Below are 57671 nucleotides of genomic sequence, written 5' to 3'. Positions count from 1 at the left end.
GCGGATCTAAAGGGCAAGTTACGTGCCTCTCAGTTTGAAGATATAGAGCAAACTGAGAGGCTTATGTGTGCGGCGTGTGCTTTTACGAGAAGCGCTGAGAGTTTTTAATGGACACTTGGTCGTTTAGTGTCCAGAAATCGTAAATTAGTCCGATAAGGAAAAATCCGCCTGTAAAGAGGTAAAGAATACCGGTGATCCATTTGCCCATGTACATACGATGAACACCAAATAAACCAAGAAATGTCAGCAAAATCCAAGCAACAGAATAGTCATACTGCCCGCTGTTAAAACGAAGATCGGCTTCGCGATCCATGGAAGGGATCAAAAAGAGATCGATTAACCAGCCGATACCGAACAATCCGAGCGTGAATAACCAAATCGTTCCCGTCACTGGTTTGCCGTAATAGAAACGGTGCGCGCCAAGAAAACCAAAAATCCAGAGTATATAACCGACTGTTTTACTGTGTGTATCGTTCATGGAATTTCCCCCTAAAGCATTTAACGCGAGAGTGTAAAACAACTTAAGCGCAAAGTGACTGATGTAAATCGTATTGAGTGCGTTTTTTTTGTCAAAGTCGCTAAAAGAAGAAGCCTGATCGCAAAAGGCATGAGAGAGCATGAAGGTGGAAATAAACGCTTAGTAACATTTTCAACGGGTGCATAGATTGACTTTATTTGCGATGGGCTTAGCATGAATGCATGTTACGCTTTTTGCGTAGTCTTGAAACTGAACGTAAAGGTTTGCAATGAAACGTTTTTTTGGATTGTTCGCGCTAATGTTTGTGATGGTGGTTTCTGCCCCACATGCTGAAGCGAAAAAATTTGGTGGCGGGAAATCTTTCGGCAAAAGCTTTAAGACTGCTCCAGCACCTAAATCTCAACCAACCAACACGAATTCTCTCAACAAGCAAAATGATCCTGCTTCTGCGGCGAAATCTTCGTCTAGAAAAGGCATGTTGGGTGGCTTGATGGGCGGCCTTCTTGCTGGTGGTTTGATCGCTGCTATGTTTGGGGGCGCGTTTGATGGCTTCCAGATGATGGATTTTCTGATCATCGCAGTGATTGCCTTTGTGCTGTTTAAGATCTTCAAGAGCTTAATGGCCGCGAAAAATGGTGCAATAAGCCAGCCGAATCGACAAGCGTATGCCGGTAATAGCCAGCAAAAAAGTAACGGTTATTATCATGAGCAGCCTCAGTCTCGCGAGTCGACAGCAACGTCTTCAACGGGTGGTTTTGGTGCGGTAAACAACGACGTACCTTTTAACTTTCCCCCTAATTTTGACATGGCGGGATTTGTAAACGGTTCGCGTGAGCATTACCGTATTTTGCAAGGCGCATGGAATCACAACCAACTCGAAACCATCCAAGAGTATGTGACCCCTGAGCTTTACAATGACCTGTCAGAAGAGCGCAGTAAGCTTTCTGGCGAGCAGCAAACTGAAGTGATGTATGTTGATGCGGAAATTGTTCGTGCGGATTACGACAATCAACGCGCGCAGCTGAGCTTGCAGTTCAGCGGTCGCTACCGTGATGGTCAAGAAGGTGTCGAAGAAGACATTACTGACATCTGGCACTTGGAACGCGATATGACACAAGCTAACTCACCATGGTTAATTGTGGGTATCCAAGCGTAATATCAAGCTCGCTAGCGATATTGAAAAAGCAGCTGCCAGTCAGCTGCTTTTTTGTTGCCATTCACGTCTTACATACATAGCTAAACGTCGCCTTTACCGATTAACGCCTGCTCTCCTGCTTAACGTTTAACCTCCTTCTTTCTTCAATCATCTTCAAACGATAAGCAACATGACTTCAATGATTCTTATGTTTGACCTAAACCATTCTCGTTAGCTTATTTGATACAACGCAGTTACAGTGTGGAAAAATCTGCTGGGAGCGTCTGCGTGAATGCACTGAAAACACCAACGAACTTATTGATCGCGATGGCTTTCATCATGGCGATGACATTTTCTGTTTGGAATGTTTTGCTTAACAACTTTGTGGTAGAGAAAGCGGCATTTACGGGGAAAGAAATCGGGATATTACAAAGCTTGCGCGAAGTCCCTGGCTTTCTGGCATTTACTGCTATCTATTTGCTGCTTTGGATACGCGAGCAGAGCTTTGCAATTTTGTTTCTCGCCCTGATGTGCATCGGGGTGGCTGTGACGGGGTGGTTTCCTAGCGAATGGGGGCTTTATCTCACCACCGTGGTGATGTCGATTGGGTTTCACTATTTCGAAACGGTGAATCAGTCGCTGACTCTACAGTGGGTGGATAAAGACAAAAGTGCGCAGTTTTTGGGGCGAGTATTGGCGTGGAAAGGCGCAGCGAGTCTCATCGCTTATGCCACTGTGTGGTTTGTCATGGAATGGCTAGGTGCGGACTACAATGCGGTATACATGTTATTCGGCTTTTTTGGCTTGGGCGCCGTGCTGTTTCTGTGGCTTAGCTTCCCCTCGTTTGATTCGCCCCACGTACAAACACGTCAGTTAATTCTTCGTCAACGATACTGGCTTTATTACGGCTTGACGTTTTTAAGCGGCGCACGCCGACAAATCTTCATCGTATTTGCGGGATTTATGATGGTGGAGAAGTTCGGTTACTCAGTGGGTGAGGTCAGTCTACTGTTCATCGTTAATTATGCCTTCAACATGTTGTTTGCCACTAAAATTGGCGCGTGGATTGGCAGGGTGGGAGAGCGACGGGCGCTGACCGTTGAATACATGGGTCTCGCCATTGTCTTTACGAGTTATGCTTTTGTTGAGAACGCGCAAATGGCGGGTGCCTTGTATGTGATTGACCACCTGTTTTTTGCTATGGCGATTGCCATTAAAACCTATTTTCAAAAGATTGCCGATCCACAAGATATTGCGTCAACGGCAGGTGTCAGTTTCACCATCAATCACATTGCGGCAGTTATCATTCCTGCGGCGTTAGGGTTGGTATGGTTGTATTCTCCAACGGTTGTATTTTTGTTCGGGACAGCGTTGGCGTTGAGTTCGTTGGTGTTATCTCGCTTTATTCCTTCAGCACCAGAGCCTGGAAATGAAGTGCGATTTTTCAGAACGAAGCACGCCCAAGATGTGGCATAAATCAAATTTCTGAGGTTTTACTGGAAATTGAATAAATTGATCGACCAGTTCTTGATCTCGGCACAGTTTACCGCACGTTTGAAGGTCTATATTGACTCAACTGTTTGATTGTAAATGATTGCGGAGCCCTTATGCTTTTTACCTCAGAACTGCTTGAAGAAATGAATGTACTGGTGAAATTTACACTTTCAACAGACATGGCGGGATTAAAGGTTCGCAGCGATGCTGATCCTATTCTGGTTGCTGCCACAGAACGTTTGTATGATAAAAAACTGGTCACAGCGAAAGACGGTGGGTATTTGACATCTATTGGTCGTGATGCGGTTGAACACGCCAAAGAAGCTTTGCGCATTCTAAGATCCGAGCCTTAGTCGACACCGACCAACCAATGATTTTCTTCCTGCACAAAAGGGAGCCCGAAGGCTCCCTTTTTTAATGACCGCTGACTTAATTCGATTGGTATAAGCCGAGGCTTATTGCCAAACGTCCTTGTCGATTTCTTTGTCCAGTTTCGGGAACTTCTTGCGGTCGAAGGTTGGCGTTTTACCAGCCTTGCGTTGTGCCTCGTAGTCTTTCAACAAAGCGAACGCGACGCCAGAAAGTCCCAGAATGGCGACTAAGTTAATCATCGCCATCATACCCATCGACAAATCAGCGAATGCCCACACGGTTGGCAAATCGACCACTGCACCAATCACTACCATAGCCAGTACGGCTACACGGTAGATGTTGATTGCTAACTTGCTTTTGAATATGTACTCGATGTTTGATTCGCCATACGAGTAGTTGGCAATCAACGACGTGAATGCAAACAACAAAATAGCGATAGCAACGAAACCTGCGCCCCATGGGCCTACTTCGGTAACAAGTGCTGCTTGAGTCAGTGCAATACCTGTTAGGCCACTTTCCGTATCCAACATGCCTGAAAGCAGGATGATGGACGCTGTTGCTGTACAGATAACGATGGTGTCGATAAACACACCCAGCATCTGAACGTAACCTTGGGCGGCAGGGTGATTTGGACGTGTTGTCGCAGTTGCAGCTGCGTTTGGCGCCGAACCCATACCCGCTTCATTCGAAAATAGACCGCGTTTGATACCTTGCATCATTGCAGCGCCAATCGCACCGCCGGCAGCTTGTTCAAAGCCCAGCGCGCTTTTAACGATGGTGGCAAAAATTTCAGGTAATACACCGATGTTAATGGCAATAACATAAACGGCCACAATCAGATAGCCGATTGCCATGAATGGCACAACCAGTTCAGCGACACGCGCGACTGAGCGCATTCCACCGAAGATGACTGGTGCGACACCAATGGCCAGAATAATACCTACCCAGGTGTTATCAGTGCCAAATGCGGTGTTCATCGCTGCGGCAATCGAGTTTGATTGGACGCCGTTAAATGCCAAGCCAAATGCAACAATCAAACAAATTGCAAAGGCGATGCCTAACCAGCGCTGTCCTAGACCTTTTTCGATATAGTACGCAGGGCCGCCGCGGAAGGTGTTGTCTTTGTGATTAACTTTGTATGCCTGAGCCAGTGTTGACTCCACAAAGCTAGTCGACATGCCGACCAATGCAGTGACCCACATCCAGAATACGGCGCCAGGACCACCCAGATAGATAGCGACAGCTACGCCTGCCATGTTACCGGTGCCAACGCGAGCCGCTAGGCTGGTGCTGAATGCTTGGAAAGAGGAAATACCACCATCAGCGCCTTCTCGGCTGACTTTGATAAGTGAGAACATGTGCCCGAAAGAGCGAAATTGGAGGAAACCAGTGCGAATAGTGAAGTACAGACCCGCGCCGATCAAAAGGTAAATAAGCACGCTTCCCCATAGCAAGCCATTCCCGGCATCGACAAAGGATACGAATAATTCTTTTAGTTCCGTCATAACAAACTCTACTGTCGTCAAAAATAAAAAGGCAGCGGAGCGATAAGGAGGAGACAAGGGATCTGAAACTTCCTTTTCAGCTCTCTGCCCCGGGTAACAAAAATCACCCTGGCGACGCTTCCTTGCAGAGATTCATGGCCTGTAGCGTTGCGCGTCTATTGCGCTATCTCCAAATCCTTTTGAGCATGTCCCTACGGCCAGTCTTAACTCATGAGCTTTTAGCGCCATGAGATTTAAAACGGCGCGATAATACTTTAAATTGGTGATCTGAGCATCTGAAAGTTTTGCTAGTTGTACGTTATGTAATCATATGAGTGGGTTTTGATGGGTAATTCCAACATAAACACTGAAATTGGTTAACATTGGAGGGGTGAATTCGACTGGGATAGATGCAGCAGTAGGGGGCGAAGAAATGAAACGAGCCCTGCTTAGTAAAGCGTTGGGCTGTGCCCTGAAGAATCAGTTTTCTTGACGTTGTACTTTGTTTTCAAAATCCGCTTTTACGATCTCTAACGCTTTCAATACGGTTTCTGGCGTCACGTTATTGTTCTCCAATAAATAGATAAGATCGACGGCAAGTTTTACGTCGTCAGGTGCTTGCTCTAATCCAGATTGATTCATTGTTTTCATATCTCGGTATGTGGGTAGTAGGTGTTCAATGCCGCGCGAACAAGTTCTGCATGGAGCGGAACCAGTGCCGTCTGTTCCGTACGATAACCGCCACCGATCACTGCAGCAACAGGAATTTGGTGTGCTTTACACGCTTCAAATACTGCGTTGTCTCTTTGCGCAATACCACTCTGGCAGACAGACATATAGCCAAGTTCATCGTCGGTATGAATATCAACGCCTGCATCATAGATCACCATGTCGGGTTGATGCTGCGCGAGGGCGAGTGTCAGACACGGTATAAACTCACGAAGATACTTGTCGCTGTCTGTACCGATGGGCATGGGTAAGTCGATGTCAGATTCAGGTTTGCGCGATGGGAAGTTCTTGTCGCAATGCACGGAGAGCGTCACGATGTCAGATCGGTCTTGTGCCAGTGTTGCGGTGCCATCACCTTGATGAACATCACAATCCACAATGAGTACTTTTTCAATTTCCGGGTAAGACAGTGCATGGTTAGCGGCAAGAATAAGATCGTTAAACAAGCAAAATCCGCTACCAAAATCAAAGTGTGCGTGGTGGTAGCCGCCAGTAAGGTGAATCGCCACACCGTGCTCAATTGCTTTGTCGACCGTGAGTGTTGTACCGCCTAAAGATGTCAGTGATCGCTGAATCAGCGCTGGGGTCCAAGGAAAACCAATTCGTCGCATTTTGACCAAAGGGAGGTTGCCAGAGATGAGCGCATCGACATAGTCGACATGATGAATGGCCTTTAGTTTGTCGCTGCACAAGACAGTAGGTTCAAACGATTGAACGGGCCACTGCTGTTGCTCGATAAATGTTTTGAGCAATTGATATTTTTGAAGCGGGTAGCGATGTCCGTCAGGTAACGGGAAATTAGAATAAATATCATGATAAACAAGGGGCAACATATTTTCTTATCACCCTTTCTTTTCTCGAAATGCAATCCGAGCTTCAATTTTCTTTTTGGACTCTCGACAACGTGCCAGTCGGTTTTCCGCGACCAGCAAATTTTTCTGTGCGCCTTGTTGTTCCGCGATAGTATTGCCATGCGCGATGTTCAATTCCGCATCGCGTACCATATCGGCTAAGCGCCGCTCCCACTCCTGATGTTGAGCAAGCTCTTGGTATAGTTGACCGGTGGAGGTGCCGAACCTGGGTGCAAAACTACGCTCTTTCTGTCGAATCGATACCGTCGCCATTTCGCGTTGCAACGCGCTAATTTGATTGATGAGTTTTTCACACAGATGTTCAGCGCGTTGAGGTGATAGCCGGCCACTGGATTGTTCTCGTTCTAGTGTGTCCACCACGCTTTTTGCTTCTGCCACACAAGGCGTGAGGAAACGAGAAAGGGTACGAAACAAGCGCTCATCAAACAGTGGCTTGATGCCTTCGCCGCGTCGCCTATCTATCTCAGCGGCTTGAATTGCCAATGCATTGAGCTGTTCTTTTAGCGAGGATAAATCCATGTTATTTCTCAAATTGACGGTGAAAAATCATACCAATCGGATAAACCAGCAAAAATGACTGAATATTTACGCTGATTGGTACTAGAACCACGCATCGATGGCAAGCTTCACCGACAGTATCACGACAACGGTGATGAACACAGGGCGAATAAAAGCGCTGCCAAAACGAATCGCAGAGTGTGCGCCAATGAAAGCGCCCATCATCAGAAAAAAGCCCATGGTGAGGCCAATTGCCCAGTTAACGTGACCAAGAATGATAAAGGTGATGAGCGAAGTAATGTTACTGGTGAAATTCATCGCCTTTGCGAGACCGGATGATAACAACATATTCATCTTGTACATCGACATCGACGAAACGACCCAAAACGCGCCTGTTCCAGGCCCGACGACGCCATCGTAAAACCCAAGCGTGAGCCCTTGACCCCATTGTTTTGTTTTTAATTTCGGGTCATCTTTTGGCAATGCATGCCCATCGACTTTCGGCTGTGGATGCCAGATGGTGTAAACCGCTATCGCCAATATGATAAGAGGCAGTGCTTTCTCAAGCCATGCGGTACTGATGTAGTTCACCAGTAAAGTACCTAATATTGCCCCCACTAACGTGGCAAAAAACGCCTGACGCCAAAATGTCGGAGAGAAAAGCTTTTTACGGTAATAGGTTAACGCTGCTGTTGAGGAGGCAAACGTGGCAGCGAGTTTATTGGTACCCAAAACAATGTGCGGCGGTAGGCCAATTGACAAGAGGGCGGGCACGGTGAGCATGCCACCTCCGCCTGCGACAGCATCAATAAAGCCAGCCAAAAATGCAACCACGGCGAGAATGGCAATAGTGGATGGGTCAAAAAGTTCTAGCATTTAAGGTGGCTCGTCAAGTTGTGTGTCATAACGGCTATAAGTGATCTATGACACGTTTAAACGGTGGCAAAGCATCCAACAGTGCCTTGCCATAGCGGCGGGTAACGACGCGTCGATCTAACAAGACCACTCGACCTGAGTCGTCTTCTTTGCGCAGCAGTCTACCTGCTGATTGTATAAGCTTTTTACTTGCCTCTGGAACTGAAATTTGCAGGAAAGGATTCCCTCCTTTCCGTTCAATGTACTCTGCATGGGCTTCTTCAACGGGCGAGGTGGGCACCGCAAACGGGATCTTTGTGATAATAAGATTTGTCAGTTGATTACCGGGCAGATCCAGGCCTTCTGAAAAGCTGCCTGTACCAAACAGTACGCTCACCTTTCCTTCTTTGCAGCAACGCCGGTGCGCGTCAAGAATGGCCGTGCGTGAAGCTTCTCCCTGAATATGAAGATGCCATCCATTCTTTTTGATCTGGGCGCGCATTTTGTCTGCCACTTGATTCATTTGCCAGTAGGAGGAAAACAGCACGAGACTAGATGTTTGCCCTTCAAGGTATTCCATCAATACGTCAGGAAGCATGTTGGTAAACCCATCCTGCTGTGGCTCATAAGGCAACGATGGAACAACGAGCAATGCGTTTTCTTGGTAGTCGAACGGCGATGGCAGGGCTAAGAAACGTGTGCCATCGTTTTCATCCAACCCGACTTGGCGGCAAAAATAGCTAAACGAATTGAGCGCGCGAAGTGTCGCAGACATTAAGCTCACACCTGCTGCGCGCGACCACAATAGTTGGTCGAGTCGCCAACCGATCTCGAGCGGGGAAACATGCACGACAAGATCATTTTCACGCTCAGGACATTGTTGGATCCAGCGAGCCAGAGGCGCACCTTTGGTGGCGTTGGGTTGTGCCATCAGTGTCCAAACCTTTTCTAGGTTTTCCATCCGTTGCAGGAAGAACGCTGATTCTGCTAGCAGGGGATCGGCAAGTCGGGCACTGATCTCGCCGTCTTTCACTCGCTCGGACACAAGGTCATGCATTTTTGCTTGAGATTGATGAGCTTTTTTGACTGCCTTTTGCAGCTCCTTGGCTTCGTTAACCAGCGATTCAGGCAACTCGCCATCTTCAAAGCGATAGATGCCATCAGCATTAAGTGGCAGCGATTTGAGCATTTCGCGCACTGCACGAAGCCCGGGAATAAGAACTTGGATGCCCGTTTGAAGTGCATCAAGGAATCGGCTGCTACGTTTGATGTCGCCTGCGTTAGCGAGTTTTGATGCGGATTGATTGAGTTTCTCTAACCACGAAGCCGCACCAATTAAACTTGCCGATGCTGCCGAAAAGTCGCGTGCCACAATAGGAAGATGGTGCGCTTCATCTATCATATATAGCGCTTGTTCAGGTTCTGGGAGTATCACGCCACCGCCAAGCTCCAAATCCGCCATAAGGAGGCTGTGATTGGCAACGACCACGTCTGCTTTGTCGAGAAATTCACGCGCCTTTGCAAATGGACAGCCTCGGTGTGCGTGTAAACCGGAGTGGCAAGTGTGCTTGTCTGAGATAATGCTCATCCAGACCGAGTCGGGAATGGTTTTCGGCCATGCGTCTCTATCCCCGTCCCACTTCCCCTTTTTATATGCCTCATACATGTCGTTGACGAGGTCGATATCAGACTTTTTAGGTTTCTTTTCAAAAAGCGCCTGTTGACCATGACCTTCGGCGCTCGCTGCACCGGCGAGTTTTTCTCCACAACAATATCGTTGACGGCCTTTGGCTAAGACGAAGCTGAATTCTTTCGGAATGATCCGTCTGAACAACGGCAAGTCTTTTTCGATGAGCTGCTCTTGCAGGGCAACAGTGGCGGTAGAGATAACGACCTTTTTATTGTTATTCAATGCAAAAGGAATAGAACCCATCAGGTAAGCCATTGACTTCCCGATGCCCGTGCCAGCCTCTGCAACCAGAATTCGACGCTTGGGGTTGTATTCCCCAGCAAGTGTTTTTGCTAACTCTGCAACAAGGTAGTTTTGCGCCTTTCTTGGAACAAAATTCTGCAATTGCGCTTTTAAATTCTCGTAGCTGCAACGTATGTCTTTTTTAACTGATGGACTAAGCATTGAGGGCACATAAAGGTAACGGGAACCGCATTATATCACGGCTTGAGAATGTGAATGAGTTCAAGTATTCGGTCATTTGTTTTTTGTTTTGGGATTCAGATCACGAATATGAGTTGAACTAATATTAGCTATCGCTATGAAAACCATAGTGAATGCCATTCACTGAATACCGGAGTGATTTGCAGAGTATTATGCTGATAATTGTTATTTTATTGCTATTTTAAAGTTTTATATGTCGTGACAATATTGCGAGTAACTTTGCAGATTTTTTACATTTTGACATTAATATTGTGATCTCGCTCGAGGTGATGTATCTATATTGCTGTATTTAAATGATTTTTTGTTTTTTTGATATTGATTTTTTTGGATTTGACAGATTTTAGATTTCTCTGCACTCTAAGTTTCGAAGTTAAAGCGTATTTGTTGCAGGGTTTTTGTGACGCTGTGACAAGTACAAATATAAAAGGGATCCTGGAACAGGAATTCCATTCTAATAAAGAAAAGGCAGTGGATTAACATGAAAAAGACAATTCTAGCTATGGCAGTTCCAGCTCTGTTGGCAGCAGGCGCGGCACAAGCAAGCGTTAACTTGTACGATGCAGACGGCGTTGTAGTGAACATTGCTGGTGCTGCTGAAGTTCAGTACATCAATAAATACAATGCACGCGCTCCTGGCACTGCAGGTAATGCCGACGACAATGACGCTTACCTGCGCATTGATGATGCAGATTTGATCCTTACCACTACTATTGCAGTAACTGACAACCTTGACGCTGTTGCTGGTATGGGCTTCAAATACGAAGCTGATACTGTCGACAATGGTGGTGTTGAGAGTGACGAGCTGTATGTAGGTCTGGGTGGCGATTTCGGTACTTTGACTTTCGGTCGTCAGCTTCTGCTTTCTGATGATGCTGGTAACGGCCATGACTACGAACTTGGCACTGAGCAAATTGACTTTGTTCAAACCCAAGGCGCTCAAGTGGCTAAATGGGTCTACGACAACGGTATGTTCTATGCAGGTGCCAACATTGATTTGGACTCAGAAGTATCAGAAGCAAAAGATGGTCGTCAAATCATCGGTGGTCGCCTAGGTGTTCGTGTTGCAGATCTTGATGCTCGAGTATATTTGTATGACGGTGAAAACCTTCAGTCAAATACATTTTCTGTAGTTGATAAGGATTCAGGTCTTCAAGATGTAAGTGGCTTCAACCTAGAAGTTGACTATGACTTAGGCGACTTTGACGTGTCTGCTAGCTATGGCCGTGTTGAGTACAAAGCAGGCTCTGTTGATACAGCTGGTGCAGCTCAAGCAACTGGTAAAAATGAAGTTGACAAATGGCAGATTTCTGGTGGTTACCAACTAGATGACAACACATCCTTCGGTCTCGGCTACGACAACGTTGATAGTGATGCGTCTGGCAGCTACGAAAAATACAAAGGCAGCAGCATCTATGCTAACGTAACTTACAAATTGGCTACCAATGCGAAAGTATACGCTGAAGTGGGTAGTGCTGATGTCGAAATTGCTGGTGTAGACCAAGATACCGACACTGGTTACTTAGTAGGTATGGAAGTTAAATTCTAAGCACTGCCTAGAGTTATACTTAATTAAGCCGCCTTCTGGGCGGCTTTTTGTTTAGGGAGAACATGTAATGAAGATGTTATTGGTGGGGCTTCTGGCTTTTTCTGGTATTGTGGGAGCGACTGAAATTACGGCAAAAAATGGTGTTGAGTTTCTTGTTGTTAATGGCAAGGATGTAAAGAAACTCGCTGCTGGCACCGACAAAAGTCTGGATTTGGAGCCTGGTCGTCATCAAATAGTTGCGCGTTACGAAGATGAAGTTAAGCGAGGCTCAAAAAACGTTATTTTCACATCAAAACCTTATGTTTTGGATCTGGAAGTTGCTAACGACGACTTAGCATTGGTTGTCCCTCAATTTAAGTTTGAAAGCCAAGCCAATGCTTTTTTTAGAAACCCTGAGTGGGAAGTAGAAACCGTGTCTACGGGCGAAACTAAAATCACCTCAGCAGTACTGATGACGGGCAGTGGTTTTGGTTCTTATAATAATATGGAAAAAGCAGTCGCTGATTTCAACAGACAAAACGGTATCATCATCGAAGGCGGCGAAGCTAAAGATTTAGAAGATGTTTTGGTCAACGTTGACGAAAAAGGCAATGTTGATATCACTGGCGATGCGGGTACACAACTTAAGCTTTGGTATACAAAAGCAACCAACGAAGAAAAGAAAGCATTTAAACGTTGGATGATTGATCAAGACTTTTGATTTAACCGCGTTACGCAGTAAGCATTAGCAAGAGCCTCAATTAAGAGGCTTTTTCGTGATGGTAGTGATTGTGATTACGACACTCTTCGCAACGTAACTCTGCTGGGTCTCGTTGTAAATCGTCTAAAGCAATTTCTTCTTCGCAGTCTGCACAGAGCCCATAGAGACCTGTGTGTATTGCACAAAGTGCCGCATCAATTTTTTCTAAGCGTAAGCCATCAGCATGCAAGGTACTACTTTCTCTCCTGCAAAGTTTAATCAGATGTGCCGTCGGTACGTTGGATACATCTAATCCTGTCAGTTCAATCAGCGCATCTTCCAATCTGCTACGAACGGTTTCTTTCTCATTTACGAGGTTTTTTTGTAGCTGTGCTACGATTTCTATATCAAGCATGGTGATATCTCAGTGCGCGTCATATCCGAAGTAGTCTAGCGAATCACGGTATTCGTGCTCTGATATATATCAAGACAACGCGGATAAACCCTGATGTTTGTCGGTATTTAGCGCGGTGTTAAACGGTTATATTGTCAGCCCAATCAATAGATGTTGAAGTAGAAGGAAGTGAATGATGGATGCTAACTACAAAGACCCGTTTAATGCCGTATATTTTTTGGGAATGGTGGCAGTGGTGTTGATCCCAACATTGCCGGCAACCCTAACGTGGATCGGCATGTTGAGCAGATAATCTGCAAGCAAGGGGGGAGCGTGCAGTTTTCTTTAAAACGATTTCTATTTATCATCCTCGGATGGATATCGGTTGTTTTAGGCGTTATCGGTATATTCCTCCCGCTGTTGCCCACAACCCCTTTTATGTTGCTAGCAAGTGCGTGTTTTATGCGTGGCTCTCCCCGTATTGCAGCTTGGCTGCATCAACACCCCACATTTGGTCCCATCATTTGTAATTGGAATGAGCATCGTGCGATTGATCGAAAAATCAAACGTCGCGCCAATGTCTTCATCGTCCTGAGCTTTTCCCTTTCTGTTGCTGTTGTCCCTGAGCTTTGGCACAAATGTATGCTGATTGTGATGGCGTGCGTACTTTTAACTTGGTTTAATCGTTTGCGCGAAATTGAACCTGTTGCTCACGCCCCTGAAAATACATAACATGGCGGTTTGGTCCCCATTGTCGGGCGGGCGTTAATGCCCAATGTAAAGCACTCACGCAATGGGACACACACACTTCCTGAGTATTACGGAAGCCACTTCTCGTGGTGAGCTATTATGAGCCAAGACAAAATCGCATTTATTAAAGACAGCATCAAAAGCATTCCTGACTATCCAAAAGCAGGTATCATTTTCCGTGACATCACTAGCTTGATGGAAAATGCGCAAGCCTACCAAACCACCATCGCGCTATTGGTTGAGAAGTATCGTGACCAAGGCTTCACTAAAATTGTGGGTACAGAGGCGCGCGGTTTTCTTTTCGGCGCTCCGCTGGCGCTCGAGTTGGGCGTTGGCTTTGTGCCTGTTCGTAAGCCGGGTAAACTGCCACGTGAAGTGATCAGTGAAAGCTACGAGTTGGAGTATGGCGTCGACACGTTAGAAATTCATGTCGATGCGATCCAAGAAGGTGACAAAGTCCTAATGGTCGACGATCTGCTGGCGACTGGCGGCACAATCGAAGCGACCACTAAGCTGATTCGTCGTTTAGGTGGCGAAGTCGCTCACGCCGCTTTCATTATTAACTTGCCAGAGATTGGCGGTGAAACGCGCCTTGAAGCACTCGGCCTTGATGTTTACAGCCTGTGTGAATTCGACGGTCACTAATTGCCCAATTGAACGGTTATTGATGGAGGAGCGTGATCGTCAGGATCGCGCTCTTTTTGTGTCTGTGCTACGATTGCCGAAGTTTATCACCAGAATTTATAACGCATGAGTTATCAGGTATTAGCCCGAAAATGGCGTCCGCATCAGTTTCGCGATGTGGTCGGCCAGTCACACGTTCTGACCGCGTTAGCTAACGCGCTAGATCACAACCGATTGCATCACGCCTACTTGTTCAGTGGTACCCGAGGCGTGGGGAAAACAACCATTGCTCGTATCTTTGCCAAGGGCTTGAACTGCGAACAAGGTGTCACATCAACGCCGTGTGGTGTGTGTTCAACGTGTCAGGAAATCGATCAAGGTCGATTCGTTGATCTGATGGAGATCGATGCCGCGTCCCGTACTAAGGTTGAAGATACCCGTGACTTGCTTGATAACGTGCAATACAAGCCGGCACGTGGGCGATACAAAGTCTACTTGATTGATGAAGTGCATATGCTGTCAAGACACAGCTTTAATGCCTTACTCAAAACGCTGGAAGAGCCGCCCGAATACGTTAAATTCCTGTTGGCGACCACCGATCCTCAAAAGCTGCCTGTCACGATACTTTCTCGCTGTCTTCAGTTTCACCTGAAGCACCTAGATGCGACCCAAATTAAAGATCAGCTCACGTATGTACTTGAGCAAGAAGCAGTCCCTTCTGAGATTCGTGCATTATCCCTGATCGCGCGTGCGGCTGAAGGCAGTATGCGTGATGCGCTGTCGCTGACCGATCAAGCCATAGCGCTTGGCAATGGTTCAGTCTCTGAACTGCAAGTTACCGAAATGCTCGGTACGTTGAGTACAGACCAAGCGATTTTGTTGCTAGAAGCACTGGCTGAAGGCCATGCCGATCATGTCATGCAGTGTTTGACCCATCTTGCTGAAGTCGGCGTTGAATGGGACGGACTGTTAAAAGAAATCGCGTCGCAGCTTCATCGTGTCGCCATGGCGCAGGCATTGCCTGAATCGGTTGATGCTTCTTCGCCTGATGCTGAACGCGTTTTGTCTTTGGCGCGCACATTGTCGCCACAAGACGTTCAGCTGTTTTATCAAATTACGCTTCAAGGGCGTCAAGATTTGCCGTATGCACCGGACGGTCGTGCTGGATTGGAAATGGTGTTACTGCGTCTGTTGGCCTTTAGACCTGTGACGTCGTCTCAATTCGAACCTGCATCGATTGCCGTTCCATCGGTAGAACCCGCTGCAATAACAGCCGAGAGCTCACCTGCGCAAGCTGCAAGCTCTGTCGCGCAAGACAGACTCGCCTCGTTGAAAGCGCAAGTGGCTTCAAGCCGAGTGCCTCAGCCACATGTGGAAGTGCCTCCTGCACCTCAGGCCGTCTCACCAACCATTGCTCCTGCGGCGATGCCATCGACGTCTGTGCCTGCGGTAGCACCTTCTCAGGCTGCGCCGCAAAAGTCTGTGCCTGTTGCGCAGCCGCAATATGATGAAGACCCACAGTTGTCTTCACACATGGCGGCCATGGAGCAAGATGCGCAGCGTGAATATGAGCAAGATGGGCATATTGAACCTGAATCATCAGCGCCCCAAATGCCTGTTCAGACGGGAAGCACGAATACAGCGACGTCGACTTCTGGATCACAAGGCGGTTCATCCGCGGGAAGCTTATTGGCTGCACGTAATATGTTGAGAAGCAGAGTACGTCAGCAAGAGGGCCAATCGCCAAAAAAGGGTAAAACGGTATCGGCTGGCAGCGAATCGCTGTCAGTGATGGAGAGGATCGCGGCAAAGCATAAACCTGCCGATCCGGCAAAATTCCAAGCTGCGTCGATGCCGACAGCTGAAGTGAATATTGGTGATGACGCTTATCGTTGGAAGCCAACATTCGCAGCGCCCGCGCCTCAAATAGCCGTGATTACACCAGAGAAAATAAAGAAAGCGTTAGCGCATGAACGTACGCCAGAAATGCGTGAAAAGCTTGAGGTGGAATCCATAGAACAAGATCCGTGGAGTCAAATAGCCAGTGCGTTGAACATTCCGCGTCTTGTTAAGCAAATGGCACTCAATGCTGCGATGGAGCAAGACGGACAGCAGATCCACTTGTTTCTTCGCGCGGAACAAGGCCATCTAAATACAGAACCTGCGCAAGCGGTGCTTGTTGAAGCATTGAGCCAACAGCTTGGCTTTGCCGTCACTCTCTCTGTCGAGTTGAGTGAAAAGGGTACGACACCACTGGAATGGCGAGACAAGCTTTACACTGAAAAACTGGCTCAGGCGAGTCAAAACCTGAGTGATGATCCACATGTTCGCTTTATTTGTCAGCGGTTTTCTGCAGAAATAGATGAAGAGAGCATTCGACCTATATAAACCACCTAAGAGGCTATTTACTTTTCGAAATTGAATTTTTAGCGGTATACGCTTTATGATTGGCCACAATGAACTAAGTTGAGGCCACATTGAGTGTCGACCTCAAGGTAAATAGCTCCATCAAAAAGAGAGAGAATTATGTTTGGTAAAGGCGGAATGGGCAACCTGATGAAGCAAGCGCAGCAGATGCAAGAGCGCATGCAGAAGATGCAGGAAGAAATTGCAAACATGGAAGTGACCGGTGAAGCAGGCGCAAACGTATAGTGAAAATCACCATCACGGGCAGCCATAGTGTTCGTCGTGTCGAAATCGATGAAAGTTTGATGGAAGACGACAAAGACATGCTGGAAGATTTGATTGCTGCGGCATTCAACGATGCGGCGCGTCGTGTTGAAGAAGCACAAAAAGATAAAATGGGCGATGTGACTGGCGGTATGCAGATGCCACCAGGCTTTAAAATGCCATTCTAACGGAATTCGTTAATTAATTATGCGTACAAGCCAACTGCTTGAACAATTGATGGAAGCGTTACGTTGTCTGCCGGGTGTAGGCCCGAAGTCGGCACAGCGTATGGCTTTTCATCTTCTTCAACGCAATCGTCAAGGTGGCATTAGGCTATCTGAAGCGCTGCAATCGGCAATGATAGATATTGGTCATTGCGTTAAATGCCGAACCTTCACTGAGGAAGAGGAATGTGCGATTTGTGCCAATCCTCGTCGTCAGGAAAATGGGCAGATTTGCGTGGTAGAAAGCCCCGCAGATATTGCAGCCATTGAAGCGACGGGGCAATATTCTGGTCGCTACTTTGTGCTGATGGGTCACCTATCACCTCTCGATGGGATTGGGCCGACAGACATTGGTTTGGATGTGTTGGAACGACGCCTTGCCACTGAGTCTATTTCTGAGCTGATTTTGGCGACGAATCCGACGGTTGAAGGCGAAGCTACTGCGCATTACATCAGCGAGTTATGCGTTGAACATAGTGTGATAGCGAGTCGTATTGCCCATGGCGTTCCCATGGGAGGTGAGCTAGAACTGGTGGACGGTACAACCTTGTCCCATTCCATCATTGGCCGGCACCGATTAGGTTAATGATTTGTTTGAATAGATAAAGGCCGAGAGATCGGCCTTTATTTTTTTACGCTATTGATGACTTTATTGATGTGAAATAAACGCTTTTGTTGAAACGGTTTCACCATCAAGGGTTATCGCAGTGAATGTAACGGACTTCGGTCGTTGGCTGTCCACGGAAACAAACACTCGACCACGATCGTTAGTGACAAATTGATTATTGATGCTTGCACCAACGATAGGCTCACCAGCTTGGGTTAGCTTAACCCAGGCGCCATCGTTTATTGGTGTGACGTCAATATCTAACTGATGTGATGGCATTGCCATTGCGATAGAAGAGCTGAAAATCATACTCAAAGCAAGAATTGTGGTTTTCATAATAATATCTCCTGTCAAAATTGCTGTATCAGCAATGTCTACACAATAAGAACAATCAGAAAGGATCACAACAGAGTTATTTGCTCTAATCGGTCTAAAAATTGGTGCAAGATTCTTTTGTTTTTCCGGTCAAACCTGATGGCTTCTGAGTAACTTTCAATAAAGCGAAAAACAAAAAAAACGCCAGCAATGCTGACGTTTTTATAAAATGGATTCGAAAAAGAAACAGAGAGGGCTAGGCTAACTTTGATTGTATAAAATCATCGAACCATGATTCAAACTTGTCAGAAGTAATGAACCGTCGCCCAAGACATCGATACGTCGAACTTTCTCTGCACCGAGTCGATAGAAGGTGCGCACCAGTGCAAGGTCTTCTTCAGACAACTCTGTGGTGTCGCCTGTTGTCACGTCTTTGATTTGACCCAGTTTCAGTTTTAAATAGCCGCCGCTGACTTCCCACTCGCCCGATTCGGAAACAGACATCACTACCTGAATATTTTCGGTTTCATTTTTCAGTATGATCTGCGTATCTCGAGAGTAGGTATTGTCCGGCAAGAACACCATACTGCTATGTTGTTCTGTGGTTGTTAGGCCAGTGACATCTCTGTACGCTGACTCTTCAATATAGTTAATGGTTTTAGAGTTCCAATGCTTGGTAAGCAACAGATTAGCGATACGGAAATCTTCACCCAGGTATACCCAGCCGCTGCCAACAATCGAGAGCAGTAGCAAAACAAAAGGGCCGAAGCGCTTAAGTTGATCCCTTCTGCGCGGTGCGTTCATTAACGGCATAGCGTATGACTCTCCTCATGGCTCGTCAGCAGAACATAGGTGAGGTTTTCATCTGCATCTTTTTCGCTGTGAATGTAATTCAATGATATTTGGCTATCTTGCCCACCAGTCACAATCACTTCTTCTAATTCGCGATCCTGACCATAGTAACTGATGTACTTAGCGACACATCGTTCAACCATAGGTTGCCACTGACTAATACGCGCATTGGTCACTGGGATATAGACGGGTATGTTTTGTACGGTGAGTATTTCACGAAATGCTTCAGACTTTGGCGTCGAGTAAACGTGAAATGCGATGGGTACCAGTAGCGCCAAAATAAAGGCAGTCCAAGAACTCAGGGGAGTTTTGATTTTTTTAACAACGTTTGGCTGAGCGAATACGTCAGCAACTATGGGTTCTGGAGCCACAGACGCGTCGTGTTGCTCGCTGACTTTAATATCGTCTTCTTGAATCTCTGTAATCTCACCGGATGTCACTTCTGGCTCGGATTCTTGGTTTGTCACCTCAACGGTATGTGGCAGATCTACCGCTTGGTCGTTATACGCTTCAACGGAGCAAATAACTTGGTAGCCGCGTTTAGGCACGGTTTTGACCACTAGCGGGTGCTTTGTCGAATCTTTTAACGCTTTTCGCAGTGTGGAAATAGATTGGGTTAGGCTGGAGTCGTCGACTTCAAAACCTTGTTTACGCCAAACATAGTCATGAATGCGATTACGCGTAACGATAGCGTGAGGTTCCTCGATAAGAACCATAAGTACCCGGCACTCGTTACTGCCCAGCCTGACGAGGTCATCATTTTCATGGAGATCGACCAACGAGCTTTCGCTAGGAGAAAAGACAAAACGCTCTCCCAGAAGGTAACGGTTCGATTTAATTAACATCCGATATATTAACCTGCGCGTATTTTGAGCGATTTTAGATGAAAACCACTGAATTTGGACGGGATTGAGAAGGATTATACTCGAATTGCGAAAAAGACCTCAAGAAATCAAAAAATGAAATTTAGACCTTGAAAAGCAACATTACGGCCTTATCTAAAGAGGGTACTTAACTGAACCACATTTGTTTGGAGTTATAATGAGCGATCAAGCCACTCTACATAATAAGGAAACACGAGGTTTCCAATCTGAAGTGAAGCAGCTGCTACACCTCATGATTCACTCTCTTTATTCCAACAAAGAGATCTTTTTACGTGAATTGATCTCAAACGCGTCTGATGCGGCAGATAAATTACGCTTTAAAGCGCTGTCTGATTCTGCACTGTATGAAAATGAAGGCGACTTACGTGTGCGCCTGAGTGTTGATAAAGAAGCAGGAACCCTGACCATTGATGACAATGGTATCGGCATGACTCGTGAAGAAGTGATCGAGAACTTGGGGACGATTGCAAAATCAGGTACCGCCGATTTCTTCAAACAACTTTCAGATGATCAAACCAAAGATAGCCAACTTATCGGCCAATTTGGTGTGGGTTTCTATTCTGCGTTCATCGTGGCGGACAAAGTGACTGTCACTACCCGCGCTGCAGGCACTGACCATGCGAATGCGACCCTTTGGGAATCTGCTGGCGAAGGTGACTACACCATTGAGGGCATTGAGAAAACAACCCGTGGTACGTCAATCACCCTGCACCTTCGTGAAGATGACAAAGAATACTTAGATGAATGGCGTCTTCGTGAAGTGATTGGTAAATATTCTGATCACATTGGTATTTCGGTTGAAATGTGGACCAAAGAACGCGACGAAGAAGGCAACGAAAAAGGCAACGAAAAAGACGAAGGTAAGTGGGAGCAAATTAACAAAGCGCAGGCGCTTTGGACCCGCTCAAAATCTGATATCAGTGACGAAGAATATCAAGAATTCTATAAACACCTCTCCCACGATTTTGCGGACCCACTGCTTTGGAGCCACAACCGTGTAGAAGGTAAGAATGATTACACTAGCTTGCTGTACGTGCCTTCAAAAGCACCATGGGACATGTTCAACCGTGATCACAAACACGGCCTGAAATTATATGTCCAGCGCGTGTTCATTATGGATGATGCCGCGCAGTTTATGCCGAACTACCTGCGTTTCATTCGTGGTCTGATTGATTCAAATGATCTGCCTTTGAACGTGTCACGTGAAATTCTGCAAGATAACAAAGTGACGCAAACGCTGCGCAATGCCTGTACCAAGCGTGTTTTAACCATGCTGGAACGTATGGCAAATAACGACGCTGAAAAATATCAAAGCTTCTGGAAAGAGTTTGGCTTGGTATTAAAAGAAGGCCCTGCGGAAGACTTCTCAAACCGTGAGAAAATTGCGGGTCTGCTGCGTGTCGCATCAACGCACACTGACAGCAGTGAGCAAACTGTGTCACTGGCTGACTACGTTTCACGCATGAAAGAAGAACAAGATAAAATCTATTTCTTGACGGCAGATAGCTATCAAGCGGCTAAAAACAGCCCGCACCTTGAGCAGTTCAAAGCGAAAGGTATTGAAGTGGTTCTGATGTATGACCGTATCGACGAATGGCTAATGAGTTATTTGCCAGAGTTTGACGGTAAGCAGTTCCAGGCCATCACGAAAGCGGATCTGGATCTGAGCAAGTTTGACGATGATGCCGAGAAAGAAAAACGTGAAGAAACCCAAAAAGCGTTTGAATCTGTGGTCGAGCGTGCGAAAGCTTACTTGGGTGATCGAGTGAAAGAAGTACGCACGACCTTCAAGCTGTCAGGAACACCAGCAGTGGTGGTGACGGATGAGTTTGAAATGGGCACACAGATGGCAAAACTACTGGCAGCAGCGGGTCAGCAAGCGCCAGAAGTGAAGTACATCTTCGAATTGAACCCAGAGCATGCGTTAATCAAACAAATGGCTGATGAAGCCGACGAGGCGGTATTTGGTCGTTGGGTGGAAATGCTGTTGGGACAAGCCATGCTCGCAGAGCGCGGTTCAATGGAAGATCCGTCACAGTTCTTGACTGCAGTTAACCAACTCTTGACTAAAGGCTAATTGCATTCAGGTAACGAATAGATAAACATCAATATACGCCCAGCATGAAACGCTGGGCTTATTTATGTCATATACCTAAACGCCCTCATTGAGACATAAAAATCGAATTTTTTATCGGGCAAGTCAGCACGAATTTTAGTGCAAAGAACGTGTAACGGGAAACCGTTCGAAACGTGCTCTAGCGTGCTAAAACTCAGGACGTGAGGTTGTTTAGGTATCAATAACCGTGTATGTTTCAGGTTTTTGCGAAACTCCAAAGTAAAGAAAGGGGATAACTATGCGCATCATTCTTCTGGGCGCTCCAGGTGCAGGTAAAGGTACTCAAGCGCAATTCATCATGGAAAAATATGGTATTCCACAAATTTCCACTGGTGACATGCTGCGTGCTGCAATAAAAGCAGGCACTGAAATGGGCAAACAGGCGAAAGCGGTTATCGACGCAGGTCAATTGGTATCTGACGATATCATTCTGGGTCTGGTAAAAGAGCGCATCGCACAGGAAGATTGTGCGAAAGGCTTCCTGTTGGATGGCTTCCCACGCACGATTCCTCAGGCGGATGACCTGAAAGAAGTCGGTGTAAATGTGGATTACGTTTTGGAGTTCGACGTTGCTGATAGCGTTATCGTTGAACGCATGAGCGGTCGTCGTGCCCACCTGGCTTCTGGTCGTACTTACCATGTCGTTTACAATCCATCAAAAGTGGAAGGTAAGGATGACATCACGGGTGAAGATCTGGTTGTTCGCGATGACGACAAAGAAGAAACCGTTCTGGCACGTCTTGGCGTATACCATGAGCAAACTTCTCCACTGATTGCTTATTACCAAAAAGAAGCTGAAGCAGGTAACACTCAATACCTGAAGTTCGATGGAACACTGCAAGTTTCTGACGTGAGCGAAGCGATCGAAAAAGCACTAGGTTAATTCCTTTTTTCGATGCAAAAAGGGCAATCTTATGATTGCCCTTTTTTGATCGCTTTAATGAATGAAGCAGTATTGGACTCATGTTCTATGTTCCTCTATTCCCAAACTTCTCAAGGTTACTGGATACAAAAAGAGTCTTTAGTTAACGCTTTGCCTTTAAGACGAAACCCGCTAATCTCGATGAAGATGAATTTTGGGTCAGTGTATTGATAACGCTCTGTTTAAGCAGGTTGAAATGGAAAATAACGAAAACAATGTAGGGGTTCTGCTGGTTAATCTTGGAACGCCAGAAGCGCCAACCGCCAAAGCAGTTAGCGCATTTTTAAGTGAGTTTTTGCACGATCAGCGAGTGGTTGATATGACTCGCTGGCTCTGGTGCCCGTTGTTACACGGTATTATTCTTCCTGTGCGCTCGCCGAAAGTGGCAAAGCTGTATCAAAGCGTATGGATGGATGAGGGCTCACCGTTAATGGTGCACTCAAAGCGTCAGCAAGCGGCGCTAGAGCAAATTCTGGATATCCCCGTTGAGATTGGCATGACATACGGGTCGCCAAGCATAGCGTCTGCAGTGAGCGCTTTGAAGGGCAAAGGTTGTAACAAGATTTTGGTGTTACCTTTGTACCCTCAATATTCACGCACTACCACGGCGGCGGTGTTTGATAAGCTGGCCAAATCGTTAAAGGACCAACCTGTCTTGCCTGAGTTTCGGTTTATTAATCACTACTACAGTGAGGACAGCTACATTGATGCCTTGGCTCAATCGGTCGAAGCGCAGTGGGCTGCGAATGGAAAGCCTGACATGTTGGTGTGTTCTTATCATGGTATTCCTAAACGTTATGCGGATAACGGTGACCCATATCGTGAGCATTGCCTAGCGACCACGGAAAAGCTAATTGCACGTCTCGATACCGATGTCGCGATAAAAACCACTTTTCAATCACGTTTTGGTCGCGAAGAGTGGCTACAGCCATATACCGACAAAACATTGGAGCAATTGCCAAAGGAAGGGGTTAAACGCCTCGACATCATTTCTCCTGCATTTTCGGTCGATTGCCTAGAGACGTTGGAAGAAATCTCTGATCAATGCCACGAGACGTTTATGGAAGCGGGCGGGGAAGTCTTTAACTTTATTCCTTGCCTAAATGATTCTCCCGCGCATATTGCCATGATGAAACAGTTGGTTGAGCGTCATACCCAAAATTGGTAGCCCCAGTTCCCACCTGATTGCGTTTTGATGTTATACCCGAGCATATGATCTGTGCTCGGGTATATTTGTAATTCGGATATTCCACCCTCAAAAATCTGTGATAGAATTCTCATTTTCGCCCCTACTACGACGCATTGAATCATGAAATTCCCAGGCCAACGCAAGTCTAAGCATTATTTTCCGGTACATGCCCGCGATCCATTGATTGTTCAAGCGAGTGAACAACGTAAGCTGAAACGTCCTCATGTTATCGGTATTGACCAAACGCTGGTTGATATTGAAGCGAAGGTGAGCGATGAATTTGTGGAAAAGTATGGGCTAAGTAAGGGCCATTCTTTGGTGATTGATGACAAGCGAGCAGAAGCGCTGTATCAAGAGCTAAAAGAAAACAACATGATCAGCCATGAGTTTGCGGGTGGCACGATTGGGAATACGCTACATAACTATTCCACGCTGGCAGATGATAAGTCGATCCTTCTGGGTGTGATGAGCCGCGATATCACCATTGGTAGCTATTCTTACCGCTACTTGTGCAACACGTCTAGCCGTATGGATCTGAATTATCTCGAAGCAGTGCAAGGCCCAATTGGTCGTTGCTATGCGCTTATCAGTGAAGAAGGCGAGCGTACCTTTGCTATTAGCGAAGGGCTGATGAATCAGCTGACACCGCAATCTATTCCTGAGCACATCTTTAAAAATGCGTCGGCACTGGTGCTAACTGCCTATTTGGTGCGTTGCAAGGAAGGCGATCCGATGCCTGAAGCGACAATGAAAGCCATTGAATACGCGAAAAAATATGATGTGCCAGTTGTAATGACCATGGGCACCAAATACGTTATTCAGAATAACCCGCAATGGTGGCGCGAGTTCTTGGCAGAGCACGTGTCCGTGGTTGCCATGAACGAAGAAGAAGCAGAAGCACTAACCGGTGAATCTGATCCGTTAGTGGCTGCAGACAAAACGTTGGATTGGGTCGACATGGTGCTTTGCACTGCGGGTCCAATTGGCCTTTACATGGCAGGTTACACCGATGATGATGCAAAACGTGAGACCACATTGCCATTGCTGCCAGGTTCGATTGCTGAGTTCAACCGCTATGAATTCAGCCGTCCGATGATGAAAGATCAGTGCGTTAACCCGGTGAAGGTGTATTCACATATTGCGCCTTACATGGGCGGTCCAGAGCGTATCAAAAACACCAATGGTGCGGGCGATGGCGCGTTGTCAGCGGTACTGCACGATATGTCTGCAAACCGTTACCATCGCGATAACGTGCCAAACTCAAGCAAGCATGTGCATCAGTTCTTGACCTACAGTTCGTTTTCACAGGTGTGTAAGTACGCAAACCGAGTGAGTTATGAAGTGTTGGCGCAGCATTCTCCGCGCCTTTCTCGCGGCTTGCCAGAGAGAGAAGATTCTCTGGAAGAAGCTTACTGGGAGCGCTAAATCTCTGCCTTATTGGGCACTGATGCTGCGTTGATTTTATGAATGCTGTTAGTCACTGAGTGAACTAAGCTACTAAGCAGTCACCATTTCATCGCCTTGCCTTGGTGTCAAATGCGTTGAGATAACGGGTCTTTGCTAGAGACGAAAAATAAAAAACCGCCGTGATGGCGGTTTTTTTATTGGTGGATGCTGGTGTTTATGCTTTTGAGTAGGCTTCGTTGTGAACTGCTGCAATTGCGCGACCTGAAGGGTCTGCTGCGTTTTTGAAGCTTTCATCCCACTCAATGGCCTTCGCACTTGAACATGCGATTGATGGACCACCTGGTACACACTCTACTGCTGATGGCAGTGGGAACAACTCTTCAAAGATCTCACGGTAAACGTAAGCTTCTTTTGTCGTTGGCGTGTTGTAAGGGAAACGGTAGCTGGCGGTTTCCATTTGCTGATCAGAGATTTTCTCGTTAGCAACAGCTTTCAATGTATCAATCCAGCCATAACCTACGCCATCAGAGAACTGCTCTTTCTGGCGCCATGCAATCGCTTCTGGCAAGTAGTGCTCGAAACACTCACGAAGAATGTGCTTCTCCATTTTGCCGTTGCCACACATCTTGTCTGCAGGGTTCAGGCGCATTGCTACGTCGATGAACTCTTTATCGAGGAAAGGTACACGACCTTCAACACCCCATGCAGCCAGTGATTTGTTGGCGCGTGCACAGTCAAACATGTTCAGCGCAAGCAGTTTACGCACGGTTTCTTCGTGGAACTCTTTGGCATTTGGTGCTTTGTGGAAGTATAAGTAACCGCCGAAGATTTCGTCTGCACCTTCACCAGACAGGACCATTTTGATGCCCATCGCCTTTATTTTACGTCCTAGCAGATACATAGGCGTCGAAGCGCGGATGGTCGTCACGTCATAGGTTTCAATGTGATAAATCACATCACGAATTGCGTCTAAACCTTCTTGGATGGTGTACGTCATTTCATGGTGAACAGTACCAATTTGCTCAGCCACTTCACGTGCGGCTTTGAGATCGGGCGCGTCTTCAAGACCAATGGCAAAAGAGTGAAGTTGAGGCCACCATGCGGCTGATTGTCCATCATCTTCAATGCGCATTGCCGCGTAGCGTTTCGCAACTGCAGAGGTGATTGACGAGTCTAGACCGCCTGATAGCAATACACCGTAAGGTACGTCAGTCATCAACTGGCGCTTTACAGCAGCTTCCAGTGCTTCAGTCAGCTCTTCTTTGCTGGTGGCGTTGTTTTGTACGGCTGCGTACTCATTCCAATCACGAATGTAGTAGCGCTGTGGCTCTGCATCTTGAGAGCGGTAGTACGAACCTGGAGGGAATTCGCTGATGGTTTTACACACAGGCACGAGTGCTTTCATTTCTGATGCAACAAAGTAGTTGCCGTACTCATCGTAGCCTTGGTATAGCGGGATAATACCAATGTGGTCACGACCAACCAGATATTCGTCTTTATCTTCGTCATAAAGAACAAAGGCGAAAATGCCGTTTAGCTCTTCTAGCAGATCTGCCCCCATGTCTTGGTATAACGCCAAGATGACTTCACAATCTGAATCGGTTTGAAAATCGTATTTGTCTTCGTAACGCGCACGAATTTCTTTGTGGTTGTAGATCTCACCGTTAACCGCAAGGATAAGCTTGCCATCAGGGCTATAAAGAGGTTGTGCGCCGCTGTTCAAACCAACGATAGCGAGACGTTCGTGCGCGAGAATTGCACGCTCTGATGAATAGATGCCAGACCAGTCCGGTCCACGGTGACGTAACTTCTTGGACATTTCCAAGGCAGATTCGCGTAACACTGACGCATCTGATTTAATATCTAAAATGCCAAATACAGAACACATAATTCCCTCTCAAACTTCCCTAATGCACGCATCATAAACGCGTTTCAATTTTGTATTGTCTTCAATTTGCCAATTTGATAGAAAAAAGCAACCTGTTATGAAGATAAAAATAATAAACCCGAGGTGAAGTTTAATTTCATTCACCAATATGCGGTTTTTAGTGAATGAAACATTGGTGCTGATGATTTTGTGACCGCTTTTGTGCTTGGGAGCACAAGAGTGGTCACGGATTTCAGAATGAGGCTTAAAGCAGTTGGTCTTTTACATGGCGAGCAAAACCCGCACCTGCTTCGTTGTAGATGTTATAGGCTTCGTTAACGCCAAGCGCTTTGAGTTGTTCAAGTTCATCGACGTACTTAGCAATAGCGGCGACTTTGCCGTCGAATCCTAATTGATTGATCTGCTCCATGGCCAAGGTGTTAGCTTGACTGTTAGGCATCGCAAGAAGGATCAGTTCGATATGGCGAGAGGAGGTGACGCGAGACCAGAAGTCAGGATCTGTGGCATCACCATGAATCACATTTCTGTTGCACTCTTGATGGCTAGCGACTGAATCTTCACGCGCTTCAATGCCTAGTACTTTTGACGGAAATTCTATTGCGAGTTCATCATACGCACCACTGCCTATGCGGCCCATACCGATGATAACCACGGAAGCATCACCGAGATCGATAAGCTGATCGTTATGATGGATTCGTTCTGGTGACGGGTCGTTGAAGCGTGATGATACAGCGCCGTAAATTTTATGACTGAACGTATTCAGTGGTGCAGCTAACATGAAGGACAAAGACACTGCAATGGCGATGGCGACCAAAATACTGCCGGGCATGATGCCCATTTGGTAGGCAATACCACCGACAATTAAGCCAAATTCACTGTAGTTAAACAGGGTGAGCGTGGCGAAAAGCGAGGTCCGGACACGGAATTTGAAGCCATTGAATATGACATAGTAAAGCAGGCCTTTTAATGGCAACAGTAGCAGCAGCAATAGCGCAATCATCAATCCTTGCAATGTTGGCTGCTCTGACAAGCCAATATTAAGGAAAAAGCACACCAGAAAGAGTTCTTTCAAGTTGAACAGTGATTTGGCCATCTCTGATGCACGGGGATGTGCTGCCATCATCATGCCCAGAAGCAAAGCACCTAGGTCTGCTTTCATGCCAACAACATCAAAGAAACCCGCCCCTGCGACCAACGCAAGGAAAACACCATAAAGCACTAAGACTTCACCATGACCGACGCGATCCAGTAATTTAAAGAACAACGGACGGGCCAATGGCAATGCAAATAACAGTAGGGCTTCTATTCCGGGGACTTTTCCAGAGGCGATGGTCAGGAAAATAACGGCAAAGATATCCTGCATGATGAGAACGCCGATAGCTAATGTGCCGTAGGTGGCGTTCATTTCGCCTTTCTCTTGCAGGGCTTTGATGGCGAACACGGTACTGGAAAAAGAGAGAGCAAAAGCAACAAGTACAATGTCGTTTAACGCGAGGCTTGAAAATGCGGAAAAGCCAAGTGACTTAAAGCCCATCAAGCAAAGTGAGAACAGTGCAGTTGTCATCACGTTATGGAGTGTGGCACCGAACCAAATCTCTTTATTGAGCAGAGACTTTACGTCGAGTTTGAGACCAATAGTAAACAGCAGCAAGGTAACACCCAAATCGGCTAACGTTTGGATAACGGGCGTGGAGGTGAATCCTGCTGCATGTAAGCCAAATCCAGCAATCAAGAAGCCAACGAGTGGGGGCATGTGGCAGCGCAGCATTAAAAAACCGCTGAGAAATGCGACGGCAATGATAACGAGATCCATGGTTTTGATTGTTTCCTTGCGAAAAAATAGCGCGTTTAAGCCTAAGCCGGTCAAACAGGGGGCCTAACAACAGAAAATGATAAGATAAAACAAAGGCAACACGGTAAACCTGTGTTGCCTATGAAGCTAAACATAAATTAGCTTAAGCTGTGCCTAATTTGTGTAACAGAATTTTAGTCTTCGAGCAGTTTTTGAAGCAATATTCCGTTAAGCATCGCGCGTTTAACCAGCGCAAATGCGCCGAGTGTCGGTGTAGTAGAAGACAAGCTGGCTGCGACAACAGGAAGATTCTGGTGGAAGGCTCTTAGTGATTGGTTTTCTACGCAGCGTTGAATGGCTGGGAACACCACGCTTTTTGCTTCGGTAATTTCACCAGAGATCACCACTTGTTGTGGATTGAACAAGTTAATTGTCATCGCGATGGCTTTGCCTAAGTGATTACCTACCTTTACCAATACCTGACGCGCGAGTTCATCACCGGCAACAGCGGCACGACAGATGTCGGATACGTTGAGGTCTTTTTTGCCTTGCAGCATGCTTTCATGGCCTTGTGCCAAAAGCTGCTGTGCGTGCTCGATAATAGCTGGATTAGAAGCAACCGTTTCAAGACAGCCAAAATTACCACACTGACACTTCTTGCCGAGCGGGTCTATTTGAATGTGTCCGATCTCGCCAACGTTGCGGTTGTAGCCTAAAAACACTTGGCCATTAACGATAATACCTGCACCAGCACCATTGTGAACACTGACGAGTAGGGTGTCGTAGTAGTTTTTACTCACCCCGAAATAATGTTCTGCCAGTGCCTGACCTCGTGTGTCGTTTCCGATGTAACACTGCACACCAAATTCATCACGAATTAAGTCACTTAACGGTAATTTGTCGATCGTAATATGTGGCATGTATTCGACGATACCTGTTTCGGCATCAACGAGGCCGGGTAGCGAAATCGCCACGGCAATCAGTTCTTTTACAATGTCTTGTTGGCTAGCGAGGAAACTGTGAAGGTGAAAAAGAAGACCTTCAATCAGGGTTTCCTGATTGGGATAGTGAAACGCTTCGTCATGCTCGGCGAGAGGTTTGCCCGACAAGTCGAACAGTGTTAGTTCGATGCGGTCACGACCGAGTCGTACAGCAAGAGAGTGAAAAGGGGCACATTCGGTGGTCAACGAGATGGCTCGTCGACCTCCTGTGGACGCTTGTTGCGCGACCTCTTTAATCAGGCCGCGCTCAAGCAACTGGCGGGTAATTTTGGTAACACTTGCTGGAGCAAGACTGCTCACGTCAGCAATTTGGATTCGAGATATCGGCCCTTGTTGGTCGATAAGTCGATAAACGGCGGCACCGTTTAGCTGTTTAACCAGATCTACGTTACCAATTTGTCCGCCTGTCATAAATGTCCTAATTCAATGTATATTCGCCGTTAACTACAGTCGCTTTGACATTGAAATCGCGATCAAACACGGTCAGGTTAGCGACATATCCATTCTTGATAGCCCCTAGCTTGTCATCCATGCCGATTGCACGTGCAGGATACAAGGTTGCCATGCGGATCACTTCATCCAAAGCGATGCCTACGTGTTCGACAGAGTTTTGTACTGCTTCAATCATGGTCAATGCCGAACCGCCAAGTGTGCCATTCTCATCAACACACTTACCATCACGGTAATATACTTTCTTACCTACAAAAATAAAGTGATCCATGTCTGCTCCTGCAGGCGCTGCTGCATCAGTAACAAGAACCAGTTTCTCACCTTTCAATTTGTGGGCAATGCGAATGTTTGCATAATCTACGTGGAAACCATCTGCAATCACGCCCGTATAAACCTCCGGGGTGTCGTAGATAGCGCCAACCATACCAGGCTCGCGACCCGCAATTGGTGTCATCGCATTGAACAGGTGGGTGGCAAACGTGATACCCGCTTTAAAGCCTAGACGCGCTTCAACGTAGCTTGCGTTGGTGTGACCTGCAGATACAACGATACCTGCGTCAGCCAACTGACGGATATGATCCGCTGGCGTCAATTCTGGTGCCAGCGTCACTTTCGTGACGACATCTGCATTAGCAGTGATGAAATCGATCATTGCGTCATCAGAGCGACGAATGAAATCAACACTGTGAATGCCTTTTTTGGCAACATTCAGGTATGGACCTTCAAGGTGCAGACCGAGTGCTTGATGCTCGTATTGTGCTTGGTAATCACGAATCGCACTGACTGATGCCTTCATATCTTCATCAGAAGACGTGATCAGTGTTGGCAAGAAGCTGGTGCAACCAGACTTCAGGTTTGCCAGATGCATCGTGTGGATAGTGTCCGCGGTCACTTCATCGTTGAACATCACACCGCCACAACCGTTAAGTTGTAGATCGATGAAGCCAGGGCTGAGATATGCGCCATCAAGTGAACGAGTTTCAATGCCTTCTGGCAATTCACTTTCAGGACAAACGTTCTGGATCAGGCCACCATCGACGATGACAGCATGATTATCCAGCACTTCGCTACCAGTAAAAATTCGGCAGTTAGTCAGTGCGTACATGAATACTTCCTTACCTTACAGGTTTTTGATGTTTTCAGCTTCTAGCTCATGGAAGTACTTAACTGTCTTCACTTTCAGCTCAGCTGTTGATGGTTCGTCACAAATCATCAGTGCTTTAGGGTGCAATTGAAGCGCAGAGACAGTCCACAGGTGGTTCACTGAACCTTCTACCGCTGCTTGCAGAGCAAGTGCTTTGTTGTGACCTGTAACCAGAATCATCACTTCTTTTGCGTCAAGCAAGGTACCTACGCCAATGGTCAGTGCGTGTTTAGGTACTTGGTTGATGTCATTATCAAAGAAACGAGAGTTAGCAATACGCGTATCTTCCGTCAAGGTTTTGATACGAGTACGTGATGAAAGTGACGATGCTGGCTCGTTAAATGCGATGTGACCGTCGTTGCCAATGCCGCCCATGAACAGATTGATTCGACCGTAAGATTTAATCTTGTCTTCGTAACGCTGACATTCTTCTTCGTGATTGTCAGTGTTTCCGTTCAATAGATTGATATTTTCTTGTTTAATATCAATGTGATTGAAGAAATTATTGAACATGAAGCTACGGTAAGATTCTGGATGATCTGCTGGGATACCGCAGTACTCGTCCATGTTGAATGTAACCACATGTTTAAAGCTTACTTCGCCTTGCTTATGAAGATTAATCAGTTGTTTATATGTGTTCAGTGGAGTGCCACCAGTCGGCAAACCCAGAACAAACGGACGATCTTCAGTTGGAGCAAATTTGTTAATTGCATCAACAATATAGCGTGCTGACCAAAAGCCTACTTCATGTGCGGTTTGTAAAGGGATAAGTCTCACGGTACACCTCTTAATTAATTCAAATTCAGACTATACAGCATAGTGGATTCGTATCTTAGTTTTCATCATAAAATAAGTTTTATGATGGCGCTAGCAAAAAACAGGATCTCGTATCGTTTTGAGTGACAAAAATCACAATTGCACCTGTTTTAATTTGCGGGGCGAAATTAATGGAATAAACTCCACCTGACTCACATTGGATAGTAAAAAAAGTCCCATGTTGTCATTACATCTCTGAGAAAGAACCACTATAGGGGGAACACAGGTGAATATTCTCGGTTATTTCCAAAAAGTAGGTAAAGCGTTAATGGTACCCGTTGCCACGCTTCCTGCAGCTGCAATCTTAATGGGTATCGGCTACTTTATCGATCCGACCGGTTGGGGCGCGAACAGCGTTCTGGCGGCATTCTTGATTAAAGCAGGCGCTGCAATTATCGATAACATGTCTTGGCTGTTTGCTGTAGGTGTTGCCTACGGTATGTCTAAAGACAAAGACGGCGCTGCTGCACTAGCAGGTCTGGTTGGTATGTACGTTGTTACGACGCTACTGTCGCCAGGTGCTGTTGCACAAATTCAAAACATTGACCCAAGTGCTGTTCCAGCGGCTTTCGGTAAGATCCAGAACCAATTCGTTGGTATCTTGGTCGGTATCATGTCAGCGGAACTGTACAACCGTTTCTCAACAGTAGAACTGCACAAAGCGTTGTCGTTCTTCTCTGGTAAGCGTTTGGTTCCAATTGTTACTTCTTTTGCTGCAATCATTGTTTCTTTCATCCTGATGTACGTATGGCCAACTGTTTACGGTGGTCTGGTTAACTTCGGTGAAGGTATTCAGGGCATGGGCGAACTGGGTGCAGGTATCTATGCATTCTTTAACCGTCTTTTGATCCCAGTGGGTCTGCACCACGCTCTGAACTCAGTATTCTGGTTCGACGTTGCTGGCATTAACGATATTCCTAACTTCCTGGGTGGCGCTAAGTCTCTGGCTGAAGGTACTGCAACTGTTGGTGTAACAGGTATGTACCAAGCGGGCTTCTTCCCAATCATGATGTTTGGTCTGCCAGGTGCAGCGCTAGCTATCTACCACACGGCTAAGCCTGAGAACAAAGAAAAAGTAGCATCTATCATGATCGCTGCTGGTTTCGCATCGTTCTTTACCGGTGTAACAGAACCTCTTGAATTCTCATTCATGTTCTTGGCTCCTGGTCTGTATGTGCTTCACGCACTTCTGACTGGTATCTCTGTATACATCGCTGCATCTATGCAGTGGATTGCAGGTTTCGGTTTCTCTGCAGGTCTTGTTGACATGTTCTTGTCTACACGTAACCCGCTGGCTGTTAACTGGTACATGCTTATCGTTCAAGGTCTGGTTTTCTTCGGTGTTTACTATGCCGTGTTCCGCACCGCGATTGTTAAGTTCAACCTGAAAACGCCTGGTCGTGAAGACCTAGATGACGACGCTGAATCAAATGGCGTTGAAGCATCTAAAGAAACCAGCATCCTAGCTCGCCAGTATTTGAAAGCGTTGGGCGGTCACGACAACCTGACGACTATCGATGCATGTATTACTCGTCTACGTCTGACTGTTAAAGATGGCGCTCAGATCGACGAGAAAACACTGAAAGCACTAGGTGCGATGGGTGTTGTTAAATTGGGCACCAATAACCTGCAGGTTATCTTGGGTCCTTTGGCAGAAATCGTTGCTGGCGAAATGAAAAAAGTCGGCACAAGTGAAGACTTGACGGAAATCAAACTGCCTTAACTAAAATATACTGACTAAACAGTCAATATGGCCGGCCCTTAGCGGGGTCGGCTTTTTTTGGGCCGAATTCGGCCAAATCGTAGGGAAAAATACAAATGAATAAGACATTTAAGATGGGAATCTTATCTGCAGCGGTTGCTGCAGGTCTTGCTGGTTGTGGCGTTCTGCCTTCTGGCTCTGCACAACAAGCAACGGTAGATGCGTTGGCTTCTCAGCTGAACATTAGCTACGACGTTCAAACCAACCATGGCGCGCAAGAAGGTCTAGCATGTCAGGACATGGGCGCTGAGTGGGCATCTTGTAACAAAGTAAACATGACGGTTGTTAATGAAGGTGATGCCGTTACTAGCAATGATTGGACAATCTATCTGCACAGCATTCGTGTGTTCCTAGATGTCGCAAGCGACGACTTCACGATTGAACACCTAACGGGTGATCTTTACGCGCTGACGCCAACGCAATCTTTCGATGGTTTCGCGGCTGGCGAAAAAATCGAAATCCCCCTGATTGCGGAATACTGGCAGTTGTTTGAAACTGACTTTATGCCACGTGCGTATGTTGTTGCTGGTGATGCAACACCAAAAACTATCGCTTCAATGGACACTGAAAACGTTGATGCATTTGTTGCTGAAATCGATGGAGACAAGTGGAAACGCACGCCTGAAGACAACAATATCTTGGCAACCGCGGCATCGCGCTTTGCGAAAAACAGCGATGTAGCGCAACTGTCGGATGGTGCGATTGAAGCATCTATTATCCCAACACCACTGAAAACTAAGCAAATGCGTGGCGCTCTGCATGTTACGTCTGGCTTTGCCGTGACGAACAATGCCCTAGATGCTGACCAATTGGCGGCATTTGAAGATCGTGCAGCGCTTTTGGGTGTCAACGTAGACGGTGATATCGCACTTAACATCCATGTTGATGCGACAGCATTTAGCGGCGAAGAAGCGGTATCGGGTGCTTACAAGCTAGCAGTGAATGCAGCAGGTGTTGATGTTCTTGGTTTTGACCGTGTAGGTGCATTCTACGGTTTGCAATCACTGATGGCATTGATGGACAAAGACGACAGCGGCATGCTGCCATGGGTTGCGATTGAAGATGCCCCTCGCTTTGAATACCGCGGTGTGATGGTTGACGTTGCGCGTAACTTCCACTCAAAAGAAGCAATGCTGCGCACGATTGATCAGATGGCGGCGTACAAGCTGAACAAACTGCACCTTCACCTGACTGATGACGAGGGCTGGCGACTAGAGATCCCTGGCCTGCCAGAACTGACAGAAGTCGGCGCAGATCGTTGTCATGATTTGTCTGAAACCTCATGTCTTCTCCCACAACTGGGTTCAGGTCCAACAACTGAAAACTTCGGTTCAGGTTTCTTCTCTAAAGCGGATTACATGGAAATCCTGCGCCATGCGAAGGCGCGCGGTATTGAAGTGATCCCTGAAATCGATATGCCAGCTCACTCACGTGCTGCCGTTGTTTCTATGGAAGCACGCTACACCAAGTATGCAGAGCAAGGCGATCTGGCTAAAGCAGAAGAGTTCCGTCTGATGGATCCGTTGGATACATCAAATGTGACGACTGTTCAGCTTTATGACAAGCGCAGCTTCATCAATCCATGCATGGATTCATCAGTAAACTTCGTGGACAAAGTGATCACCGAAGTTAAAGCCATGCACGCGGAAGCAGGTATGCCTCTGACGACGTGGCATTTTGGTGGTGACGAAGCGAAGAACATCAAGCTAAACGCAGGTTTCCAAGACGTGAATGCAGCAGAGCCTGTTTCTTGGAAAGGTAACATTGATCTGAGCAAGGAAGACAAGCCTTTCGCTAAGTCGCCAGTGTGTCAAAAAGCGATTGCAGAAGGTGTGGCAGAAGATTTCGGTCACCTGCCAAGCTACTTTGCTGAGCGCGTAAGCAAGGTGGTTGCGGCGCATGATATTCCTAACTTCCAAGCGTGGCAGGATGGCCTGAAGTATTCGAAAGATGCATCAGCATTCGACACTGACAACGTTCGCGTTAACTTCTGGGACGTTCTGTACTGGGGCGGAGACGCATCGGCTTACGAGTGGGCGAATAAGGGTTATGACGTGATCGTGTCAAACCCAGACTACGTTTACATGGATATGCCTTACGAGGTTGATCCAAAAGAACGTGGTTACTATTGGGCAACCCGTGCTACTGATACGCGCAAAATGTTTGGCTTTGCACCAGAAAACTTGCCACAGAACGCTGAAACATCAGTAGACCGTGATGGTAATGGCTTTAACGGCAAAGGCACTGTGGAATCGAAAGGCTTTCACGGTTTGTCTGCGCAGCTATGGAGCGAAACCGTTCGTACTGACGAGCAGTATGAATTCATGGTGTTCCCGCGTGTCATTGCTGCTGCAGAACGCGCATGGCATAAAGCAGATTGGGAATTGGACTACCAAGCGGGTAAAGCCTTTAACCTTGATACCGACCACGTAAACAAAGACGCTCAGTTGCAAGATTGGACACGCTTTGCAAACGTAATGGGTCAACGTGAAATGGCGAAACTGGACGCGGCGGGTATTCAATACCGTATCCCAGTTCCTGGCGCTATGATTGAAGCAGGTAAACTGCACATGAACATCAGCATGCCTGGTCTGCCACTTCAGTACTCTGTAGACGGCGGTGAAACGTGGGCTGATTACGCTGCACCTGTTACCGTGTCCGACGCAAGCAATGTAAAAGTACGTGCATTGAGTGCTGACAAACAACGTGAAGGCCGTGTAGTGTCACTATAACGACACCTTATGACTCAGAAGCCCGCTATATGCGGGCTTTTTTTCGTCTCGACGTTCTGTAGAGGTTGAGTAAAACCTCGTGATCGTGGATCATTGACTTAATTTCATGTAGTTCTTCCTACGAGGTATTTTTTGATGAGTGAGTCTGAGGCTCGTCCAAGCAACTTTATCCGTCAAATCATCGATAAAGATTTGGCTGGTGGTGTTCATACAACAGTTCATACGCGTTTCCCTCCGGAGCCGAATGGGTATCTTCACATTGGTCACGCGAAGTCGATCTGTTTGAACTTTGGTATTGCTAAAGACTATCAAGGTCAATGTAACCTGCGTTTTGACGATACGAACCCAGAAAAAGAAGACATCGAATTTGTTGAATCAATCAAAAGCGATGTGAATTGGCTGGGTTTCCAATGGAGCGGCGAAGTGTGTTATTCGTCTGGCTACTTTGATCGTTTACACGGTTATGCCGTCGAATTGATCGAGAAAGGCTTGGCGTATGTGGAAGAGCTGAGTGCAGATGAAATCCGTGAATATCGCGGAACATTGACTGCACCGGGTAAGCACAGCCCATACCGTGAACGTAGCGTTGAAGAGAACTTAGCACTGTTCGACAAAATGAAGAACGGTGAATTCGCAGAAGGTAAAGCTTGCCTACGCGCGAAAATCGATATGGCGTCGCCGTTCATGGTGATGCGCGATCCCGTATTGTACCGAGTGCGTTTTGCCCACCATCACCAAACCGGTGATAAGTGGTGCATCTACCCAATGTATGACTTTACACATTGTATCTCTGATGCGCTTGAAGGCATTACACACAGCTTGTGTACGTTGGAGTTCCAAGATAACCGTCGTCTGTACGATTGGGTATTGGAAAATATCACCATTGAGTGTCAACCGCGCCAGTATGAGTTCAGCCGCCTGAATCTTGAATACACCGTGATGTCTAAGCGTAAACTTAGCCAATTGGTGAGTGAGAATCTGGTCCATGGCTGGGATGACCCGCGTATGCCAACGATCTCAGGTCTACGTCGTCGTGGTTACACGCCAACGTCTATTCGTGAGTTCTGTAAGCGCATTGGTGTCACCAAGCAAGAGAACACGATTGAGATCGGCTCTCTTGAGTCTTGTATTCGTGATGACTTGAACGACAATGCACCGCGTGCCATGGCCGTTCTCGATCCTATTAAGTTGGTGATTGAAAACTTCGATGGTGAGATTGAAACCTTGTCAGCGCCGAATCACCCGAACAAACCAGAAATGGGTGAGCGCCATGTGCCGTTCAGTCGTGAAATCTGGATTGAAGCTGAAGATTTCCGCGAAGAAGCGAATAAGAAATACAAGCGACTGGTACTAGGTAAAGAAGTGCGTCTGCGTAATGCATACGTGGTGAAAGCTGAGCGTTGTGATAAAGACGCAGATGGCAAGATCACGACGGTTTACTGTACTTACGATCCAGAAACCTTGGGTAAAGATCCAGCGGATGGCCGTAAAGTTAAAGGCGTAATTCACTGGGTATCTGCAGATGCAGGTTTACCCGCTGAAATCCGTCTTTATGATCGCTTGTTCACTGTGCCAAATCCTGGTGCTGCTGATGATTTCGCTGCAACAATCAACCCTGAGTCACTGACTGTGGTTCATGGCTTTGTTGAGCCTAGCCTAAAAGCAGCGGCTGCTGAGCAAGGTTATCAGTTTGAGCGCATGGGCTATTTCTGCACAGATCGTAAAGACAGCTCGGAAGATGCACTGGTCTTTAACCGCACCGTGGGTCTTCGTGACACTTGGGCGAAAATTGACGGCTAATACCAACCAGAAGCAGTACTCAGTCATTCTTGCCAATTATTACTGCGCAAATTTATGACCGCTTACTTAATCCGATTGGTGTATCACCCGTAGTAAACGAAAAAACCGGAGCATAAGCTCCGGTTTTTTATGCTTGCTATTTTAGTGACTAAAACAGACAGAGGCTGAATTACAAAGGTGACTTAAGAGCGTGCATCGTGCAGCGTTTCATCAGTATTACAGTCGCCTTCGATGCAGTGACCATAGAGATATAAGCTATGGTTTGTCAGACGTACATTGAAGCGAGTCGCAATTTCTCTTTGACGTTGTTCAATGACTTCATCTGTGAATTCAATCACTTTTCCGCAATCTAAACACACCAAATGGTCGTGATGCTGCTGCGTTGCGAGCTCAAATACTGATTTACCACCTTCAAAGTGATGACGGGTGACAATCCCAGCATCGTCAAACTGGTTTAGAACACGATAAACGGTAGCAAGGCCAATCTCCTCGCCAATATCAATCAATTTCTTATAGAGATCTTCGGCGCTGATATGCTGACAGTCCGGTTGTTGCAGGACTTCTAGGATTTTTAATCGTGGCAACGTGACTTTCAGTCCTGCGTCTTTCAGTGCCTTGTTATTATCTGACATCCGGTTCTTCCTACGTAATTGCTTTTTTCCCTGTAATTGTGAGAACGGGAAAAGTTGTGTGTTAGCGTAACAAATGTGATAAGTCGCCGCCAGTGTCACGCGATAAATAACTGACCTAATTGGTTGGTTTTGCGGCTTGTTGTTGTTAAGCAAAAATGGCACGATAAACTGGTTAGACCAGAAAGGGAGTTACTGTGTATAAATACTACAAACCAGGGATAGTGAAATTTGCGCTTAACTGCTGGCCACCATTTTGGGGGGCTGGCATTAAAATTCTAGAGATCAGCGATGATTTTCGTTTTGTTAAAATGCGTTTAAAGCTTCGCTGGTGGAATAAAAATGCCAACCGTACTCAGTATGGTGGCAGTATTTTTTCAATGACAGATCCAACTTATGCCCTGATGTTGATGGGGATTTTGGGTGAAAAATACTTTGTTTGGGACAAAGAAGCGGACATTAACTTCATCAAACCAGGTTCGTCGGATTTGTTTGCAGAATTTGTTATCTCGGAAGAAACAATTACTTCCATTCAGCATGCAACGGCCAGCGGCGACAAGGTGTTTCCCGAATTTGTTGTCAATGTTGTTGATGAGGGTGGCGAAGTCGTCAGTCGTGTCAGGCGGGTGCTGTATGTGCGAAAAAAGCCGAAGTACCGTCAAGAGCCTTAAGCATTTATCCAAACATCACGAATTTGCGAGGCTACACAAATAGCAGGCATAAAAAAACGCGCTCGGGGCGCGTTTTTTTGCCGCCGGAGGAGGGAATTAACCTTCCAATTCCGACAAGCACATTTCTTCGTGGATTTGTTTAACCCAAGTTTCAACGCGCTGTGCAGTTAGCTCTGGTTGGCGGTCTTCATCAACACATAGGCCAACAAAGTGGCTATCATCTACCAAGGCTTTCGATGCTTCAAACTCGTAGCCTTCAGTCGGCCAATGGCCAATGATAGTGCCACCTTTAGTCTCAACGATGTCACGAACGGTGCCCATCGCATCACAGAAATACTCTGCGTAGTCTTCTTGATCACCACAACCAAAAATCGCAACGAGTTTGGTTGAGAAATCAACTTGCTCAAGCTCTGGGAAAAAGTCGTCCCAGTCACACTGCGCTTCACCGTAATACCACGTTGGGATACCCAGTAACAGCAGGTCGAAGTTGTTGATGTCTTCTTTGCTGCTCTTAGCAATATCCTGAACGTGTACCAGTTGTTTACCCAGTTGTTTTTGAATCATCTTGGCGATAGCTTCAGTGTTACCTGTATCGCTGCCAAAGAAGAGACCTACGCTCGCCATAATAGAGAATACCTGTTTTCTGTTAGTCGAGATGCAATATACACATCCCAAATTCTAAAGTGTAGAAGAAGGACAAGCCTTCTTGCTGTTTTGGGTAAGATGCTGACAATCAGCCGATGCCTGCGCCTTCCCAGAAAAACTGAATCACGCCTTTGGTAATGAAACCTGCGCAACCTAAGAAAAGTACCAGCCAAACAATGCGTCGGCCAAAAGGCGGTACGTTCCCTTCCTTTAAAACGTCCTTGATTGCCATGCCGATGAAGAAGAAGATTGCTGCAAACAGCAGATCAAGTCCTATCGTTTCGAGCAATTCAAAATGCTCGTACAGCATTTCCCTCTCCTTTCGGAACCTATTTCGTCGCGCACTATATCACAACTCAGACCGGTCTGTTAACGCCCTGACTTTGTTAAAAAGCGAGTGATCACACGGGCAACTGTGTCGGGTTTTTCAGCGTGCAACCAATGTCCGGTATTCGCAATCACGTGCGCTTTTGCGTGAGGAAATTGGCGCTCGATGTCATCACGATGTTGCGCCGAAATGTAATCCGAATCCGCACCTTTCATAAATAACGTGTCACCGTCGAACTTGCCACTCGCGGGCCAGCCAGTAATGTCACTGTAGTTCACTTCCAATGCGTTAACGTTGAAGCGCCACCCAAACTCTCCGTTCTCTTGCTTTGCCAGTGACTTAAGTAAGAATTGGCGGACGCCGGGCTCTTGAATATGCTCTGCTAAACGCGCTTCCGCCTCTTTTCTATTTGAGATGGGGGATTGCACAGAAGCATTTAAACCCGAAAAAACGGCATCGTGTCGACGGACTTGGTAAGCGACGGGCGCAATATCCATGACCACCAATTGATCAACAAGATCGGGGCAGGTGATGGCAAGCATCATCGCGACTTTACCCCCCATGGAGTGACCGACGACGGAGACGCGATCAAGGCCTTGTTGAAACAAGAACTCTTTCACTGCATTAGCTTGTGAAAGGTAGTCTACCTGTTCAGAGCGCGGCGACTGTCCATGGTTCGGCAGATCAATTTGATAGACCTTATAATGCTCAGCCAATACGCGTGCGAGTCCCCCTAGGTTGTCCAGACTGCCAAAAAGTCCGTGGATCAACAGCAAAGGGTGTCCTTCTCCTTGGATCTTGTAGTTCAAAAACACCGTTCTTTTCTCTCAATATGAATCGTTTGCCGTAGAGTATACCTGTCTAACTCTGTATAATCGCCCCGTTGAATTGTAATTAGGACACGATGATCAAACGATGAAGACAATTGAGGTTGATGAAGAGCTATACCGGTACATTGCCAGCCAAACGCATCACATTGGCGAAAGTGCATCGGACATCCTGCGCCGCCTGTTAATGGCACCGCAGATGGAGCAAGAACCCGTTGCGACATTGACTCCCGCTAATAAGCCAAAGGGAATTGTTGTCAGCAAAGATGCGGGAAAACACGATTCTGTGGATCGCGTTAAAGAAATGCGCTCATTGTTGATCTCTGACGAATTTGCAGCGCAAGAAAGAGCGATCGGACGTTTTATGCTTGTTCTGTCAACACTTTATCGTATTGATGGTCCAGCGTTTTCAGAGGTTACTGCGTTGAAAGGCCGTACTCGCGTTTACTTCGCTGATAACGAGCAAACCTTGCTAGAAAGTGGCAAAACAACGAAACCTAAGCACATTCCGAGCACCCCGTTTTGGGTGATCACCAATACGAATACCGGTCGTAAGCGCCAGATGGTTGAGCAGCTGATGACTAAAATGGGTTTTGCTAGCGACATTACTGAAAAAGTTGTTGGCGAAATCTAAAGCTATCGCATAAATCACATCAAAATGCTTACTGCGAATAGATAAGATTGAACATAGAGGCTCTGTCATTGACGAGCCTCTTTGTATTTTTATGAATTAGATTTCCTGAAAGGATGCGAACTCATGGCTAGTTTTGATCGCGCGGGGCAACGTGCTCAGCAACAAGATCTTCATAACATTCCTCTATTGGTGTCGAACTATTTTCAGCTGACGCCGGATCCAAGCAACCCTGCTCATAAAGTCGAGTTTGGCACCTCGGGTCACCGTGGTAGTGCAGATAAATATACCTTCAATCAGGATCATATTCTGGCGATAGCACAAGCGATTGCAGATGTGCGCGCTGAGAAAGGGTTCACTGGTCCACTCTTCGTAGGTAAAGACACGCACGCATTGTCTGAGCCAGCATTTTGCTCTGTGGTAGAAGTGCTGGTCGCAAACGGCGTGAAAGTGATTGCGCAGGCAGACGGTGGTTACACGCCGACGCCGGGTATCTCTTATGCCATTTTGACGCACAACAAAACCAACGAGATGCAAGCAGATGGCATTGTTATTACGCCTTCTCACAACCCGCCTCAAGATGGTGGTATCAAATACAACCCGCCACATGGTGGTCCTGCGGAAGGTGAGCTAACGAAGGCCATTGAGCAACGCGCGAATGCGTTGATTGCAGCTGGCCTCAATGGCGTACGTCGCATCAGTTTTGCGCAAGCGACGGAGAGCGATCTGTTTATTGAAACGGATCTGGTCATGCCTTATGTGCGTGAGTTAGGTCAGGTTGTTGATATCGAAGCCATCAAAAAAGCCAACCTTCACATCGGCGTTGATCCACTAGGTGGTTCCGGTATTGATTACTGGAAAGCCATCGCAACGCATTACGAACTCGATATTACGCTAGTGAATGACGATATTGATCCGTCATTCCGCTTTATGTCATTGGATAAAGATGGCGTGATCCGCATGGATTGTTCGTCGCCTTCAGCAATGGCAGGACTGCTGGCATACAAAGATCAATATGATCTCGCGTTTGGTAACGACCCCGATTTTGATCGCCATGGCATTGTGACACCTGCGGGTTTGATGAACCCAAATCACTACCTCGCTGTGTGCATTGATTACCTTTATCAGCATCGCCCACAATGGGGCAGTGAAGTGGGGGTTGGGAAAACACTGGTATCAAGTGCGATCATCGACAAAGTGGTTGAGAATCTCGGCCGAAAACTGTGCGAAGTGCCTGTCGGTTTTAAATGGTTTGTTGATGGACTGTATAGCGGTGAATTAGGCTTTGGCGGGGAAGAAAGCGCAGGTGCATCATTCCTTCGTATGGATGGTACGCCATGGTCAACGGACAAAGATGGTATTTTACTTTGTTTGTTAGCCGCAGAAATCACTGCCGTCACCGGTAAAAACCCACAGCAGTACTATGACGCGCTAGCGGCAAAGTTTGGCGCGTCTTGTTATGCGCGTATCCAAGCGCCTGCCAACGGTGAGCAAAAAGCGGTACTGAGCAAGCTCTCCGCTGAGATGGTGACGGCTGAAACCTTAGCGGGTGATGCAATCACAGCCAAACTTACTCATGCGTCAGGCAATGGCCAAGCGATTGGCGGTTTGAAAGTCGCCACTGAATTTGGTTGGTTTGCGGCACGTCCGTCTGGCACGGAAGACATCTACAAGATTTACTGTGAGAGCTTCAAAGGCGACGAGCACCTTCGTGAGATCCAAGAAGAAGCGAAGAAAATCGTCAGCGAAGTGTTCAAAAGCGCAGGCCTGTAAACGTAGCCGCTAATGTTGTGTATAAAGCCACCGAAAATCGGTGGCTTTTTTAGTGGGGCTCAGGCCAAGTCTCGGGTACAACGAACCAGCGCACTCCCTGTTCATCGATAACATGCTGTGCACGTAACAATGGCAGCTTCAGTGTAAATTTATCAAGCTCATGAACTGATGGCGCTTCCATCCATTGATGACGGTGAAGATGATAAAAACGTCTATCACTGGGTAATTGAGAAGGCCAGCACCAATGCCCGCAAACCGCATCTGATGTCACTGACGGCGTAGTGACTTTATGTTTAGGAAGAAAAGGATTGGTATATAGCCTGCCTGGCATCAAGAGTTTTCGCTGGCTAATGGGATATTGCGGAAATTGCGAGAGGAATTCCTCGGTATTAGAAAGCAACAGTTGTTTGGTTGTCATCTTTTGATATTTCTTAGCCAGTGTATCTTTGCCGTTTGGGCCATGCCAGTCGGTATTAAACGCCAAATAAAATTTAACGGCCACTTCCCAATGTTCTAATTGGCCTTGCGGGTTTTCGACAATAAAATCGACAGCGCCAAGAGTACGTCCATCCTTGCTTACCTGTATTTCTTCTGTCACTAGCTGATAGCTTGGGTGTGAATGAATACATTGCTTAACCAGCCATTGATAATAAAAACCGATACGTTGACCGCCCTCATAGCCTGGCCAGTTCATCTTTGGCACACCTTGCCAGAATTGATGATCAAACTGATACCGTGAAGGTAGCTGCACAATAGTTTGCGTATTGGCTATCCAATTCATGTCTCGGGCAACTTGTGCTTTATCTGCAAACATGCGTAATGTCCATAACGTATTGACTGATTGAGAATTAACAGCTTATCGGAATGTGAGTTCACCTGCACGTCAATGCTGGGTAGAATGATTGAAAGTCATCGCCTGATCTAGGATCATAAATGAACAATTTTGAGCTCGAAACCCTCCTGAATGGTTTTTTAAAACCTCATTTGATTAAAGACTACTGTCCTAATGGTATGCAGGTAGAAGGTAAACCTGACGTGATGAAAGTCGTGACAGGTGTGACTGCTTCACAAGCATTGATTGATGCTGCGATTACCCATGGTGCTGATGCTGTGTTGGTTCACCACGGTTATTTTTGGCGTGGCGAGCCAGAGCCAATTAAAGGAATGAAGTTTCGTCGCATCAAGGCCTTGATTGAGCATGGGATCAACCTGTATGCGTATCATTTGCCACTTGATGTACATCCAGAAGTAGGCAACAACGCACAACTTGCTAGCCTACTGGGTATTGAACAACGCGGAGGATTGGAAGATGGAAATCCTAATTCTGTTGCGGTGTGGGGGGAGTTGCCCGATGCAATTACCGGTGATGCATTTTCTGCTTTGATTGAAAGTCGACTCAACAGAAAACCGCTGTTTATTAATGGTGGCAGTCATCGAAACATTAAACGTGTTGGTTGGTGTACTGGCGGCGGACAGGATTATATTGATTTGGCGGCAAGTAAAGGGATGGATGCGTTCATTTCAGGCGAGGTGTCAGAAAGAACAACTTTTTCTGCGAGAGAGCAGGGTATACATTATTTTGGTGCGGGGCATCACGCGACAGAGCGCTATGGTATTAAATCTTTGGGTGAGTGGTTGGCAGAAAATCATAAGATGGACGTCACCTTTATCGATATTGACAATCCAGTATAGGGTTCGCTAAATCTAATATTCTGGCGTAGATACTCATATTTAAAATAAAAAACGCCGCATTAAGCGGCGTTTTATTTAGCGATAAAACCTGGCTAGCTACGAAATTTAATCGCGATCTTTTAATGGTTTGAAATCACGTTGATCGTAACCAGTATATAGCTGACGTGGTCGGCCAATACGGTTTTGCGGATCGCTGTGCATTTCGTTCCAATGAGCAATCCAACCAATAGTCCGAGACATCGCAAAAATCACGGTGAACATGGACGCTGGAATACCGATTGCTTTCAGGATGATACCTGAGTAGAAATCGACGTTTGGATACAGTTTTTTCTCAACGAAGTACGGGTCAGAAAGCGCGATTCGTTCAAGCTCCATCGCTACATCCAACAATGGATCATTGATGTTGAGCTCATCAAGAACTTCGTGACATGCTTCATTCATTACTGTTGCACGAGGGTCGTAGTTTTTGTAAACACGGTGACCGAAGCCCATCAGGCGGAATGGGTCTTCTTTATCTTTCGCGCGCTCAATATACTCAGGAATATTGTCGACAGAGCCGATTTCTTCCAGCATCTTTAAGCATGCTTCGTTTGCCCCACCGTGTGCAGGACCCCAAAGGGATGCGATACCCGCAGCAATACATGCAAATGGGTTAGCACCAGAAGAGCCTGCCAAACGAACCGTTGAAGTTGATGCGTTTTGCTCATGGTCAGCGTGTAAGGTAAAGATCTTATCCATGGCTTTGGCAACGACTGGGTTGACGTCGTACTCTTCACACGGCGTAGCAAACATCATGTGTAGGAAGTTTTCGGCGTAGTCCAAATCATTGCGCGGATAAATGAACGGTTGGCCGATTGAGTACTTGTAACACATTGCCGCCAGCGTAGGCATTTTAGATAGCAGGCGGTACGCGGTAATTTCACGGTGTTCGTCGTTATTGATGTCGAGCGAATCGTGATAGAACGCTGCAAGAGCACCGACAACACCCACCATGACAGCCATAGGGTGTGCATCACGACGGAAGCCGTGGAAGAAGCTCGCAATTTGCTCGTGCACCATAGTGTGACGAGTAACAATCTTGCGGAACTCTTCGTATTGCTTACGGGTTGGGACTTCCCCATACAGAAGGATATAACAGACTTCTAAATAATCAGCGTTATTGGCTAATTGATCAATTGGAAAGCCTCGGTGCAATAAAACGCCAGCGTCACCATCAATATACGTAATTTGTGACTCACACGACGCTGTTGCAACAAAACCTGGGTCAAACGTAAAATAGCCATTTGCGCCCAACGCACGAACATCGATCACTTCCGGACCGACTGTGCCCCTTTTGATCGGCAGTTCGATAGGTGCTTTCCCTTCTATTTGTAGGGTAGCTTTCTTCTCTGCCATAACATTCTCCTTTGTTTTTATATAATCCTATCCCGGATACGGACCCCGTTGTTGTACCGATCGCTTCATAAGATGTCAATTTGCAGAAGTGATCTTTGTCGGGTGTACGCAAGTATCAAAAATATGTGCGTATTAAGTTAATGCTCTGTTTCGGGATTTCCGTCAATTTTATTGGTTTGTGTTTAAATGTTACGGGGCATATACTCTGCGGCAGGTCTCTGGATATTACATAATGCCGGGGCGTTTCGGGGCTCAAATCGATATTTTCTCTGCGTAAAACGGGGCTTGATCTGCAGTTAATAGCAGAAGACACCGTAAAACGTAATTAAAGATGTTGCAGGTCTGGCGCGATCGCGAAATGTATATGCAGAGAGTGTTATAACAATAATTGCTCAATGGAGCTGAGTGGGCCATATCGTGAAAGTAACAAAGCCAAGACCGGTAAACCTCGACCTTCAGACCATACGCTTTCCCATCACAGCGATAGCGTCTATCGTGCACCGCGTTTCGGGTGTCATCACCTTCTTCTCGGTTGCCATCCTTCTCTGGCTACTAAGCCTGTCATTATCTTCTCCAAGCGGTTTCGAAGCTGCAGCGGACATCGTTGATAGCTTTTTTGCCAAGTTCATACTTTGGGGCATCTTAACGGCGCTCGCTTATCACATTGTGGGTGGTATTCGCCACTTACTGATGGATATGAAGTATTTCGAAGAACTTGAGTCAGGAAACATGAGCGCGAAAGTGGCATTCGGCATTACTGCCGTGCTGTCTGTTTTAGCTTGGGGGTTAGTATGGTAGGACATGTATCTTCATTTGGTAGAAACGGTGTTCATGATTTTATCTTGATCCGTGCCACTGCCATCATCATGACACTTTACACATTATATATGGTGGGCTTTTTTGCATTTGGTCCAGACCTGACTTATCAAAGTTGGATTGAGTTTTGGGGCCAGACAAGCAACAAAGTATTCACCATGCTAGCGCTGGTTTGTGTGCTTATCCATGCGTGGATTGGCATGTGGCAAGTGCTGACGGACTACATCAAGCCGACATTGGTTCGCGCTCTGATGCAGTTTGGCATAGTAGCACTGCTTTTTGTCTACCTGTTGACTGGCTTTTTCGTATTGTGGGGTGTGTAAGTGAGTATTCCAGTAAGAGAATTTGACGCAATTGTCATTGGTGCTGGCGGCGCAGGTATGCGTGCTGCACTACAAATTTCAGAGCAAGGCCTTTCTTGTGCGTTGCTTTCAAAAGTATTTCCAACCCGTTCACATACTGTTTCTGCGCAAGGCGGTATTACGGTAGCACTAGGTAATTCCCATGAAGATAACTGGGAATGGCATATGTATGACACCGTTAAAGGCTCCGATTATATTGGTGACCAAAACGCAATTGAATACATGTGTAAAACCGGCCCTCAGTCAATTATCGAATTAGAAAAAATGGGCCTTCCATTTTCTCGCTTCGAAGATGGCAGTATTTACCAACGCCCATTTGGTGGTCAGTCAAAAGCCTTTGGTGGCGAGCAAGCGGCTCGTACTGCCGCTGCTGCTGACCGAACCGGCCACGCACTGCTGCACACTCTTTACCAACAGAACATCAAAAATAAAACAATGATCTTTTCTGAGTGGTATGCACTGGATTTGGTGAAAAACCAAGACGGCGCGGTAGTTGGTTCAACAGCAATGTGTATGGAAAGTGGTGAGATTTGCTACTTCAAAGCAAAAGCAACCGTCATGGCAACAGGCGGCGCAGGTCGTATTTATCAATCCACTACGAATGCTCACATCAATACTGGTGATGGTGTTGGTATGGCGTTGCGTGCTGGCGTTCCAATGCAAGACATGGAAATGTGGCAGTTCCACCCAACAGGCATCGCTGGTGCAGGTGTATTGGTCACAGAAGGCTGTCGTGGTGAAGGTGGTTACCTTCTCAATAAAGACGGCGAGCGCTTCATGGAACGTTATGCACCAAACGCGAAAGACCTTGCAGGTCGCGACGTTGTTGCACGTTCAATGATGGTTGAAATTCGTGAAGGCCGTGGCTGTGACGGCCCTTGGGGTCCGCACCTTAAGTTGAAATTGGACCACTTGGGTAAAGATGTTCTCGAAGCACGCCTACCAGGTATTCTTGAGTTGTCTCGCACCTTTGCACACATTGATCCCATTAAAGAACCGATTCCAGTCATTCCAACCTGTCACTACATGATGGGCGGTATACCGACTCAGATTTCTGGTCAAGCTATCAAGCAAGATCCGAACGGCAACGATGTTGAAATTCAAGGTCTGTTTGCTTGCGGAGAAATCGCGAGCGTTTCTGTTCACGGTGCGAACCGTCTTGGCGGCAACTCGCTACTTGATTTGGTTGTCTTCGGCCGTGCGACGGGTCTTCACCTTGGTGAAACGCTGGCAGCACAAGTTGAAGCGCGTGATGCATCAGAATCTGACATTGAAGCGTCTCTAACTCGAGTGAATCGTTGGAATTCAACGCCGAAGGGTGAAGACCCAGTTCAAATTCGTAAAGATCTTCAGTCTTGCATGCAAAACAACTTCTCGGTCTTCCGTGAAGGTGAAGCCATGGCAAAAGGTCTGGAAGAGCTTAAAGTTATTCGCGAGCGCCTTAAAGAAGCGCGTCTTGATGACAATTCAAGTGAATTCAACACTCAGCGTATTGAGTGTTTGGAGCTTGATAATCTGATGGAAACTGCGTTGTCTACGGCAGTTGCAGCGAATTACCGCACCGAGAGTCGTGGCGCACATGCTCGCTTTGACTACCAAGAGCGAGATGATGAAAACTGGCTATGCCACACCATCTACAACCCAGAAACTGAAGCGATGACGAAACGTGATGTCAACATGACACCGATTCATCGTGATACGTTTGTGCCTAAAGCGCGTACATACTAAGGGAGGTAGTTAATCATGAAACTGAATTTTTCTGTATACCGTTACAACCCAGATGTTGATGATGCGCCGCACATGAAAGGGTACGCCCTTGAAGTGCCTGAAGGCTCGGATATGATGGTTCTCGATGCGCTTATTTTGCTTAAAGAGCAAGATCCGACGCTTTCGTTTCGCCGCTCTTGCCGCGAAGGGGTATGTGGTTCCGACGGCATTAACATGAATGGTAAAAATGGCTTGGCATGTATCACGCCGTTATCAGCATTGACTGATAAATCGAGCATTGTGATTCGTCCTCTACCAGGTTTGCCTGTCGTACGTGACCTTATTGTTGACTTGACGCAGTTCTATCAAAACTATGAACGCGTTAAGCCGTACCTAATTAATGACAGTATTCCACCCGCGCGTGAAAACTTGCAATCGCCTGAAGATCGCGCACATCTTGATGGGCTGTACGAATGTATCATGTGTGCATGTTGTAGTACGTCATGCCCATCATTTTGGTGGAACCCAGACAAATTTGTCGGCCCGGCAGGCCTGTTGGCTGCGTATCGCTGGTTAATTGACAGTCGTGATACTGCGACCGAAGAACGTTTATCAGATCTGGACGACGCTTTTAGTGTTTTCCGTTGCCATAGCATCATGAACTGTGTAAATGTTTGTCCTAAAGGACTAAACCCGACAAAAGCTATAGGCCATATTCGCTCCATGCTGCTTAAGCGCGCGGTGTAATATCGGGTTCTGTACCTACATGATTTAAGATTTAGGCTCCTCGCGAGAGGAGCTTAAAAGGAACGCCGGTTAACCTCCGGTTGTGGTAATACATATAACTAAGTGGTTAAGGGATAACAATGCAAAATGGCGTGATGAAGGCTTGGTTAGAGTCTTCTCATTTGGCTGGCGCCAATGCAACTTACGTAGAAGACCTCTACGAACTGTACCTCAGTGACCCCGAGTCTGTAGATAGCGAATGGCAAGCAGTGTTTAATGAGCTGCCTGTTGTGAATGGCAACGCACCCGAGCAACCCCACTCAAGAGTTCGTGAATACTTCCGTAGGCTCGCCACCGAGACAGCGCATTTTAGTGCCTCAGTCAGTGATCCGGATGTCGATGCGAAACAGGTCAAAGTATTGCAGTTAATCAATGCTTACCGTTTCCGTGGACACCAACAAGCAACATTGGACCCATTAGGTATTTGGCAACGTGAACGCGTTCCAGATCTGGATCCATCTTTTCACTCTCTCAACGAAGAAGACTTCGAAGAGACCTTCAACGTAGGTTCTTTTGCCATTGGGCAAGAGAGCATGAAACTTGCCGACCTTTATGATGCTCTGAACAAAACCTATTGTGGTTCTGTCGGCGCAGAATATATGCACATTACTGACACAGACGAAAAACGTTGGATCCAACAGCGCTTAGAATCTGTTGTTGGCCAGCCTAAATTTTCAACCGACGAGAAAATGGCGTTGCTTGAAGAGTTAACAGCTGCAGAAGGCTTGGAGCGCTACTTAGGCGCGAAATTCCCTGGTGCAAAACGATTCTCTCTTGAAGGTGGCGATGCACTGATCCCAATGGTGAAGGAAATTATTCGCCAAGCTGGTACAAACGGTGTGCGTGAAGTCGTTGTTGGTATGGCCCACCGTGGTCGTCTGAACATGCTCGTCAACGTTCTGGGGAAAAAGCCTTCAGAGCTATTTGATGAGTTTGCGGGCAAACATGGTGAATCTTGGGGTACGGGCGACGTTAAGTACCACCAAGGCTTCTCTTGTGACTTTGCAACACCTGGTGGCGATGTTCACTTGGTGATGGCATTTAACCCTTCACACCTAGAAATTGTTAATCCAGTGGTTATCGGCTCTGTCCGAGCTCGTCAAGATCGCTTGGGCGATAAAGACGGTTCAACCGTATTGCCGATCACTATTCATGGTGACTCTGCGATTGCTGGTCAGGGTGTGGTGCAAGAAACGTTCAACATGTCACAGGCCCGAGGCTTTCGTGTTGGCGGTACCATTCGCATCGTTGTGAATAATCAAATTGGTTTTACGACGTCTAATCCGCACGACATGCGCTCTACGCAATATTGTACAGATATAGCGAAGATGGTTCAGGCTCCAATTCTGCATGTAAACGCAGATGATCCTGAAGCTGTCGCGTTTGTTTCTCGTTTAGCGTTGGATTATCGCAGTACCTTTAAGCGTGATGTTGTTATTGATTTGGTGTGCTATCGCCGCCATGGTCACAACGAAGCCGATGAGCCAAATGCAACTCAGCCACTGATGTACCAAAAAATCAAAAAACACCCAACACCGCGTAAAATCTACGCCGATGTTTTGGCCGATCAAAAGGTTGCCGATCTAGAGAAAGCGACGTACCTCATCAACGAATACCGTGATGCGCTTGATCGCGGTGAGCATGTTACGAAAGAATACCGCCCTATGGCGCTTCATTCGGTTGATTGGTCTCCGTATTTGGGTCATGACTGGACTATCGAGTGGGCGAATACCTTCGATATGAAACGATTGGTCGAGATTGGTCAGCGTCTCACGCAATATCCTGAAAGCCATAAGCTTCACAGCCGTGTCGAAAAGCTAAATAACGATCGTATTGCGATGGTTAACGGTGAAAAAGCACTGGACTGGGGTATGGCAGAAACACTGGCTTACGCGACTATTGTTGATGATGGAAAACGTATTCGTATCAGTGGGCAAGACGCAGGACGTGGAACTTTCTTCCACCGTCACTCTGTGTTGCACAATCAAACTGATGCAAGTACCTATATTCCACTTGCTAACGTTCATGATAAACAAGGTCCGTTCCAAGTGTTTGACTCGGTATTGTCTGAAGAGGCAGTGCTGGCATTTGAATACGGCTATGCAACGGCAGAACCGGGTGGCTTAACCTTGTGGGAAGCTCAGTTTGGTGACTTTGCAAACGGCGCCCAAGTGGTGATTGACCAATTTATTAGCTCTGGTGAGCAAAAGTGGGGCCGTATGTGTGGTCTGACTATGCTTCTGCCGCACGGCTACGAAGGTCAAGGCCCTGAGCACTCATCTGCACGTTTGGAACGCTACCTTCAGCTTTGTGCTGAACAAAACATGCAAGTGTGTGTGCCATCAACACCAGCGCAAATCTATCACATGATTCGTCGTCAAGTGTTTCGTCCAATGCGTCGTCCGCTGGTGGTCATGTCTCCTAAGTCGTTGCTGCGTCATCCGCTGTGTACATCGTCCTTGGATGAACTCGCGAATGGTAATTTCCAAGCAGCAATTGGTGAAGTGGATGATTTGGATGCCAATGCCGTGAAACGTGTCGTTATGTGTTCGGGTAAGGTGTACTACGACTTGCTTGAAACAAGACGCAAAGAAGAAATTAAAGACATCGCCATTGTGCGTATTGAGCAACTGTATCCGTTCCCGAAAGAGGACCTACAAGCGGTTATCAGTCAATATGTTAATGCCAAAGACTTTGTGTGGTGCCAAGAAGAGCCTCAAAATCAGGGCGCTTGGTATAGCAGTCAGCACAATTTCCGAATGGCAATTCCGGCGGATTCAACGCTGAGCTATGCGGGACGCGCTGCGTCTGCATCTCCTGCTGTTGGTTACATGTCTGTGCATTTAAAACAACAAAAAGCGTTGATTGAAGACGCTCTTACCCTGAATTAAGAACTAGAAAGCTAAGGAAATAAACGATATGACAATCGAAATTCTGGTTCCCGACCTACCCGAGTCTGTCGCAGATGCGACAGTGGCTACTTGGCACAAGAAGCCGGGCGACGTCGTAACACGCGACGAGGTTCTGGTGGATATTGAGACCGATAAAGTGGTTCTCGAAGTGCCAGCACCTGAAGATGGTGTGTTGGAAGCGATTATCGAAGTGGAAGGTGCGACGGTACTTTCTAAGCAACTGCTTGCAAAAATCAAAGCAGGTGCAGTTGCGGGTGAACCAACTCAAGATGTTCCTGTAGCTTCTGAGTCATCACCAGATAAACGCCATACCGCGTCTCTTACCGAAGAGCAGAACGATGCACTTAGCCCTGCAGTTCGTCGTCTTCTTGCAGAGAACAACGTTAACCCAGACCAAATCAAGGGTTCAGGTGTAGGCGGGCGTATTACGCGTGAAGACATCGATGCTTTCTTGAAAAATGGTGGCGCTAAAGCGGCTCCAGCACCTGCACAAGTGAAAGAAGAAACGCCAGCTCTAGGTCATCGCAGTGAAAAGCGTGTGCCTATGACGCGTCTTCGTAAGCGTGTTGCTGAACGTTTGCTTGAAGCAAAAAACAGTACCGCCATGCTGACAACCTTCAACGAAGTGAACATGAAACCTATCATGGACATTCGTAAGCAATACAAAGATGTGTTCGAAGAGCGTCATGGTATCCGCCTCGGTTTCATGTCTTTCTATGTAAAAGCCGTGGTTGAAGCGTTGAAACGCTACCCAGAAGTGAATGCATCAATTGACGGTGAAGAGATTGTTTACCACAACTTCTTTGATGTCAGCATGGCTGTTTCTACGCCACGCGGCTTGGTGACACCAGTACTGCGTGACTGTGATCGTCTTGGCTTGGCTGATGTTGAAAAAGGCATTAAAGAGCTAGCGCTTAAAGGTCGTGATGGCAAATTGACCGTTGATGATCTGACTGGCGGTAACTTCACTATCACCAACGGTGGTGTGTTTGGCTCGCTGATGTCGACACCGATCATCAACCCGCCTCAGGCTGCTATCCTTGGTATGCACAAGATCCAAGAACGCCCAATGGCGATTAACGGCAAAGTTGAAATCCTGCCAATGATGTACCTTGCTCTTTCTTATGACCACCGCCTGATTGACGGACGCGAGTCTGTTGGTTTCTTGGTGACGATTAAAGAGCTTTTAGAAGACCCAACGCGTTTGCTGCTTGACGTATAAGCAGTCCCGGCTTTAGTCGGTTTACAGGGGGCATGGTAGCCCCCTGTTTGGAAAGCAATTAGACCTATAATATGGAATTGACACGGATAGAACATCATGAATCTGCACGAATATCAGTCAAAACAGCTATTTGCTGAATATGGGCTGCCTGTATCCGAAGGGTACGCCTGTGACACTCCTCAAGAAGCAGCCGAAGCGGCTGACAAGATTGGCGGCGACAAATGGGTCGTTAAATGCCAAGTACATGCTGGTGGCCGCGGTAAAGCGGGCGGTGTGAAGCTTGTTAGCAACAAAGAAGAAATCAAAGCGTTTGCACATAACTGGCTGGGTAAAAACCTAGTGACTTATCAAACAGATGCTAACGGTCAACCTGTCAGCAAAATTTTGGTTGAAGAGTGCACAGATATTGCTAAAGAGCTGTATCTGGGTGCGGTTGTAGACCGTGGCACACGTCGCGTTGTTTTCATGGCATCTACTGAAGGTGGTGTGGAAATAGAAAAAGTGGCTGAAGAAACGCCAGAACTGATCCACAAAGCAGCTATTGATCCATTGGTTGGCCCTCAGCCATACCAAGGTCGTCAATTGGCCTTTAAGTTGGGTCTTCAAGGCGAGCAAATTAAGCAGTTCACCAAAATTTTCATGGGTATTGCTAAGCTGTTCATCGAGCGTGATGTTGCACTGGTAGAAGTTAACCCACTGGTCATTACAGACAAAGGCAACTTGCATTGTTTGGATGCCAAACTGACCATCGACAGCAACGCTGTTTATCGTCAGCCTAAAGTGCGTGAAATGCACGATCCAAGTCAAGACGATGCGCGTGAAGCGCATGCCGCTCAGTGGGAACTGAACTATGTCGCATTGGATGGCAGCATCGGCTGTATGGTTAATGGTGCAGGCCTAGCAATGGGCACGATGGACATCGTGAACTTGCACGGCGGTAGCCCAGCAAACTTCTTGGATGTTGGCGGCGGCGCGACCAAAGAGCGTGTTACTGAAGCATTCAAAATCATCTTGTCTGACGACAACGTGAAAGCCGTTCTGGTTAACATCTTCGGCGGTATTGTTCGCTGTGACCTGATTGCAGACGGCATCATTGGTGCAGTGGAAGAAGTGGGTGTCAAAGTCCCAGTTGTTGTTCGCCTTGAAGGTAACAATGCCGAACTTGGAACTCAAAAACTGGCCGATAGCGGCCTGAACATTATTGCTGCGACCTCACTGACTGAAGCAGCTGATAAAGTTGTTGCTGCAGCGGAGGGCAAATAATGTCTGTTTTGATCAATAAAGATACCAAAGTTATTTGCCAAGGTTTTACCGGTGGCCAAGGTACGTTCCACTCTGAGCAAGCGCTTGAGTACGGTACGCAAATGGTTGGTGGTGTATCTCCAGGTAAAGGTGGCACGACTCACCTAGGTTTACCTGTGTTCAACACGGTTGCAGAAGCAGTAGAAGCGACAGGCGCAACAGCGTCAGTTATCTACGTACCTGCACCATTTTGTAAAGATGCAATCCTTGAAGCGATTGATGCTGGTGTTGAGCTTATCGTGACCATCACAGAAGGCATTCCTACACTGGATATGCTGGAAGTAAAAGTTAAGTTAGACGAAGCTGGCGTTCGCATGATCGGTCCAAACTGCCCAGGCGTTATCACACCGGGTGAGTGTAAGATTGGCATCATGCCTGGTCATATTCACAAGCCAGGCAAAGTGGGTATTGTTTCACGTTCAGGTACGCTGACTTATGAAGCGGTTAAGCAAACCACTGACGAAGGTTTCGGCCAATCTACTTGTGTAGGTATTGGTGGTGACCCAATCCCAGGTTCAAACTTTATCGATATCCTTGAGATGTTTGAGAAAGATCCAGCGACGGAAGCGATTGTGATGATCGGTGAAATCGGTGGGACAGCGGAAGAAGAAGCAGCAGCTTACATTAAAGCTAACGTGACTAAACCAGTTGTTTCTTACATCGCAGGTGTGACCGCTCCTCCGGGTAAACGTATGGGCCATGCCGGTGCGATTATTTCTGGCGGTAAAGGTACAGCAGAAGACAAGTTTGCTGCACTGGAAGCTGCAGGTGTTAAGACTGTTAAGAGTCTTGCTGACATCGGTAAAGCGCTACGTGAAACCACGGGCTGGTAATACGGCAAGTAATTAGTTAATAAAAAGCCGCTCTCGTTGTAGAGCGGCTTTTTTTCGTCTGCATAGAATCAGTCGGGGGAATGGTTTGGCGCTATTCTGCTTGTTTGCGGAACTGGCTGATAAAAAACAATAGGCCCGCAACAACCACGACAGAGGGGCCTGCTGGTGTGTCTTGAAACCATGAAAGGGCAATACCACCCATCACTGCAATGACCCCGATTAGGCTTGCCAGAAATGCCATTTGTTCAGGGCTAACGGCGAATCGTCTTGCTGTCGCGGCAGGAATAATCATCAACGATGTAATAATCAGCGCACCAACAAACTTCATCGCAATAGCGATAACCAGACCTACCATTAACATCAAAATCAGTTTTAGGCGATCAACGTTGTAGCCATCGACGCGCGCCATGTCTTCATCTACGGTAATGGCCAGCAATGGACGCCAAAGCGAATATAGTGCGATAGAAACAAGGGTACAGCCACCTG

Annotated in this window: 51 protein-coding genes and 1 pseudogene (1 of these 52 only partly in view); 29 read left to right on the top strand and 23 right to left on the bottom strand. The window is 46.9% G+C overall.

The window, feature by feature from the left end:
* Window positions 1–82: 82 nt before the first annotated feature.
* Window positions 83–478 (bottom strand): NINE protein, encoded by a 396-nt coding sequence (locus AC3CIC_RS11385; RefSeq protein ID WP_026023978.1) that lies wholly within the window; start codon window positions 476–478, stop codon window positions 83–85.
* 268 nt (window positions 479–746) lie between these two features.
* Between AC3CIC_RS11385 and AC3CIC_RS11380 the strand changes: the two genes are divergently transcribed.
* From AC3CIC_RS11380 to AC3CIC_RS11370, 3 genes are all read left to right on the top strand, one after another.
* On the top strand, window positions 747–1634 hold the full coding sequence (locus AC3CIC_RS11380; RefSeq protein WP_016961028.1) for a Tim44 domain-containing protein: 888 nt from the start codon (window positions 747–749) through the stop codon (window positions 1632–1634).
* Window positions 1635–1901: 267 nt separating this feature from the next.
* Window positions 1902–3089: an MFS transporter gene (locus tag AC3CIC_RS11375; RefSeq protein WP_394210568.1), complete on the top strand. Its 1188-nt coding sequence runs from the start codon at window positions 1902–1904 to the stop codon at window positions 3087–3089.
* Between the two features lie 131 nt (window positions 3090–3220).
* On the top strand, window positions 3221–3460 hold the full coding sequence (locus tag AC3CIC_RS11370; protein ID WP_016961030.1) for a TIGR02647 family protein: 240 nt from the start codon (window positions 3221–3223) through the stop codon (window positions 3458–3460).
* A gap of 102 nt (window positions 3461–3562) precedes the next feature.
* Here AC3CIC_RS11370 and AC3CIC_RS11365 read toward each other — a convergent pair whose 3' ends face one another.
* The 6 genes from AC3CIC_RS11365 to dinG all read right to left on the bottom strand — a co-directional run bounded on the left by AC3CIC_RS11365 (window position 3563) and on the right by dinG (window position 10051).
* The gene (locus tag AC3CIC_RS11365; RefSeq protein ID WP_488514650.1) at window positions 3563–4984 is read right to left on the bottom strand and encodes an alanine/glycine:cation symporter family protein; all 1422 of its coding nucleotides are present in this window, start codon (window positions 4982–4984) and stop codon (window positions 3563–3565) included.
* A 459-nt stretch (window positions 4985–5443) separates the two neighbouring features.
* Entirely contained in the window at window positions 5444–5614 is a 171-nt protein-coding gene (gene rsmS, locus AC3CIC_RS11360) for a pleiotropic regulatory protein RsmS (protein ID WP_016961032.1), read from the bottom strand.
* Window positions 5611–6525, bottom strand: a complete 915-nt coding sequence (locus AC3CIC_RS11355) for a histone deacetylase family protein (RefSeq protein WP_016961033.1) — start codon at window positions 6523–6525, stop codon at window positions 5611–5613. The genes rsmS and AC3CIC_RS11355 overlap by 4 nt, the downstream gene beginning before the upstream one ends.
* A gap of 9 nt (window positions 6526–6534) precedes the next feature.
* On the bottom strand, window positions 6535–7083 hold the full coding sequence (gene priC, locus AC3CIC_RS11350) for a primosomal replication protein PriC (protein ID WP_016961034.1): 549 nt from the start codon (window positions 7081–7083) through the stop codon (window positions 6535–6537).
* Between the two features lie 81 nt (window positions 7084–7164).
* Entirely contained in the window at window positions 7165–7938 is a 774-nt protein-coding gene (locus AC3CIC_RS11345; RefSeq protein WP_488514649.1) for a TSUP family transporter, read from the bottom strand.
* 34 nt (window positions 7939–7972) lie between these two features.
* The gene (gene dinG / locus AC3CIC_RS11340) at window positions 7973–10051 is read right to left on the bottom strand and encodes an ATP-dependent DNA helicase DinG (RefSeq protein ID WP_016961036.1); all 2079 of its coding nucleotides are present in this window, start codon (window positions 10049–10051) and stop codon (window positions 7973–7975) included.
* Between the two features lie 517 nt (window positions 10052–10568).
* On the opposite strand from dinG, the gene AC3CIC_RS11335 reads away from it, so the two are divergent.
* Both AC3CIC_RS11335 and AC3CIC_RS11330 read left to right on the top strand, forming a co-directional pair.
* Window positions 10569–11636 carry a porin gene (locus AC3CIC_RS11335; protein WP_488514648.1) on the top strand — a complete coding sequence of 356 codons (1068 nt, stop codon included), beginning with the start codon at window positions 10569–10571 and terminating at the stop codon, window positions 11634–11636.
* A 67-nt stretch (window positions 11637–11703) separates the two neighbouring features.
* Window positions 11704–12336 (top strand): YccT family protein, encoded by a 633-nt coding sequence (locus tag AC3CIC_RS11330; RefSeq protein ID WP_488514647.1) that lies wholly within the window; start codon window positions 11704–11706, stop codon window positions 12334–12336.
* 40 nt (window positions 12337–12376) lie between these two features.
* On the opposite strand, the gene AC3CIC_RS11325 is transcribed toward AC3CIC_RS11330, so the two are convergent.
* Entirely contained in the window at window positions 12377–12730 is a 354-nt protein-coding gene (locus AC3CIC_RS11325; protein WP_016961041.1) for a TraR/DksA family transcriptional regulator, read from the bottom strand.
* A gap of 312 nt (window positions 12731–13042) precedes the next feature.
* Between AC3CIC_RS11325 and AC3CIC_RS11320 the strand changes: the two genes are divergently transcribed.
* The 5 genes and pseudogenes from AC3CIC_RS11320 (at window position 13043) to recR (ending at window position 17563) form a co-directional block, all read left to right on the top strand.
* Entirely contained in the window at window positions 13043–13441 is a 399-nt protein-coding gene (locus AC3CIC_RS11320; RefSeq protein WP_017004283.1) for a YbaN family protein, read from the top strand.
* Window positions 13442–13558: 117 nt separating this feature from the next.
* The gene (gene apt, locus AC3CIC_RS11315) at window positions 13559–14104 is read left to right on the top strand and encodes an adenine phosphoribosyltransferase (protein WP_016961046.1); all 546 of its coding nucleotides are present in this window, start codon (window positions 13559–13561) and stop codon (window positions 14102–14104) included.
* 105 nt (window positions 14105–14209) lie between these two features.
* A complete protein-coding gene (gene dnaX, locus AC3CIC_RS11310) occupies window positions 14210–16471 on the top strand; it encodes a DNA polymerase III subunit gamma/tau (protein ID WP_488514646.1) in 2262 nt (753 codons plus the stop codon).
* A 138-nt stretch (window positions 16472–16609) separates the two neighbouring features.
* A pseudogene (locus AC3CIC_RS11305) lies at window positions 16610–16941 on the top strand (YbaB/EbfC family nucleoid-associated protein).
* Between the two features lie 19 nt (window positions 16942–16960).
* Window positions 16961–17563, top strand: coding sequence for a recombination mediator RecR (gene recR / locus AC3CIC_RS11300; RefSeq protein WP_016961049.1), 603 nt, complete (start codon window positions 16961–16963; stop codon window positions 17561–17563).
* Between the two features lie 63 nt (window positions 17564–17626).
* Here recR and AC3CIC_RS11295 read toward each other — a convergent pair whose 3' ends face one another.
* From AC3CIC_RS11295 to AC3CIC_RS11285, 3 genes are all read right to left on the bottom strand, one after another.
* Entirely contained in the window at window positions 17627–17920 is a 294-nt protein-coding gene (locus AC3CIC_RS11295) for a hypothetical protein (protein ID WP_488514645.1), read from the bottom strand.
* A 240-nt stretch (window positions 17921–18160) separates the two neighbouring features.
* A complete protein-coding gene (locus tag AC3CIC_RS11290) occupies window positions 18161–18712 on the bottom strand; it encodes a regulatory protein ToxS (RefSeq protein ID WP_394210550.1) in 552 nt (183 codons plus the stop codon).
* The gene (locus tag AC3CIC_RS11285; RefSeq protein WP_394210548.1) at window positions 18703–19596 is read right to left on the bottom strand and encodes a transcriptional regulator; all 894 of its coding nucleotides are present in this window, start codon (window positions 19594–19596) and stop codon (window positions 18703–18705) included. The genes AC3CIC_RS11290 and AC3CIC_RS11285 overlap by 10 nt, the downstream gene beginning before the upstream one ends.
* Window positions 19597–19792: 196 nt before the next feature.
* Between AC3CIC_RS11285 and htpG the strand changes: the two genes are divergently transcribed.
* The 4 genes from htpG to AC3CIC_RS11265 all read left to right on the top strand — a co-directional run bounded on the left by htpG (window position 19793) and on the right by AC3CIC_RS11265 (window position 25287).
* Complete coding sequence (gene htpG, locus AC3CIC_RS11280) at window positions 19793–21712, top strand: molecular chaperone HtpG (protein ID WP_488514644.1); 1920 nt, start codon at window positions 19793–19795, stop codon at window positions 21710–21712.
* Window positions 21713–21989: 277 nt separating this feature from the next.
* A complete protein-coding gene (gene adk, locus AC3CIC_RS11275; protein ID WP_488514643.1) occupies window positions 21990–22634 on the top strand; it encodes an adenylate kinase in 645 nt (214 codons plus the stop codon).
* Window positions 22635–22869: 235 nt separating this feature from the next.
* The gene (gene hemH, locus AC3CIC_RS11270) at window positions 22870–23841 is read left to right on the top strand and encodes a ferrochelatase (RefSeq protein ID WP_394210546.1); all 972 of its coding nucleotides are present in this window, start codon (window positions 22870–22872) and stop codon (window positions 23839–23841) included.
* A gap of 141 nt (window positions 23842–23982) precedes the next feature.
* Window positions 23983–25287 carry an inosine/guanosine kinase gene (locus AC3CIC_RS11265; RefSeq protein ID WP_016961056.1) on the top strand — a complete coding sequence of 435 codons (1305 nt, stop codon included), beginning with the start codon at window positions 23983–23985 and terminating at the stop codon, window positions 25285–25287.
* 196 nt (window positions 25288–25483) lie between these two features.
* On the opposite strand, the gene asnB is transcribed toward AC3CIC_RS11265, so the two are convergent.
* The 5 genes from asnB to nagB form a co-directional block, all read right to left on the bottom strand.
* Complete coding sequence (gene asnB / locus AC3CIC_RS11260) at window positions 25484–27157, bottom strand: asparagine synthase B (RefSeq protein WP_488514642.1); 1674 nt, start codon at window positions 27155–27157, stop codon at window positions 25484–25486.
* 244 nt (window positions 27158–27401) lie between these two features.
* Window positions 27402–28970: a cation:proton antiporter domain-containing protein gene (locus AC3CIC_RS11255; protein WP_394210543.1), complete on the bottom strand. Its 1569-nt coding sequence runs from the start codon at window positions 28968–28970 to the stop codon at window positions 27402–27404.
* Between the two features lie 173 nt (window positions 28971–29143).
* Window positions 29144–30361, bottom strand: a complete 1218-nt coding sequence (nagC, locus tag AC3CIC_RS11250; RefSeq protein ID WP_016961059.1) for a DNA-binding transcriptional regulator NagC — start codon at window positions 30359–30361, stop codon at window positions 29144–29146.
* Window positions 30362–30368: 7 nt separating this feature from the next.
* Entirely contained in the window at window positions 30369–31505 is a 1137-nt protein-coding gene (nagA, locus tag AC3CIC_RS11245; RefSeq protein ID WP_016961060.1) for an N-acetylglucosamine-6-phosphate deacetylase, read from the bottom strand.
* Window positions 31506–31520: 15 nt separating this feature from the next.
* Window positions 31521–32321, bottom strand: coding sequence for a glucosamine-6-phosphate deaminase (nagB, locus tag AC3CIC_RS11240; RefSeq protein ID WP_394210541.1), 801 nt, complete (start codon window positions 32319–32321; stop codon window positions 31521–31523).
* A gap of 265 nt (window positions 32322–32586) precedes the next feature.
* On the opposite strand from nagB, the gene nagE reads away from it, so the two are divergent.
* The 3 genes from nagE to glnS all read left to right on the top strand — a co-directional run bounded on the left by nagE (window position 32587) and on the right by glnS (window position 38654).
* Window positions 32587–34083 (top strand): N-acetylglucosamine-specific PTS transporter subunit IIBC, encoded by a 1497-nt coding sequence (gene nagE, locus AC3CIC_RS11235; protein ID WP_488514641.1) that lies wholly within the window; start codon window positions 32587–32589, stop codon window positions 34081–34083.
* 95 nt (window positions 34084–34178) lie between these two features.
* A complete protein-coding gene (locus AC3CIC_RS11230; protein ID WP_488514640.1) occupies window positions 34179–36854 on the top strand; it encodes a beta-N-acetylhexosaminidase in 2676 nt (891 codons plus the stop codon).
* A gap of 135 nt (window positions 36855–36989) precedes the next feature.
* Window positions 36990–38654: a glutamine--tRNA ligase gene (glnS, locus tag AC3CIC_RS11225; protein ID WP_016961064.1), complete on the top strand. Its 1665-nt coding sequence runs from the start codon at window positions 36990–36992 to the stop codon at window positions 38652–38654.
* Between the two features lie 182 nt (window positions 38655–38836).
* Here the strand turns inward: glnS and fur are convergent, their stop codons facing one another.
* On the bottom strand, window positions 38837–39286 hold the full coding sequence (gene fur, locus AC3CIC_RS11220) for a ferric iron uptake transcriptional regulator (RefSeq protein ID WP_488514639.1): 450 nt from the start codon (window positions 39284–39286) through the stop codon (window positions 38837–38839).
* Between the two features lie 194 nt (window positions 39287–39480).
* Between fur and AC3CIC_RS11215 the strand changes: the two genes are divergently transcribed.
* A complete protein-coding gene (locus AC3CIC_RS11215) occupies window positions 39481–39954 on the top strand; it encodes a DUF4442 domain-containing protein (RefSeq protein ID WP_016961066.1) in 474 nt (157 codons plus the stop codon).
* A 96-nt stretch (window positions 39955–40050) separates the two neighbouring features.
* Here the strand turns inward: AC3CIC_RS11215 and fldA are convergent, their stop codons facing one another.
* The 3 genes from fldA to AC3CIC_RS11200 all read right to left on the bottom strand — a co-directional run bounded on the left by fldA (window position 40051) and on the right by AC3CIC_RS11200 (window position 41742).
* The gene (gene fldA, locus AC3CIC_RS11210) at window positions 40051–40578 is read right to left on the bottom strand and encodes a flavodoxin FldA (RefSeq protein ID WP_017005997.1); all 528 of its coding nucleotides are present in this window, start codon (window positions 40576–40578) and stop codon (window positions 40051–40053) included.
* Window positions 40579–40687: 109 nt separating this feature from the next.
* The gene (locus AC3CIC_RS11205) at window positions 40688–40909 is read right to left on the bottom strand and encodes a DUF2788 domain-containing protein (RefSeq protein WP_016961068.1); all 222 of its coding nucleotides are present in this window, start codon (window positions 40907–40909) and stop codon (window positions 40688–40690) included.
* A 59-nt stretch (window positions 40910–40968) separates the two neighbouring features.
* The gene (locus AC3CIC_RS11200; protein WP_488514638.1) at window positions 40969–41742 is read right to left on the bottom strand and encodes an alpha/beta fold hydrolase; all 774 of its coding nucleotides are present in this window, start codon (window positions 41740–41742) and stop codon (window positions 40969–40971) included.
* Between the two features lie 100 nt (window positions 41743–41842).
* Between AC3CIC_RS11200 and seqA the strand changes: the two genes are divergently transcribed.
* Together seqA and pgm are read left to right on the top strand one after the other, a co-directional pair.
* A complete protein-coding gene (gene seqA / locus AC3CIC_RS11195; protein ID WP_016961071.1) occupies window positions 41843–42388 on the top strand; it encodes a replication initiation negative regulator SeqA in 546 nt (181 codons plus the stop codon).
* A 123-nt stretch (window positions 42389–42511) separates the two neighbouring features.
* Complete coding sequence (pgm, locus tag AC3CIC_RS11190; protein ID WP_488514637.1) at window positions 42512–44158, top strand: phosphoglucomutase (alpha-D-glucose-1,6-bisphosphate-dependent); 1647 nt, start codon at window positions 42512–42514, stop codon at window positions 44156–44158.
* A gap of 49 nt (window positions 44159–44207) precedes the next feature.
* On the opposite strand, the gene AC3CIC_RS11185 is transcribed toward pgm, so the two are convergent.
* Window positions 44208–44972, bottom strand: coding sequence for a DUF1853 family protein (locus AC3CIC_RS11185; protein ID WP_016961073.1), 765 nt, complete (start codon window positions 44970–44972; stop codon window positions 44208–44210).
* A 119-nt stretch (window positions 44973–45091) separates the two neighbouring features.
* Between AC3CIC_RS11185 and AC3CIC_RS11180 the strand changes: the two genes are divergently transcribed.
* Window positions 45092–45850, top strand: a complete 759-nt coding sequence (locus AC3CIC_RS11180; protein WP_016961074.1) for a Nif3-like dinuclear metal center hexameric protein — start codon at window positions 45092–45094, stop codon at window positions 45848–45850.
* 105 nt (window positions 45851–45955) lie between these two features.
* On the opposite strand, the gene AC3CIC_RS11175 is transcribed toward AC3CIC_RS11180, so the two are convergent.
* Window positions 45956–47245 carry a citrate synthase gene (locus AC3CIC_RS11175; RefSeq protein WP_016961075.1) on the bottom strand — a complete coding sequence of 430 codons (1290 nt, stop codon included), beginning with the start codon at window positions 47243–47245 and terminating at the stop codon, window positions 45956–45958.
* Window positions 47246–47650: 405 nt separating this feature from the next.
* Here AC3CIC_RS11175 and sdhC point away from each other — a divergent pair, with 405 nt between their 5' ends.
* The 8 genes from sdhC (at window position 47651) to sucD (ending at window position 57185) form a co-directional block, all read left to right on the top strand.
* A complete protein-coding gene (gene sdhC, locus AC3CIC_RS11170; RefSeq protein ID WP_016961076.1) occupies window positions 47651–48043 on the top strand; it encodes a succinate dehydrogenase cytochrome b556 subunit in 393 nt (130 codons plus the stop codon).
* Window positions 48037–48384, top strand: a complete 348-nt coding sequence (sdhD, locus tag AC3CIC_RS11165; RefSeq protein ID WP_016961078.1) for a succinate dehydrogenase, hydrophobic membrane anchor protein — start codon at window positions 48037–48039, stop codon at window positions 48382–48384. Before sdhC ends, sdhD begins: the two co-directional genes overlap by 7 nt.
* Complete coding sequence (sdhA, locus tag AC3CIC_RS11160) at window positions 48385–50151, top strand: succinate dehydrogenase flavoprotein subunit (protein ID WP_488514636.1); 1767 nt, start codon at window positions 48385–48387, stop codon at window positions 50149–50151.
* Between the two features lie 15 nt (window positions 50152–50166).
* On the top strand, window positions 50167–50877 hold the full coding sequence (locus tag AC3CIC_RS11155) for a succinate dehydrogenase iron-sulfur subunit (protein ID WP_017004274.1): 711 nt from the start codon (window positions 50167–50169) through the stop codon (window positions 50875–50877).
* Window positions 50878–50996: 119 nt separating this feature from the next.
* On the top strand, window positions 50997–53807 hold the full coding sequence (sucA, locus tag AC3CIC_RS11150) for a 2-oxoglutarate dehydrogenase E1 component (RefSeq protein ID WP_488514635.1): 2811 nt from the start codon (window positions 50997–50999) through the stop codon (window positions 53805–53807).
* 28 nt (window positions 53808–53835) lie between these two features.
* Window positions 53836–55050 carry a 2-oxoglutarate dehydrogenase complex dihydrolipoyllysine-residue succinyltransferase gene (gene odhB / locus AC3CIC_RS11145; RefSeq protein WP_017005763.1) on the top strand — a complete coding sequence of 405 codons (1215 nt, stop codon included), beginning with the start codon at window positions 53836–53838 and terminating at the stop codon, window positions 55048–55050.
* A 96-nt stretch (window positions 55051–55146) separates the two neighbouring features.
* The gene (gene sucC, locus AC3CIC_RS11140) at window positions 55147–56313 is read left to right on the top strand and encodes an ADP-forming succinate--CoA ligase subunit beta (RefSeq protein WP_016961085.1); all 1167 of its coding nucleotides are present in this window, start codon (window positions 55147–55149) and stop codon (window positions 56311–56313) included.
* Window positions 56313–57185: a succinate--CoA ligase subunit alpha gene (gene sucD / locus AC3CIC_RS11135; RefSeq protein WP_016961086.1), complete on the top strand. Its 873-nt coding sequence runs from the start codon at window positions 56313–56315 to the stop codon at window positions 57183–57185. Before sucC ends, sucD begins: the two co-directional genes overlap by 1 nt.
* Window positions 57186–57276: 91 nt before the next feature.
* Here the strand turns inward: sucD and znuB are convergent, their stop codons facing one another.
* Window positions 57277–57671, bottom strand: partial view of a zinc ABC transporter permease subunit ZnuB gene (znuB, locus tag AC3CIC_RS11130; protein WP_016961087.1) — the 3' portion only. Its footprint extends 391 nt past the window's final position; 395 of the gene's 786 nt are visible here — the last part of the coding sequence; its start codon lies off the right edge, out of view; the stop codon is at window positions 57277–57279.

Source organism: Enterovibrio sp. QJM3NY_24, from assembly GCF_057786035.1.
The sequence above is the reverse complement of the archived record's forward strand: the minus strand, read 5'-3'. Positions and strand labels throughout refer to the sequence as shown.

Coding starts and splice junctions, on each gene's coding strand:
- AC3CIC_RS11385 (WP_026023978.1), bottom strand. CDS start 478: ATGAACGATACACACAGTAAAACAGTCGGTTATATACTCTGGATTTTT.
- AC3CIC_RS11380 (WP_016961028.1), top strand. CDS start 747: ATGAAACGTTTTTTTGGATTGTTCGCGCTAATGTTTGTGATGGTGGTT.
- AC3CIC_RS11370 (WP_016961030.1), top strand. CDS start 3,221: ATGCTTTTTACCTCAGAACTGCTTGAAGAAATGAATGTACTGGTGAAA.
- AC3CIC_RS11365 (WP_488514650.1), bottom strand. CDS start 4,984: ATGACGGAACTAAAAGAATTATTCGTATCCTTTGTCGATGCCGGGAAT.
- rsmS (WP_016961032.1), bottom strand. CDS start 5,614: ATGAAAACAATGAATCAATCTGGATTAGAGCAAGCACCTGACGACGTA.
- AC3CIC_RS11355 (WP_016961033.1), bottom strand. CDS start 6,525: ATGTTGCCCCTTGTTTATCATGATATTTATTCTAATTTCCCGTTACCT.
- priC (WP_016961034.1), bottom strand. CDS start 7,083: ATGGATTTATCCTCGCTAAAAGAACAGCTCAATGCATTGGCAATTCAA.
- AC3CIC_RS11345 (WP_488514649.1), bottom strand. CDS start 7,938: ATGCTAGAACTTTTTGACCCATCCACTATTGCCATTCTCGCCGTGGTT.
- dinG (WP_016961036.1), bottom strand. CDS start 10,051: ATGCTTAGTCCATCAGTTAAAAAAGACATACGTTGCAGCTACGAGAAT.
- AC3CIC_RS11335 (WP_488514648.1), top strand. CDS start 10,569: ATGAAAAAGACAATTCTAGCTATGGCAGTTCCAGCTCTGTTGGCAGCA.
- AC3CIC_RS11330 (WP_488514647.1), top strand. CDS start 11,704: ATGAAGATGTTATTGGTGGGGCTTCTGGCTTTTTCTGGTATTGTGGGA.
- AC3CIC_RS11325 (WP_016961041.1), bottom strand. CDS start 12,730: ATGCTTGATATAGAAATCGTAGCACAGCTACAAAAAAACCTCGTAAAT.
- apt (WP_016961046.1), top strand. CDS start 13,559: ATGAGCCAAGACAAAATCGCATTTATTAAAGACAGCATCAAAAGCATT.
- dnaX (WP_488514646.1), top strand. CDS start 14,210: ATGAGTTATCAGGTATTAGCCCGAAAATGGCGTCCGCATCAGTTTCGC.
- recR (WP_016961049.1), top strand. CDS start 16,961: ATGCGTACAAGCCAACTGCTTGAACAATTGATGGAAGCGTTACGTTGT.
- AC3CIC_RS11295 (WP_488514645.1), bottom strand. CDS start 17,920: ATGAAAACCACAATTCTTGCTTTGAGTATGATTTTCAGCTCTTCTATC.
- AC3CIC_RS11290 (WP_394210550.1), bottom strand. CDS start 18,712: ATGCCGTTAATGAACGCACCGCGCAGAAGGGATCAACTTAAGCGCTTC.
- AC3CIC_RS11285 (WP_394210548.1), bottom strand. CDS start 19,596: ATGTTAATTAAATCGAACCGTTACCTTCTGGGAGAGCGTTTTGTCTTT.
- htpG (WP_488514644.1), top strand. CDS start 19,793: ATGAGCGATCAAGCCACTCTACATAATAAGGAAACACGAGGTTTCCAA.
- adk (WP_488514643.1), top strand. CDS start 21,990: ATGCGCATCATTCTTCTGGGCGCTCCAGGTGCAGGTAAAGGTACTCAA.
- hemH (WP_394210546.1), top strand. CDS start 22,870: ATGGAAAATAACGAAAACAATGTAGGGGTTCTGCTGGTTAATCTTGGA.
- AC3CIC_RS11265 (WP_016961056.1), top strand. CDS start 23,983: ATGAAATTCCCAGGCCAACGCAAGTCTAAGCATTATTTTCCGGTACAT.
- asnB (WP_488514642.1), bottom strand. CDS start 27,157: ATGTGTTCTGTATTTGGCATTTTAGATATTAAATCAGATGCGTCAGTG.
- AC3CIC_RS11255 (WP_394210543.1), bottom strand. CDS start 28,970: ATGGATCTCGTTATCATTGCCGTCGCATTTCTCAGCGGTTTTTTAATG.
- nagC (WP_016961059.1), bottom strand. CDS start 30,361: ATGACAGGCGGACAAATTGGTAACGTAGATCTGGTTAAACAGCTAAAC.
- nagA (WP_016961060.1), bottom strand. CDS start 31,505: ATGTACGCACTGACTAACTGCCGAATTTTTACTGGTAGCGAAGTGCTG.
- AC3CIC_RS11230 (WP_488514640.1), top strand. CDS start 34,179: ATGAATAAGACATTTAAGATGGGAATCTTATCTGCAGCGGTTGCTGCA.
- glnS (WP_016961064.1), top strand. CDS start 36,990: ATGAGTGAGTCTGAGGCTCGTCCAAGCAACTTTATCCGTCAAATCATC.
- fur (WP_488514639.1), bottom strand. CDS start 39,286: ATGTCAGATAATAACAAGGCACTGAAAGACGCAGGACTGAAAGTCACG.
- fldA (WP_017005997.1), bottom strand. CDS start 40,578: ATGGCGAGCGTAGGTCTCTTCTTTGGCAGCGATACAGGTAACACTGAA.
- AC3CIC_RS11205 (WP_016961068.1), bottom strand. CDS start 40,909: ATGCTGTACGAGCATTTTGAATTGCTCGAAACGATAGGACTTGATCTG.
- seqA (WP_016961071.1), top strand. CDS start 41,843: ATGAAGACAATTGAGGTTGATGAAGAGCTATACCGGTACATTGCCAGC.
- pgm (WP_488514637.1), top strand. CDS start 42,512: ATGGCTAGTTTTGATCGCGCGGGGCAACGTGCTCAGCAACAAGATCTT.
- AC3CIC_RS11185 (WP_016961073.1), bottom strand. CDS start 44,972: ATGTTTGCAGATAAAGCACAAGTTGCCCGAGACATGAATTGGATAGCC.
- AC3CIC_RS11180 (WP_016961074.1), top strand. CDS start 45,092: ATGAACAATTTTGAGCTCGAAACCCTCCTGAATGGTTTTTTAAAACCT.
- AC3CIC_RS11175 (WP_016961075.1), bottom strand. CDS start 47,245: ATGGCAGAGAAGAAAGCTACCCTACAAATAGAAGGGAAAGCACCTATC.
- sdhD (WP_016961078.1), top strand. CDS start 48,037: ATGGTAGGACATGTATCTTCATTTGGTAGAAACGGTGTTCATGATTTT.
- AC3CIC_RS11155 (WP_017004274.1), top strand. CDS start 50,167: ATGAAACTGAATTTTTCTGTATACCGTTACAACCCAGATGTTGATGAT.
- sucA (WP_488514635.1), top strand. CDS start 50,997: ATGCAAAATGGCGTGATGAAGGCTTGGTTAGAGTCTTCTCATTTGGCT.
- odhB (WP_017005763.1), top strand. CDS start 53,836: ATGACAATCGAAATTCTGGTTCCCGACCTACCCGAGTCTGTCGCAGAT.
- sucC (WP_016961085.1), top strand. CDS start 55,147: ATGAATCTGCACGAATATCAGTCAAAACAGCTATTTGCTGAATATGGG.
- sucD (WP_016961086.1), top strand. CDS start 56,313: ATGTCTGTTTTGATCAATAAAGATACCAAAGTTATTTGCCAAGGTTTT.